The organism is Acidobacteriota bacterium, assembly GCA_016713675.1.
GTDB lineage: Bacteria > Acidobacteriota > Blastocatellia > Pyrinomonadales > Pyrinomonadaceae > OLB17.
The window spans coordinates 2,727,843-2,785,513 of the sequence record JADJOS010000001.1 but is presented as its reverse complement, the minus strand read 5'-3'; the positions used below and the strand labels follow the sequence as shown (position 1 = coordinate 2,785,513).

The following is a 57,671-nucleotide window of genomic DNA, read 5'->3' as shown; positions in this document are numbered from 1 at the left end:
TCTGGGACAAGGCAATAAATCCAGTGATCAACGCCGCCGGCGAAAGTAGGACCCCAATGTAGCAGCACCAACCGATCGTAATGCTGCCGATCCCAAGACACAGTGAAACGATCGCGAGCGTCTGGTTCGGCGACATCGACATCGGATATTGTCCCATCATCTGCTGCCCCTGATAAACGGCGGGCGGCGGTGCGGACGGCTGCTGCCAACTGACGGGATTTGTGACCCGAGCCTCATTCATTATCACGGTCGGGGGCGGATCGTCTCGATAGGCACCGGGCTGAGGAGCCATCTGCAGCAATAACTCGCCGTCCTCGAGACAAAAGTTAAGGTTCTCGTCAGTGTAGGTTTTGCTACATCTTGGGCATTGCTTCATAAGTTATCCTGCCGCTAACCGCTATTTTCTGATCTCGAGGTTCTTGAATCCGACCTTTACCTTGTCGCCCGAATAAAGCCCAACAACACCGCCGGCATACCCGTAAACGTTCTTGATCGAGGTCACGAGTGTCCCATTGATATAAAGGTCGATCTTGTCTTTTGAAATGTCGCGAACCTCCAGTACATTCTCCTGGCTGCCTTCCTTGATAGCGTCAGACTTTGTCCAGCTAACAACATTTTTCTCATCGCCGGGGACGTGATTTACGACGTGGTATTTCTTTGTTTTCGTGTTTATCAGAAAAGCGTACCCCTGCTGCAGAGGTGTCGGGTTGCTGTGGAATACGAGTCCATAACCGAGACTCGAGTCTGCCGCATCGACGTTTCGCACTGTTACTGAGATATCCGCATTTTCGCTCTTAAAATCACTGTCATCCGGAGCAGCGAGAACGTAATAGAATTTCTTCTGCTTAGATGTGAGCATCAATTCTCCGTTGGTGTATTCCGAGTCGGCATAAAGCGAATTGGGGTTCAGCCATTTTTCAATGTCAACCTTTTTCACATTTGTACGGGTCGATGTCGACGTGGAATTAGTTGGCGGATTCTTGTCGCCAAATGTTGGTGATGGCGATGTCTTTGCGTTGTTCGTGTTCGTCGTAGAGTTCGAAGTCTTGTCAGCTTGAGAGCCAATGTAGATAAGAGCCCCGAGCCCGCCGCCGCCGCAGACCAAAACCAATACACCAAGAATCAACAACACCCATATCCAGGTCTTCGACGACTTTGCCGGCGGCTGCATCGAATATGGCTGAGGGGCAGTGTTCCAGCCCGGCTGTTGAGGTTGCTGGGCTTGCTGGCCCGGAAAGGAACCTGGGGCCGATTGACTCGGCGAGGTTACTCTGGGCTGATTTAACAGCACCGTTTCAGGCATCGCGTCGCCGCCAGCCTGTGTCAAAACAGTGCCGTCATCGAGACAAAAGTTCAGATTCTGGTCGGTATATGTCTTTTGACATTTGGGGCAAATTTTCATCTTCGTTGTCCTCAGTTAAATTTCGAAACGCAATTCAGATTGCCGATATTATACGCATTTATCGACGCGAACGCGACTTTTTCGGGCACAAATTATTTCCAAGTCGAAATTTCGCAGATCAGAGCGAAATTCCGCACTTTCCGCAGAATTTTATGTGTGCGGGATAATCACTGCCGCAGCGCCGGCAAAGGCGTTCGGCCTGCGTGGGGCTTGACGGCTGAAACTGTGAGGTAAAGCCCACCGCAGGCCGCGAGGCAGGTATCATTGCAGGTGTAATATTGAGGCCGCAGCGTCCGCAGAATCGCGAAAATTCAGGCAAACGGGCTGAACATCGCGGACACGGAAAGCTCGACTGTGTATCGCCCGGGCTAACGATAATGAACGATCCGCCGCCGCATCTTCCGCAAAATTTGACACCGTCGGCGAATCGGGAATTACAGTTCGAGCACGCAACAATTGCGGGCATCAGACTCGATGCCGGCGATCCGCTACTGCTCCCCTGGGATGAGGACGGCTGACTCGACGAACCATGAAGCGTCCTCAATTGAGCTTGTATGACCTGTTCGTTGCCGCCCGCCTGAATCTCGATCAACCGTTCGTCATCACGCTCACCGGCCTTTGACACCCTCAGAATATGCTGTCCGACGGGTATGTCGGACAATACCACGCGGCCCGAGCTTCCAACGCTCGCCTTTCGCTCGTCGTTGACATAGACCTCCGAGCCATTAGGAGCCATCACAACCAGACGCGAACCTCCGGATCGCTTGTTTTCGCTTATGTCATCGGCAGCTTCTTCTAGTTCGGCGATCCATTCTGCCACCGTATCGGGGCGATCTTTCGGGTCGATCTCAAGCGAACGCATTACAATTCGATCGACATCGGCCGGCACATCGGATCGGAGTGACGAAAGCGGTGCCGGCTTATGCATGATCTTCTGCATAACAAGCTGCATAAGATCGCCTGTGAACGGCGTTTTGCCGCCGAGCATAAGGTAAGCGATAGTACCGAGAGCGTAAAGATCCGCACGCTTATCTACTCCGACCTCGGGCTGCATTTGTTCGGGTGACATGAATTCGGGCGTGCCAATGATACCGCGTGACGATGGCGTCGCGTTTGACGTAGCGTCAGTAACGGTTTGATTCACGATCTTTGCGAGGCCAAAGTCCCCGACCTTTACAAAACCGTCGCCACCCTTACCCTTTTGCATGATGAAAATATTGGCGGGCTTGAGATCGCGGTGGAGGATATTGAGGTCGTGTGCAGCATCAACGCCGTCAGCGATCTGCCGAAGCAACCTGACTGCTCGCTTTACCGGCAAAGTTCCCTCGCGGCGGAGTAGCTTGTGCAGCGTCTCGCCCTCGACGTATTCCATCACAAGGTAGAAAATGCCCTCCGGGGTTTCCCCAAAGTCACTGACGCTCACTGTATTCGGATGCTGGATCGACGCGGCGGCCTGAGCCTCGCGTTCGAACCGTGCGATCGCTTCGCCTTCCTGCAGGTCCTCGCTGCTCAACAGATCCTGACGAACGGTCTTGACGGCAAGCTTTTTTGTTGCGAACTTTGTGTCCTTTGCGAGATAGACCTGTCCCATCGCACCGCGGCCGAGCCGGCTCTCGAGCAGGTAACGCCCGGCCAGGACCTGGCTTCCGGGCAAAGAGTGCTTTGTCGCCGTTTGATCGCCTGGACAGGCCAGTATCTCGTCAGGGTAACAAAGCTCACATTTCGGACATTCTCTCATCTCGATAATTATACTGAATGCTGACGCATAATTAACCAAATGAGAACGCGTGATTCTAATAAAAGTTGCGAATTTTGGACTTTGAAATAGTTTTTGCTATACTTTCGTTTGCTCTGGGTCGTTAGCTCAGTTGGTAGAGCAACGGACTCTTAATCCGTGGGTCGCAGGTTCAATCCCTGCACGGCCTACCAGTTCAAATAGAAATGAGGTTGCCACTTTGGTAACCTCATTTTTATTATGTGAATTCGACCGATCAAGTTAGCTCAAACCTGATCACGCCATTTTAGAACTTCTTCCCGCAGTATCGGGTTTTGCTGGAAGCTGCCGGTCTGTCCGTGAGCGGCCGTCGCCCGCTGAATATGCCAATAGCTCAGGCCAAGTTTTCCGACGGCGCGCAGGTAACGGCTTCGGGCCTTGTATTTGCCCGAAAACAGTCCGCTTATCAGCCAACCCGAACTCTTGAACGCCGAAGTTGCCGTAGTCGCGAGTTCTTGCGAAATGAGCCCGCGGGCTATATCGATCGCTAGCATTTCGGTCAGGATCTTATTCTGCCGCCGCATAATATTGATCGAAAATCCAACAAAGAAACAAAACAGCGGTATCTGTAATACGGCGTAACAAATAAGGAATGAGCAAAGTCCGACAATGCCGGGCTGGCCAAGCTGTGAGCAGACGCCTATGCCGAATTTGTCGAATAGATCCGCACTGTAACCGGCAAGGCCGTTCCACGTCGCATGCAGTCCAACTGCGACGCAATATCCTAAGAACGGAGCCACGACCTTGACCCAAGTTTTATGCGATTCGCGGGCTATGCCGCAGCCTATGCCGGTCATCGCGGTAAACGTCACATGCGCAAATGGCGAGAGTATCCCGCGAAGCAAAAATGTAATAACAAGTGCGACCGGGCCGCCCTGGCCGAGTGCCCGGCCGTAATAGAGAACATTCTCGACCGTGGCAAAACCCAAGGCGATCACTCCCGCGAAAACGATCCCATCGAGAATATCGTCGAAATACTTGCGGAAAAAGATCAGCAGGATCAACACACCGAGGCCCTTTGAACCTTCTTCAAAAATGGGTGCCGACATTACACTTCCAACCGCTTCACCTGCTTCGGGCGAATATATGATACTGGCCGCGGTGCCGAGCACAGTGTTAATGACGAACGACACCACTACGGCAACGAGAGCTCCCCAAGCAAATGCAAGAGCGAGCAGCCAAAGAGGTTCAGGATCGTAGCGGTCGAGCCAGATCAGTGGGATCACATAAATGGCTGCCGGTATGAACGCAATGAAAGTAGCAATTACAGCCGGCACAACGCCGACCGTAACAAACATCAGCAATGCGACGATCGCCATCAGGAACGTGATCACAACAAGTGTGATACCGATGCCAATATATTTTCCCGTTTTGTCAGGTTCGGGTTTGACCGCGGTGGCACCGAGTCCAAAATTGGCAAGCGAAGATTGAATACTTACAGGTTCGCTGCGGGCGAGCTGATTGAATTGTTCGATCTGGGCCTGACGGAACTCTTCTTTCGGCATGGCAACCTGCGTCAAGACCTCGCCGTCAATTGCGACATTTGCCGTCACGCCGTTCTTACCAAACTGGATCAGATCGCCATTGGTTAGCTTAGCTGTTGTTACGGAATTGCCGTTCAAAAATGTACCATTGGTACTCTGGTTGTCAGTGACGTAAAAACCGTCGGCTTTTGTTTCTATGAACGCGTGCTGCTTTGAGGCGATCCTCTCCGAAAGAGGATCAAATCGAATGCTGCAGGTTTCTGCTCGTCCGACCGAAAGAAAACCGCTTTCGAGCTCGAATCTTTGCCCGGAGAGAGATCCGCCGTTTATCGTCAGATGCAATTTCATACTGCAATAATAGAAACAAAAAGCCCAAAGTCAAGCTGTTTGCTCAACTTCGGGCATTAAGGTCAATTTCAGTTGATATTACGGTTGGATCGATGCGGGTATCGGAGCGTCGCCGCCCGAGCCAAAAACACGAACGCTAAAGCTTCCGTTGGTGCTGTTCAACCGATACCAGGCATTTGAGCTTGGCCTGAATACAGCAATGTCTGCCTTTCCGTCTCCATCATAATCAGCCGGGACAGGGATATCTTCGGCAATTCCGAACCGAACGACCGCAAACGAATTGCTCGAACCGGATTTAAGATAATACCAGTTCCCTTCACTTGGACGGTACACCGCTATGTCCGATCTGCCGTCGCCGTCGAAATCGGTCGATACAGGGCGATCGGTAGGCAAACCGAACGGCGTGATCAGTGCCGAGCCGTTCGAGCTTTGTTTAATGTACCAAACACCCGTCGATGGCCTATAGATCGCAAGATCTGCTTTACCGTCGCCGTCATAGTCGCCGGTGAATGCCTTGTCGGTGCTTAAGCCCCAGCCCTCAATGCGAATGCCTGCGGTGCTTTGCTGAATGTACCAAACGCCGGTTGACGGCCTGAATACAGCCACGTCCGTCTTGCCATCACCATCGTAATCTCCGGGAACGGGAATATCAGTACTAATGCCAAAATTTACCGCAAGGAAGTTTCCGGGATTGCTGCTTCGGCGGATCCACCACGTTCCTGTCGACGGACGGAAGATAGCCATATCAGCTCGTCCGTCACCATCATAATCGCCCGGAGTGAGTTTGTCCGTAGCAAAACCAAAATTGGTCTGCGACGCCGACGAATTTGAACTATTCTCGATGTTCCACATTCCGGTTGCCGGCGTGAATGCAGAAAAATCGGTCTTCTTATCGCCGTCAAAATCGGCAATATTGTTTTTCGACGTTATATCGATGACATAGAGCCCGGTTGAAAGGTCGCCAAGAAGCACTTTGTTTTCGCCGAGAAACGGAAACACAGCCCAGTTACCGTTGTACCCGGCGATCTGCTGGCCGTTACGCAAATTTGTGCCGCACATCATGTCGGCCCGATCAATATTCGAATTCGCTTGTTGGACCTCACGGAGATCTTCCTCAGTAAACTGAGCAGGCCACGTATCATAACGCCCCGCTAATACCGGATCGGATGGATCGGTTATGTCAAAGACCAACGTGCCTGCCTGATACCATGCAACATACAGCTTGTTTCCCATCACGACTGGATTATGAGGCGTCACCGCAACGATGCCGAGGTCGTTCATTGAAACCCGTTTCACCAAAAATGCGGATCCCGGATTCGTAACGTCAAATACGCGAATATCGCCGGGATTTGCCGAAGCACTATCACCGATCTCCCGTGCACTATAGAGGTAGTTCCCGTCTTCGCTTGTCCACGCACTGTGATTTGAATTGAATCCGACTGCGACTGAACCAAGAAGTACAGGTGCTTGCGAAGCCAATGTCGACATATCGTAAATATCAACTCGCGTGCTGCTTACGAATCCGGACAAAAACAAACGATTGCCACGGATGTGCATCGCGTGAACCCAACCGCCGTCGCTGGATTGAAAACTCCATTTCAAGACGGCAGCCGCAGGGTTGGTAACATTGATGATCCTCAAGTCGCGGGCTGTTCCGGTGCCGGTCGAATTTGAATTCTCCAGCAGATAACGCTGTCCGCCCTGGTCGAACACCATCATTTCATGGATGGTGTTATGCCCGCCGCCGTTGGTCGAATTTACGATCCCGAGCAGCTGTGGGCTCGCGGGATTGGTCAGATCGACGATATGAACGCCGCCCGTGTTACCTGTTCCGAAATAACCGCGGTTTCCAATCACGATCGCCTCAAGAAACTGTAAGTTAGCTCCCGGATTGTACCAAGACGCTAGCACAGGGGCGTCAGGATTTGAAATGTTAAAAATAAACACTCCGCGGCAATTATAGCTTCCCATTACGGCTATATTTCCGTCCGCGTAAATATCAGCGAATTTCAAAGCTGATGTGGTCGCACAAGCCGGCTGGATCTGGGCCCGCAGCCGCATCGGCAATTGGGCATCGGCCTGAGCAGCAAACGCGGACAAGGCAATAATGCCGGCGGCGAGCGCAAAAGGTATGCGGCACGCTCGTAGAAATGTTTGAATCATTAGTGTCTCCGGAAACAGATTTAATCGCGAGAAAATCAATCTATATAGATAGACCTTTTTGATCTGAATTGCAAGTGAAAGGCCCGATATTCGAAAAACAAATATCGGGCTAAGTGTCCATTTTCAAAAACCTTTTAGGCAATATACCGACTTTGACCGACATCCCGCATATCCAGGTCAAAAGTACCGGGATCGACCTTTCGAAAGCGCTTATTTCGACTAAGTGAAACAGCCACTGAGATCGTAGGATTATTACCCTTGAATTTCATCCCGCCGGAAATCAGCAGATTATACAATTCATTGACGTGGAGCGGTCGGCCGGCTTCGCGAAGAAGCAACGTGCAAGCCTGCGTAATGGTGCGGTCGCTGAATCGCGAGCTGAGCGGCTCCATGTTGGTCGAACGCGAAGGAACGCTGCGGTGTTGGCTGAGATAGGCGACAGTTCCGTGGCTGCGGGCACTTTCGCGGTTGATCGGCGAAGGCCGTTCGAAAGACGGCTGCGGCCTGTCGGTCGATTGGCTGATCTCGTACTCGTCGTCGATCCGCATAGTACTTGGTGACGACCGGCGGCTTCCCGAACGCATCGTTACCAACAGGCTGTCGATCGCCTGTTCCGTCTGCGATGCACTTTTTTCGAGGGCATCGATCTCTTCACGAAGCAATTCGACCTCGTTCTCAGCTTCGCGCAGACGGCCCATCAGGCGGTTTTGAGCGTTGCGTGTTTGTCGAAGGCTCTGTTCGAGCGTTCCTATAAGATTTTCGTCTAACATATTGAAAACAGACGCTTTATGTGTTTGGTATTACGGCTGGATTTGCCTTTTGAACCATCGGTCGGAAACTACGCTTTTCGCTGGATGACGAACTCGGGTATCTCCTCTAAAGCAGAACGATACTCTGTTTCCGGCAAAACATCAAGACTTTTTCTTGCGAGGCGGGCAAAATTGTTTGCCTCCTCCGTGATCGAGTCAATGATACCGTCGTTTCGAAGGCGATCCATAATTGTTTCACGCGGAAAACTCGTGTAATCGCCGTCGAACATGATCTTTTCGAAAACCGCCTTCAACGATTTGTCGGATTGGACTAGCTTTATCAATGGAAGCGTTAATTTGCCTTCTAAAAGGTCAACGCCGGCGGCCTTGCCGAGGCTTTCGCCGTCGGACGTGAGATCGAGAATATCATCGGCAAGTTGGAACGCGATGCCGAGATTCAGCCCGTAATCGCGCATAGCATTTTGCACCTCAAGAGTCGCTCCGCCCAAGATCGCACCGATCTCGCAGCACGCCGAGAACAGGAACGCCGTCTTTCGCCGCAAAATGTCAAAATAATCGTCAACCGTAATATCAAGCCGAGCGATCATCGTCATCTGGATGAGCTCGCCCTCGGTCATCTTTCGCGTTAGACGCGTCAAGATATCCAATATCTCAAGGGAACGCTCTCTGAGGGCCGTCTCAAACGCCGACATGTACAGCCAATCGCCCATAAGAACGGCGGTTTGATTGCCAAATCTCGCGTTTATCGAAGCCCGATTTCGCCGCACGTCGGCGTTGTCAATAATGTCGTCATGCACCAGCGTCGCCGTATGCAGCATCTCCATCACGGTCGCCAGCCGAATAACATTGTCCGCCGAGCCTTCGCCGCCGACGCCATAATTCGTCAAAACCAACAACGCCGGCCGCACACGCTTCCCGCCCGAAGCCCGCAGATAATCGCCCAGGTAATTGATTACCTGAATATTAGACCGAGCCTGCCGCTCAAACTCCGCCTCAACAAGCGCTAGTTCTTCGCCCACCAGACCGAATATCTTGCGCGCAGTGGCATTTGGGAGCAATTCTTTTTTTGATGTGGCGAATGTTTGCACAGGTGCTAATTTAACGGCGAAGTAAGCGATCGATCTACAGATCAGATTCAATGTCGCTCCAGGTCAGCTCACAATCTTTCAATATCTTATAAAACAGACCTTTGCCAATCGATTCGTTTGAGTGAATTGGAATCACTGTTGACCGCCCATCGGCATGTCTCACGAAGTGATGGCTGCCTTCGATTCTAATTACCTCGAAACCTCGCTTCCGAAGAATTTTTAGGAGTCGTTTCCCATCGATTGTCGGAACGTTTGTCATACTTCAACCGACATTCGTTGAAATCCGACAAATCTCGGCGTAGGAGTCTGAAGTTTTTCAACCTCCAGACAAAGTTCGATCGCTTCTTTAATACGAACCATTAACTCGTCAAGCGAGCGAGCCTGCGTGTGGCAGCCATGAAGTTCGGGAACAGATGCGACCAACATGCCGTCCTCATCTTCCTCAATGAGAATATTAAAATCTCTAGTCATAGCTAGTTACTCCTAAAATTATCAAACGTCATATCGATGCCAAAATCGTGGGCCTTTAGCTTTGCGATGACATCCTGGAGCGTATCGCGGTCTTTGCCTGAGACTCGGACGGTTTCGCCCTGGATCGAGGGTTGGACCTTGAATTTGTTGTCTTTGATGTAGCGAACGACCTCTTTGGCCTTTTCGATCGGGATTCCCTGCTGAACCTTGACGAGCTGTCGAACGGTGCCGCCGGCGGCGGCCTCAATGGTCTGATAATCGAGAGCCTTGAGCGAGATGCCTCGTTTGAGAAGTTTGCTTTGGAGGATGTCGTTCATGTTGCGAAGACGCGTTTCGTCCTCGGCAGTCATGATGAGATCCTTGTCCTTTAGTTCGACCGCCGCCTTGCTGCCCTTAAAATCGAACCGCTGCGAGATCTCTTTCGAGGTCTGATTCAAAGCGTTATTCAGCTCCGCGTAGTCTGTTTTCGAGACGATATCAAATGTATTTTCTTTTGCCATGATCTTATGTTCTTTGGTTTCCAAGGTGTCCCATTTTTCGACACTCAGCGCGCGCAATGGAAAAACCGATGTATTTTATATGCCCTACTCTTTAATTCTAACCGATTTTGGTTCGATCGCACCCATTTTCTAAGCGGTTATTCCGTCAAGTCGGAAGATATTCATGAAATTCGAAGTGGTTGCCTCCGCGAGTTCGTTGACATCGATCGAGTAAAATCCCGCAAGAAAATTGGCAGTGTGAACCACATAGCTCGGCTCGTTGCGCTTGCCGCGAAATGGAACCGGCGTGAGGAACGGACAATCGGTCTCGATCAGCAAACGGTCGAGCGGCACAACTCTGGCGGCGTCACGAAGATTTTCGGCCTTTTTGAACGTGACGTTTCCGGCAAACGATATCAGAAACCCGATCTTCATCAGCGCCTCGGCCATCGACGCGGTGCCGCCAAAGCAATGCATGATCCCGCGAAACCCATTATACGAGCATTCTTGGGTCAGGATCTCAACGGTCTCGTCGTCCGCATCGCGGCTGTGAATGATAATCGGCAGATCAAGTTCCCTCGCCGTCCGGATCTGGCGTCGAAAGACATCACGCTGCACATCGCGAGGGCTATGGTCATAGTAATAATCAAGTCCGATCTCGCCCCACGCGATCACTTTTTTACTGGATCTTACGAGTTCAACGAGGTGGTTTTCAGCTTTGTCGTCATACAGCTTCGCATCATGCGGATGAACGCCGACCGACGCGTAGACATCATCATATTTCTCTGCAACCGCCACCGCCCGCCGAAAATCGTCCGAGTGAGGATCGCCAGTCCCGATGTTCAGCATCGCGGCCACGCCATGAGCACGAGCACGCTCAACAACTTCGTCGCGATCCGCATCAAACTGCTCGCCGTCTATGTGACAGTGGGAATCTATTAGGTTCATTTATTGTTAACTGACTATGGACTCGGGAGAGCATCAAAATTAATTTTCTCCAGCGCATCGATGGCTTTTTTTCGATCTCGCTCGTCGAAATAGGTCAGTGTAATGGACAGAATATGATTATTTCTTGGAAAGATAAAAATCGCTTGATACTGATATAGTTCGCCCAGCTTTATCTTTGTTTCAAGAGTGTAAACAGAAACTGCTCCAAGTTTCGCCAAGGCCGGTTTCTTAGTCACTTCGTAGATTGTTATTTTGGAAACTATGGTTTCGACTGTTTCGGCAAGCTTGCGGGCCTCTTCAATTGAATTGCCCTTTACTCCCAGATTGAGAGCGATCATCGCGTTACCATCACTACCAAGCGGCTTTGAAACAAATGATGCCAAATTCTGTCTGGATTTCGGAAGGGCTAGGCCTCGGTCTGAGTTAGCTGAAACAATGTCCATGCCTACCTTTCTAACGCCATCCATGTCCTCATCACTGACCTTGAGCCATTTTTCCGGCAGTAAAATAGAAAATCCAAAATATTTGCTCTTGAAAATGCCGTTGACGAATGTGCTCTCAAAAAGTGGGGATGACGACGGAGTTTGAATAGCAACTGGCTTTCTCTTGAGAAGGACCGAAGAAAAAAATCGCTTCTCATCAGCTTGCCCGTTCGCGAATGAAGGTTTTGAGGGCGGGCTGTCTTTTCCGACCTCGTTCAGTGGCATCGATACCAAAATATATATAGCTCGATCGAAAACAAAACACCTCAGTCGCGTTGGCAGATATGCGGCATCCTTCGGAACAGTTGCCATTTCTACACCAAGTTTTCCTTCAAAACGAAAGTCGGCAACAACCTCAAATTTTTCTGACGAATCCTCCGCAAATCCGCTTGCAGCCTCTGTGTATATTTCCCGAAGCAGCGTTTCGTCCTCGACAGAATATGGAAGTCCCAATCGACCCACGACATAGGACGCTTCGTCGCCAACGCTTATGTACATCTCAAGACGAGAATTTCCAACACCTTCATCATAAAAGGTCTCAGCTTGCCTGACAGGTTCTCGTGGGAGTTCTACGTCAATATCAAAATTAGAAAGGACGTGCGGCCTCCACTTTACTGGTTTCTCGAGGCTACGAGCTATGTCTGATTGGATCTCCGCCTCGGTTCGCTCGGTCTTATCGGCAGGCGTTGGCTTGGGCGAAGGCGTGCTCTTTGGTGCCGCGACGAGCGGCGGCGGCCCTTGCGAAAACGCGGTCATCGAAAATAGCAACACACCGATCGCAGCAAAATGCACGAAACGCATACTATTTTAACCTCGCTCCAATATCCACATTCTCGATAAACGCCGCAAGAGCCGGCTTTTCGCCAGTTCCGTCTTCGAGGCTGGCGGCGCAGATCATGCCTTGGGATTCCAGGCCTCGCATTTTGCGAGGTTTTAGGTTGGCGACGACGACGACTTTGCGGCCGATGAGGGTCTCGGGCTCGTAGTATTCCGCGAGGCCGGCGAGTATCTGGCGGTATTCGGGTTCGCCGAGATCGATCTCGAAACGGAGGAGTTTGTCGGCGTTCGGGATGCGTTCGGCGACCTTGATCTCGCCGACCTTCAATTCGACCTTGAGAAAATCATCAATGGTGATGAAGTTATCGACTTCGGCTTCTACTTGTTCGACCGCGACGGGCGACCCAGTCGCTACCGCTTCCGGTTCTGACTCCTGACTTCTGGCTTCCGACTTCTCTGCAATTTCATTCATAACTTTGTTCTTATCAATTCTTGGGAAAACACCGATCGTTTCGCCGATCTTTGTTCCGGTGGCGAGTTCGCCCCATTTTAGGTTTGCAGGATCGAGCGTGGCGATGTCTTCGCTGAGGCCGATCTGGCTGTAGATATTTTTTGCCGACTCGGGCATAACCGGATAGAGCAGAACGCACAGCCATCGCAGCGTTTCGCTCGCTCGATAGAGCACGGCGTTTAGCGTCTCGGCTTGTTTTTCGTCTTTGATCAGCTCCCACGGTTTTGAGTCGGAAATCAGCTTGTCAACGCGTGCGATGACCGTCCAGATAGTTTCCAGACCTTGGCTGAATTCGAAATTGTCGAACCGCCGCAAAAATTCGTCGCGGGCGTGCTCGATCACCGAAACGAGGTCCTGGCCGTCCGGGTCGATACCCGCACGGCGTGCCTGTAGATAATTTTCCTCAGCGATCTTGCCGTTTGGGACGAGGCCTTCGCGGTATTTGGTTATCATCGAGAATGTACGGCTGGCGAGATTGCCGAGGCCGCTGGCGAGATCGGCATTTGCACGCTCGATCAGATTTTCGTAGCCGAATTTTCCGTCCTGCCCAAAAACCATCTCGCGCAGCACAAAGTAACGCAGTGCATCGACCTGAAAATGCTCGTGCAGCACATCGACCTCGATCACGTTGCCGATCGTCTTTCCCATCTTTCGGCCATCGGCGTCGAGCCACATTCCGTGAGCGTAAACTGTCTTAGGCAGAGGCAATCCGGCCGCGGCCAGGAACGAGAACCAATAGACCGTGTGAAATCGCAGGATGTCCTTGCCTACGAGATGCGTCACATTTTGCCAGTATTTCTCAAACCCGACCGAGGCCTTTGCAGAATTGCCGTAACCGATCGCCGTTATGTAATTTGAAAGCGCGTCGAGCCAGACGTACATCACGTGTTCATCGTCATCCGGCACCGGAACGCCCCACGAAACGGAATCCTTCATACGGCTGATCGATAGATCCTGCAGGCCGCTTCTAACGAACGAAATGACCTCGTTCTTTCTTCCCTCTGGTCGTAAGAGTCCAGGCGAATTCTCAATTACCTCGATCAGAAAGTCGTCATAGTCAGAGAGACGAAAATAATAGCTGTCCTCGAGGACAAGGTCAGAGGAGTCGAATGAATCAGACACCGTGGAGTATCATGGTCGATCACACGCTGGCGCCTGCGCGTCCTCGACCGGATCAATCTTCACTGACGGAACTCTCAAGCCAGTCGGCGAAAAGACTGGCTTCAGCCGGTTTCACCAATCCTCGCTCTACAGCCAGGTTCAACTCGGAAATAATTCTCCCTCTGGTTTCAAAGTGTTGGACTTTCCAACGTTCGGTCAGCTTCCCCTTTGAACTCTGCACATGGTCCGCAAAACCAGCCTTCGTAAAAGCCTTTGTAGATCGTGTCGTTCCCTTTCGGCGTCTTGTTTTTGGCGATCTCACGCCACAGATGTTGGACGCCTTCGTAATGAAACGGCTCGGTCGTCCGCATGAAGATGTCGTATCCGCCATTTTCCCCGTCAAGCCGAAAATCGTGGAACATCCGTTTCAATTCGCCCGCGATCAGATCGACCTGCTCTTTAGGTGTTCGCCCATTCTTTTCCGCCGCTCGCTGGATGTTTATTCCATGCTCGTCCGTTCCGGTCAAAAAATAGGTATCGAACCCACGCTGCCGCTTATGCCGACGGATAGCGTCCGCGACGATCGTCGTGTACAAATGCCCCAAATGCGGCAAACTGTTCGCGTAATAGATCGGCGTAGTGATGTAGAAAGTATTGTTCATTTATTCCTACGCTTATTTCCCAAACCGCTTCTTATCTGCCGATGAGAACTCGTCCGTGTCCTTGTAACGCGGCACAGTCGGCGAATTTGCGATCTTGAGGGCGATCGCGAGGCCGAGTTCGGCGTTTTGGACCATCGACGCGGCGTCCCACCAATCGTAATACTGGTCAGATGGCTGATGATAATATTTGGCTGTGTAATTGCTGAAGAAATTCAGTGCTTCGCCCGTCAGAGGCGTGACGAAATCGTCACCATGCCGCAGCGAGATCGCGGGAACGCCGACCTTGGCAAACGGAAAGTGATCTGAACGGAAAAAGAAGCCTTGCTCAGGCCGCATGTCGCCCTCGACCGTCATTTTTCGTTCAGCCGCGACCTCATCGACAAATATGCCGAGCGACGACCGTTCGGCTCCGAGAGCCGAGAAATCCTTAGTCTTTCCAAAGAAATTAACACCGTCAATGTTGACGTTTCCCGCGATCTTATTCAGCGAGAACAGCGGGTTTGCGGCAAAATACTCAGCGCCTAAGAGGCCTTGTTCTTCGGCTGTCGGGAAAAAGAAGACGGTCGAGCGTTTTGGCCGCTGCTTTTTCGGCATTTTCGCGATCACATCTCCAATGCCGAGGATCGCCGCGATCCCCGAAGCGTTATCGTAAGCGCCGTTATAGATCTTGTCGCCGGTCGCATCAGCCTCGCCGATGCCGAGGTGGTCCCAATGGCCCGAGAACACAACATACTCCTTCTTAAGCTTCGGATCGCTGCCTTCGATCAATCCGGCGACATTTGGCGAATCGAATGTCTTGAATTCACTCTTCAGGTTAAGTTTGACGTTGAGCCCCGTCTTTACGGGCTTGAACCCTCGTTTCACCGCGCTGCCGCGAAGCTGCTCGATGTTGAGCCCGGCGAGTTTCAGCATTCGGGATGCAGCCTCATTGGTCATCCACGATTTCACCTTGAGAAACGGCGTTTTGTCGCCAGCTGTGCGGGCTATCTCATATCGCCAATTACCGTTCGAAGTCCGAACAACATTCCATCCGTAACCGGCGGATTCGTTCGTGTGGATGAGTATCACTCCGGCTGCACCGCGGCGGGCGGCCTCTTCGTATTTGTAGGTCCAGCGGCCGTAATATGTTAGTGCTTTTCCGCCAAAAAGGTTCGGCTCATCGGCCGTTGCGGGCGGATCGTTGACCATGATCATCAGGATCTTACCCTTGTAATCGTCAGGCGAACCGCTGTAATCGTTCCAGTTATACTGCGGTGCATCAACGCCATAGCCGACAAAGACCACTTCGCTGTCGACCGAGACATCCGCCATTTGGGCACTTGTCGTCGCGACAAATTCATCGCCGAATTTGTACGAAGCGGTTGCCGGGCCCTTTGAAACCTCAAGTTTCGTATTCGGGTCCGCCTTAACACCGACAAGCTTTACGTTTTGAAAATAGCTTTTGCCGTTCGCGGGTTTGATGCCGCCCGCTTTCATCTCGTCGGCGATGTACTGTGCCGCACGTTTGCCGCCGTCGGTACCGGGCCCGCGGCCTTCGAAATCGTCGGCCGAGAGACGTTTGACGCGTGAGCGCATCTTGTTCGCATCAAAACTCGCGGTGCGGTCCTGAGCGAACGCCAAAGATGAAATAAACGTAAGTGTTAGAAATACGGCAGTTATTCTTTTCATTGATCCTCTATCCCTTGATTAGTGACATTGCTTCAGCTCGTGTTCGCGAGTCTGTTCTAAATCCGCCGAGAACCGCCGACGTTATAGTCACTGCTCCCGGTTTTTTCACACCGCGGAGCGTCATGCACGTATGTTCGGCCTCGATCACGACCATTACGCCGATCGGATCGAGGTTGTCGTAGAGCGTTTGCGCGATCTGCTGCGTCAGGCGTTCCTGGACTTGGAGGCGACGAGCGAATACCTCCGCGATGCGGGCGAGTTTTGACAAACCCGACGATGCGGCCGCCCTTTGGAATATAGGCGATATGGCACTTTCCGGTGAACGGAGCGAGGTGGTGTTCGCAGACCGACGCGATCGAAATATCCTTGACGATCACCATCTCGTCGTGCGAATCGCCCGGCAGCGGAACGATATGTTCGCTCGCGTCGGTCCACATTCCCTCGGTCAGTTCGGCATAAAAATCCGCAACGCGATCTGGCGTTTTCTGCAGCCCTTCGCGATCCGGATCTTCGCCCATGCCCTCGAGCATCAGCCGGACGCCGTCAGCGATCTTTTGGAGATCGACCTTTCTTTTTGTCTTATTCGCCATAATATCCTACGCATTTGCCGCGTTCGCCATTTCATTTTCTGTGAGTTTTGCCAAAGCAGCTTCGCGAACCATCTTGAACGGCACACTGTTCTTAATGGCCGAAAGTCTGACGTGTTCGTATTCCGGCATTGAATTGACGATCTTACCGTCCAACTTCGCGATCTTTACATCAATCTCGCCGAATTCGGTCGAAACCGTTACTATTTCGCGGTCGAGACATTCTCTCTCAACGATTTTGAAACGTACACCGATCGTAGTTGTCTCGGTGTAGAGCAATTGTGTTAGAACGTCCTTTTTATCTGCCTGACAGAGCATCGAGATCATCGTCGCGGGGCGATTTTTCTTCATTTGGATCGGCGTGAACCAGCAATCAAGAGCACCGAGTTCGAAAGATCGCTCCATCACAAAACCAAGTATCTGCGGCGAAACATCATCGATATTCGTCTCAATCAGCGTCAATTGTTCGAGGTTCGTTAAGGGCTTTTCGCTCCCCTCACTTCGACCGAGGATCAACCGCAGAACATTTGGGAATTTCTCGTACTGTCGGGTTCCCGCTCCGTACGCAGACTGCTCAACCATCATCTCAGGAATTGTACCGTAACTATCACACAGGGTTGATATTATCGCCGCACCTGTTGGTGTTATCAGTTCCCCTTCGATCTCAGTCGAATATATTGGAATGCCGGTCAAAAGCTCTGCCACTGCCGGCGGCGGAACCGGGAATTTGCCGTGTGCCATCTCGGCAAATCCGCTGCCGACGTGTATTTTCGAACATACAAACCGTTCGATGCCCAGCATATCGAATGCGATGCAAGCCCCGACAACGTCGACGATGGCGTCCATCGCTCCGACCTCGTGAAAATGGACCTTATTCAAGTCGATGCCGTGGATCTTTGCCTCAGCCTCCGCCAGCCTTGTGAATATAGCGATCGCACGCGATCTGACCGATTCTGCTAGCGTCGAATTGCCGATAATCGCTTCGATATGATGCAAATGCCTGTGAACGTGCTCATGCGGGACTTTTACGTCCAGATGCGTCGCCAATATGCCTGATCGGTCAACATCCGTAAAAACCAGCTCAAATTCGACGATATCAAGTTTCTTCAAATCCGAAACGAGCCTGTCGCGGTCAATACCAAGTGCCGCCAAAGCTCCGAGGATCATGTTCCCGCTCGCACCTGCAAAACAATCAAAATACAATGTTCGCATAAAGATATGATTCTAGCGGTTTTGGTGTAAAAAGGGAAAAATCGCCGGTCTGTACGAGCTCCCTGACTTCTTTTGTCTTACTTCGCGGCCTCTCGTCTTTCGTGGATATTCCTTAACCGCTGCAATCAGATCTCACTTAAAGACGCCAAGAACGCAAAGTTTGGAAAGGAAGGAGCGATCGGGAAAATATGAGATTTTGGCAAAATTAACACACAACGTCTATACTTACTCTTTTATTTGCTACTGCGTTATATAGCCATTATGACCTTGATCGAGATACAAGAGACCCTTCGCGAGGCCGTTCGCGTGACTGCTCTGCAGCAATTCAATATCGAATTAGCCTCTGTTACGGCCGAAACGCCGCCAAAGACCGAGCTTGGCGACATCGCATTCCCTGTTGCATTCGAACTTGCAAAACAGATCAAACAAGCGACCGGCGAAAAGAAAAATCCGCGTGAAATAGCCGAGACATTGAGATCCGCACTCGAAAAAGTCGATTTCGTTGGCCATGTCGAGGTGGCGGGAGCAGGGTACCTAAACGTCTTTTTTGATCGTTCGCGATTTTTGGCGGCAAACGCCTTGGCCGAACCTTTGCCGAATGCCGGTGCATCGCATCTGCCCGATGCCCTGAAGGTCTGCGTCGAGCACACATCGGTCAACCCGAACAAGTCCGCACACATCGGCCACGTTCGCAATTCGGTGCTTGGCGATACGTTTCAACGGATCCTGAAAGCGACCGGAAAACGCGTCGAGGTCCAAAATTACATCGACAATACCGGAGTTCAAGTAGCAGATGTGGTTGTCGGATTCATCTATCTGGAAAATAGGGACTTACCGGCTATCAAGTCGCTCGATTCCGAACTCAGGGCCGCGGGAAAGACGTTCGATTATTATTGCTGGGACCTTTACACAAAGGTGGGTGTTGAATATCAAACTAACGAAGCACTCAAAGAAAAACGTGCCGAGGTTTTGCATCTGATCGAGGAAGGCGGAAACGATACTGCAGAGCTTGCGGATTTTGTCGCGACCCGCAATGTTGAGTGCATTCTCGACACGATGGAACGCCTCTCGATCCGATACGATCTGCTGCCGCGTGAATCTGAGATCCTGCATCTGCACTTTTGGGATCGTGCGTTCGAGCAAATGAAACAGCTAGGCGTTATCCGTTACGAGAACGAAGGCAAACAGGCCGGATGTTGGGTAATGCCATTCGAAGAGCACACCGGAACCGAAGAACACGAAAACGACAAGATCCTCGTAAGGTCAAACGGCACAGTCACTTATACAGGCAAGGACATCGCCTATCAGATGTGGAAACTCGGGATCCTCGGCCTTGATTTTAATTACAAATACTTCCACAAATACGCGAACGGCCACGATGTTTGGATCACGACCGCCGACGCTGGAACGCAGGCTGCCAGCCTGCCGGTATTCGGCCACGGCGAGACGATCTACAACGTGATCGATTCGCGGCAGTCATACCCGCAGGACATTGTCCGAAAAGGCGTCGCGGCGATCTCGCCGGAACGAGGCGAAAAGGCGAGTATTCATCTCTCGTACGAAATGGTCGCTCTCTCGCCGGCGGCCGCCGAGGAGCTTGGATTCAAGCTTTCGGACGACGACCGCAAAAAACCCTTCATCGAGATGAGCGGCCGTAAGGGCCTCGGCGTAAAGGCCGACGACCTGATCGACCGGCTCGAAACGAACGCTCTCGCCGAGGTCGAATCGCGGCACGCGGAATCGTCAGACGAATTAAAGCGCAAGATCGCGCATCAACTGGCTGTCGGAGCCTTGCGTTACTTTCTGCTGAAATTCACGCGAAATACGGTGATCGTGTTCGATTTCAAAGAAGCGTTGTCATTTGAGGGCGAGACGGGTTGCTTTTGCCAATACTCGGCAGTTCGTGCAAATTCGATCTTCCGAAAACTCGAAGAAAAAGGCGAAACGCTCGAAGATTGCCGCGATCGCCTCAGCGAAACCGGAGCAACGCTCGAATTGCTTGCATCAGAGACCGGTACCGACATCTGGTCTATGGTCGTCCTCGCGGCCCGTCTCGAAGAAACGGTCGAACAGGCTGCGAAGCAGACCGAGCCGGCAATACTCGCAAAATACACATTCCAACTCGCCAAAGCGTTCAATCTTTTCTACCACAACCACAAGATCTTGATCGAACCGGACGACGTTAAGCGAGCGGTTTTGATCGTTACGGCAGACATTGCGCGTCGTTCCCTTACCTCGGCTCTGGATACGTTGGGAATCGAAGTCCCTGAGAAGATGTAAGGAAGGGGGAACGACCTGATTTGCAAATGGCGGCCGCGAAAACTAGAGTTTAAGTTTTGTATTTGTAGTGGAATAATCAATCTATGCTGATCGTTATGAAACCCGGGGCTACGGCGTCGGAAATAGAAATGGTACTTAACGCGATAGAGGCTCTCGGCTATCGAGGCTATCCTTTGCCCGGCGAAACGCGTACCGCGATCGGCATTACCGGCAATAAGGGTTCGGTCGATCCGGCACATTTCGAAAATTTGCCCGGAGTCTCGCAGGCGATCCGCGTCACACAGCCTTACAAACTGATCTCAAAAGATCTGCGGCCCGAGCGATCTGTCATCAAGGTCGGAACCGGAACGATCGGCGGGAGCGAACTTGCATTGATCGCCGGCCCGTGTGCGATCGAAAGCCGCGAACAGCTCTTTGCCGCGGCCGAAACGGTCGCCAAGAGCGGAGCGAAGTTCTTTCGGGGCGGAGCGTATAAGCCGCGCACTTCGCCATACGCTTTTCAGGGAATGGGCGAAGATGGTCTGAAGATGCTCGCTGAGGTTAGAGAGCAATTTGGCCTAAATATTGTTACCGAGGCGATGGATGAGGCGGGCGTCGATGCTGTCGTAAAATACGGCGACTGCATCCAGATCGGCGCACGTAATATGCAGAATTTCTCACTGCTTAAATATGTCGGCAAGACCCAAACCCCCGTGCTGCTGAAACGCGGCCTGTCGGCAACACTCGGCGAGTTTTTGCTCGCCGCAGAATATATCATGGCCGAGGGAAATCGTGACGTCATACTGTGCGAACGCGGTATTCGCACGTTCGCCGATCATGCCCGAAACACGATGGACCTTTCGATAGTGCCGGCAGTGCATCGCATTACGCACTTGCCGATCATTGTCGATCCTTCGCACGGCACCGGCCGCAATTATATGGTCACACCGCTAGCTCGTGCAGCCGTCGCAGTCGGCGCGGACGGACTGATAATCGAGGTCCATCCAAAGCCGGAAGAAGCCTTGTGCGATGGTGCCCAGGCGTTGACGCTGGATCAGTATGTTGAGCTTGTGCGGCAGGTTCAAATTATCAGCGGCGCGATCAACGTCAATGAAGAAGTTGTCGCCGCCGTATAAGTTCGTTACTCGACGACAATTGCATAGATCGTTTTCCGATACCAGTCGGCGAGATTTTCTTCTGAGAGTGTTCCTTGAGCGAGATCGTAGAACTGCCGGTACGTTTCTGCCGGCTCTACATCGAAATCAAAACCGTTGAGATTTAGAAACGCGACGGAAACGACCAAAGCCGTTCTCTTATTGCCGTCGAGAAACGGGTGGTTTTTTGCAATACCATACGCATAGCTTGCCGCTAACGCAGCAATATCTACGTTTTCGCCATACGCGTTGAGGTTCTGTGGACGTGCCAATGCCGAGAGCAAGAGCCCTTCGTCGCGCAACCCTTCGGTTCCTCCATGTTCGGCGATCTGCCGATTATGGTAGGCAAAGACTACATCGATCTCTATCCATTCTACTTCCTGTATCATTCAGCCAATTTCTTGAGAACGTCTTTGTGCTTCTTCATTACTCGTTCGCCGGCCTCCATTTGCCGCGCGAAACGTTCGTCATAGGCGCTGATCTCGATACCTCTTGGAGTCTCAGTTACATAAACCGAATCACCTTTGGTGACTCGTAAACGCGAGAGGATTTCCTTTGGCAGGATCACACCTACCGAATTACCGACAGTAGTTATTTTTAAGGTTGCAGTCATAATGTATTTCCTCACAAACCAATATTCGTATAACATATGTTATATAGAACAGTCAAAAAAAATCCGCGTATGTTCCCGAAACATACGCGGATCTTTGTTTTCTCGCGGCTGGCGCCTTTTGCCTATTTTGCCAGACGGAGTTTGAAAAGCGAATAAAACTGAACGTAACAGCTGATCATAGCCGCGATGATCAAAAAGGTCATCGGCATAAAGCCCAACGACAACGGAAGCATCACGCCCAACCCCACACCAACTGCTGCGATCAGCCCACGAAACGCGAGCCAAGGAGCAAATGCCGGCGGTTCAGCACCTGACGGCAAGAAATAAGGCAGGACCAGCATCATCATCGTCGTGATCGACAGCAAAAGCGTGTCAAACCCGAAGACGCTCGCGCTGCGTCCTAATTCCAGTGTCAGAAAAAACAACACAAAAGTCGTGTCGATCGCAAAACTACCGCCAAAATTGATCTTGTTGTCTCGTGTCATGTCGCTTCTCATTTTATATGGTGTATGTAATATGTGTAATTAGCCGACGGTTCTTACTTCTTCTTGCTGAACTGCTGATATGCCACGCGAAACAGCTCGGACAAGGCTTCGGCTGTCTCCGGGGTTAGTTTACGGTCTGCACGCAGGTGAGCCTTGATGATCTCAGGCGTAGCTTCGTGCGGGTAATAGACCACTGGCTCGACGGTTTCGCCCGACTGTGCGAACATCATTCGATCGACAGGCATATCCAGCCATTTCGAAAGCCGAGCGATGTTGTCCGCATCGGGACGACCCGTTCCATTCTCAATACGCGAGAGCGTCGAAGCCGAGACATTTGTCACGTCAGCAACGTCACGCAAACTCATGTCGAGCTCTTCGCGGCGTCGCTTGATCGCCTTTCCCAACTCGACCGTACTCAATAAACTTTCATTCTTATATGAACCCATATTATTCTCCTTTTGCCTCCATGAATTGTTAGTGCCATAAAGCACTTTCCATTGCACAGATAAAACATAACATACGAAAATATTAAATGCAACACCAAATTTCACACTTGCAACAAATAATTTTATTTGCTAATCTGTATCACAGATGCAACGTATGGGATGCATCTATTGATAACTAACTGAGTCGCATGGTCTGACACGCGGCGAACAGGCGTCAGCAAATCCAAGTATTTACGGGCACCTCAGACACGCCCGACACGAACTACACGGACGAATTGATGCAGATACACAAGTAGGAGAAATGAAAATGAAACGCAACACAGTAAACGAAACGAACGGAACCGAAACGGAAACTATTTTTGATGAAATAGAAACTTTGAGTAATGTCCTTGATTTTTCATCGACCTTGCGTGAACTTCGCAAGACCGTTGACCCGCATTTGATCCGGCAGCGAGCCGGACGCCGCGACCGCAACGGCCAGATGCACATGGTCGAATATGTCGAATGGCATACGGTAGCCGACATACTCGATGAACACGCTCCGAATTGGGGCCATACGGTGAAGGACATCCGGCCGATCGGCGACATTATTACTGTAACGGTAGCGATAACCATCGATGGAATTACCCGCGAAGGTGTCGGGACCGGCAAGACGGCCAGTGAGACCGGGATCAAGAAAGCCGAACACGACGCCCTGAAACGTGCGGCCGTAAAATTCGGCATCGCCCGTGAGCTTTATAAAAAGGAATTCGATCTGGTCGAGCAGGACGATGTCGTTCAGATCAGCGAAACGCGTCAATTCAGCGATCCCGTCGCGAAGAGCCTTGGCGACATGGTGACGGCAAAACAGCTCGGCATGATACGTGCGATCGCCCGCGAAGCGGATCTTGATGCCGAACAGGAATGTTCACAGCTGCTCAAATGCCGGGTTGATGAGCTTTCAAAACGGGCTGCGTCGGATCTGATCGATCATTTACAGACATTGAATCGGAACGCAGGTACCGCCGTGCCGATGCGTCGAGCAGGATAAGTGCCCTATCCGGGCACACACGAAGTTTTGAGCTGCGGATCGCCCCGTCCGCCTTACTCCATGAGGCAGAGAATGCTCCCGCCCGCAGCTCAAAGCGTTTTCTTAACTCCCATTGAACTAATATCTTTTCCCTTGCGTAAAAATGCGCATTGGGACAATATACTCGAACATTTCGTAAAACCAATAATAGGAGAAAAACTATGGCACAAGAAGCAAGTGGATTTGCCGGACCCGCGACGGGTAGTTTTTGCTGGACCGAGATCGCCAGTTCTGACGCGGCAAAGTGTAAGGAATTTTACACGAACGTATTCGGATGGAAATTTAAGGACAGCAACGCGACCGACGGGATATTCGCCTATCACGAGTACTCAACCGGTGGTGATTATCCGGCCGGAGGACTCTATGAGATCACACCTGAGATGTGCGTCGAGGGACAACCCCTGCCGCCGCCGCATTTTATGACATATGTTGCAGTCGACGACGTCGACGAAAATGCGAAATTAGCGGTGGAACTCGGCGGAAAGGTCGTTCACGGGCCAATGGATATACCAAATACCGGCAGAATGGCGATCATTCAAGATCCGACCGGAGCGATGATATCGACATTTAAGATGGCAGAAGGAGGGCACAATGGCTGATTTTGAAATTCCTAAACATGGTGATATCTGTTGGCGAGAACTCCGAACGAAAGATCTCGGAGCGGCCCTCGATTTTTATACAAAGCTCTTTGATTGGACGCTTGAACAATCGAAGGTAGCGGCCGGAATGGACTATAAAGAGATCATAGTAGACGGTACTGCAACCGGCGGCATGATGAGCATGGAAGGCGACGATTGGGGCGGTCTGCCATCGCATTGGGCAACGTACGTTGCCGTCGACAATGCGGACGATACTGTCGCAAAGATCACGGCAAATGGCGGCAGCGTCCAAGTTCCGCCGTTTGACGCACCGGGGGTCGGCCGAATGTCGATGGTTGCCGATCCGTCAGGGGCAAACTTCGCGATCATCCAATTCACCGAGCAGATGCAGGATATTGGCCAGCGAAACAAACGAAAGGCACGAAATAGGATCTCTTATTTCGTGCCTTTCGTGTATTTTGTGGCAAATCCTATCGCGTTCCCGTGAACGGCAGCGGGTCGGGGACGATCGGTGCCGATAGCGTACCGCTCATTGCGTTGCCGTCGACCTTCCCGGAGATCGCAAATTCGATCGGCTGCCCCTGCATTTCAGCATTGGCTGTCGCGGCGAGTTTGCTGCCCGTCACCATACCGCCTGTAATATCGCCATTGCCGAGCATTGTTTCCAGGACACCAGTAACACTTTCGCCGTTCTGCTCGAGAGTTAGAGAAACCGGCAATTGCTGACCTTGAAAATCGACCATCAGCGACCATTTTCCGGCAACATTTGCTGTCCCTTGATCATTATTGTTCATTTTGTACTTTTCGACATCCTGAGGATGTCCATCGGTGTCGAATATTTCGACACTCGCCGCATAGCTTTCGACCTGCGGCAAAACTTCCTCGGCATCACCGACTATCACGATCGCCATTTCATCCGGCCGAACACACTTTTGAGCAACTGCCAGAACTTGTTCGGGCGTTACTGCATCCACGTGATCGCGATATGTTTGGAGATAGTCATCAGGCAAGCCGTAGAGGTGCTGATTGACGATCAGCGTGGTCATGCCGCTTTGGGTCTCGGCACGCAGCGGAAAAACGCCGGTCAGGAAATTCTTAGCGTCGGCAAGCTCTTCGTCGCCGACCGGTTCAGTTCGGATCCGCTCCAATTCGTAGAAAAACTCTTTCAGCGAATCACCGGTAACGGCCGTTCGAACTTCAGCGGTCGCCTCAATTTCGCCTGCGAGTTTCTTTGTTTCGAGCCGGGTGTATGCTCCGTATGTATATCCCTTTTCCTCACGAAGATTCATAAATATTCGTGAAGAAGCTCCGGCACCGAGCACTTGGTTCATCACGATCAGCGGGAAATAATCAGGGTCGTCGCGTTTGACGCCGAGGTTCGTGAGTACGATATTCGACTGGGCCGAGCCCGGCCTGTCAACGATCGTGATGCTGCGTGCATTTCGCTCGGGCGGTTCCGGAAAATCGTGCGACACGCCGCTTCCCTGCTCCCAATCACCAAAAAGTTCATTCAGGTCCGCGAGAAATTCGTCTTTGTTGACATCACCGACCACGATGAACATCGCGTTATTCGGAACAAATCGAGCGGTGTGAAATTTCACGACCTGCTCTCGGGTCAGCTTTTCGATGTCTTCGGCACTAGGTGATACTTTCGAATACGGATGTTTGCCGTAAACAAGCCTCGCTGCCTGTTCGCCGGCGAGAAAACCGGGCTGGGATCGCTGAAATTTGAGATTCTCGACCGTATTTCTGCGATAAAGATCCAGTTCCTCCTCCGGAAATGTCGGCCGCAGTACGACCTCTGCCATTAGGTGGAGCACCTCGGTCGCATAGAGAGATAAACTCGACGCCGCAACGATCGTAAAATCGTCCGACGAACTCGAAGAAATGCTCGCCCCTAACCGTTCGATCTTTTCGGCGAGTTGGAGACTAGTATATTCGCTCGTGCCTTCCGTCAACATCGAGGTCATCGCCGATGTCAGGCCCGTCATATCCCTTGGATCGTGGATGTCGCCCGAATGGAACGCAAGCCGATAACTGACCAACGGGAGCCGCTCGTCCTGAAAGATAACCACGCGCACTCCATTCTTGAGGGTCGTTTGGATCGGTTTTGGTATTTCGAACGCAACCGGAGCCAAAGGCGCCGGAGCAATTTTTCGTAATTCTGGGGTCATAAAATTTGGATTCTCATCCTTTTCCCGCCGGGACTACATCAAGAAGAGCTCGGTTCTCGGTGTTCAAAAACTTTCCGACCGCATTTCTTATTTGATCGGCAGTGACGGAAAGCAGTGATTCGAGTTCGGTATTGACGATCGTCGGATCGCCGTCATAAAGTGCAAATTCAGCGATCTGTTGGGCTCGCGACATCGATGACTGTCGTATACGGACGGAATCGTTGATGAGCTGATTCTCGATCTTTTCCATCTCCTCGGTCGTTGGACCGTGGGTTGCGAGATCGTGGATCTCATTCATTATCGTCTCGCGGATCTTGCTTAGATCCTTTTCAGGTTTTGGGATCGCTCCGATAAAAATACTCGAAGGGCCGCGGCGTTCGTCAGTAAAGCCAAACAATTGGATGACCGACTCTTCGCCCTTTACCAATTTCTGATAGAGCCGCGAACTGTCGCCGTCATAGAGCACCTTTCCGGCTAGATACAACGCATAGAATTCGGCCGAACGCCTTGGCGGTATCTTCCAGCCGATCAGAAACGCCGGGAACGGTGCTAGTTTGTCTTCCCACTCTTTGTACGTCGAAGCGACTTCGACCGGTTCGGTCACATCGAGTTCGGGCGGCAATGTCTGTGAAGGAATGTCGCCAAAATACGTCTCGATCAGCTCTTTTGCCGTCGCTGCCTCAAATGCGCCGGACAAGACAATCACCGCATTATTCGGAGCGTAGTAGATGCGGAAAAATTCCTGAACGTCCTCGACCGTCGCAGCGTCGAGATGGTCCATCGAACCGATCGTCGAGTGCGAATTGGCAAAGTTCTTGTAGATCATCTCATTGATCAGATCAAAAATTTGGCCGTACGGCTGATTGTCGTAACGCAGACGCTTTTCTTCCTTGACAGCTTCGCGTTGGTTGTCGAGATTTTCCTGCGTGACGGCCAGAGATCGCATGCGGTCGGATTCGAGCCAGAGTGCCAGCGGCAGCTGGTTCGCCGGGAGCGTTTCGTAATAATTCGTACGCTCGCTCGACGTGGTGCCGTTCATTGTGCCGCCGGCTTTCATAATATGTTGGAAATGCCCAGCCTTAGGCACATTTTCCGAGCCCTGGAACATCATGTGTTCGAACAAATGCGCAAAGCCGGTGCGGTCAGGGCGTTCGTTCCGCGAACCGACGTTGTAGTAGACAGCAACCGACACGACCGGAGCCGAATTATCAAAATTAAGCACAACCCGAAGCCCGTTAGCCAGGCGGTATTCCTCGATCTCAAGCGGCGGTAATTTGAATGTTTCTGACATAAATTCTTTTCAATTTGACCAACAAAAGTTGGAATTTATCGCTACTTCAATGAGAACACTTTGCCCGACAAAAATCAAAATCAGCGAGCCGCGGACCCGCTTTCAATTGTTTCCAAACTTATCCGCAGCTTTATGAATCCAATCACATGCTGCGAGCGAAATGCTCACTTGAATCACAGTGTTAGTTTATTAGTAATTTCGCCTTAGTTTTCTTTATAACCAGAACTATGATCTTGGAATCGACTCAAAACTCACAAACCAATGTTTTTCTAGGACTTATTCCGTCGGTTGTCAAAGCCGCCGACGCAAGACTGCCGACCAAATACGGCGATTTTCGCATCGCAGGATATAGATCGCTAACCAGCGACGAGGAATTTGTCGTTGTTTACAAGGGCAGACTCAGGACGGCCGATGCGGTTCCCGTTCGAATCCACTCGCAATGTATGACGGGTGATGTGTTTCATTCGGCTAAATGCGATTGCGGTGAGCAGCTGCAGTTTGCGATGGAAACGATCGCGAGAGAAGGCCGCGGCGTTGTCGTCTATCAGCAGCAGGAAGGCCGCGGGATCGGCATTATCAATAAGATCCGGGCATACGCACTGCAGGACGAAGGTGCTGACACGATCGAAGCAAACGTAAAACTCGGCCTCGATGTCGACGCCCGCCGATACGAACAATGCGTCGAGATCCTCCGCGACCTCGGCCTAACCCGCGTTAAAGCTCTGACCAACAATCCGGACAAGATCCAGGCGATCCGCAACGGCGGCATCGAGGTCGTTGAACGCGTCGCGATCGAATTCGAGCCGTCAAAGGATACCCAGAAATATCTCAGTGTCAAAAAGTTTCAAATGGGACACCTCCTCAGCCTGGTCACATCCTAATTTCCCCCAATATACCTTAAAGAACCTCATCAACAGCACGAACAGGCTAACGGCTTGTTCGTGTTCTTCTTTGTCAGCAAGAATAAATGACGAAGTACTGTGACCCAACACACATTTCCCGGTCGAAAACGGGCGTACATTTAACGTAGAGGGAGAAAGCGAGGTAAAAACAATGAAAGGATTCAAATCATCGATTGAAAAAGAAACGATCGCAAACAGCGATTTTCGCAGGGTTTTGTACACGTCAAAATATAGCCAGCTTGTTTTGATGAGCTTGCTGCCGAATGAAGAGATAGGGCTCGAGACCCATACTTCCAATGATCAATTCTTCCGCGTCGAAAAGGGCACCGGTAAGTGCATCATCGACGGCAACGAATACGATCTGACTGACGGCGATGCGATCGTCGTTCCATCGGGCTCGCGACACAACGTGATTAACACGTCGGCGACGGAGCCGTTGAAGCTGTATACGATCTACTCGCCGCCGCATCATCGCGACGGTATAGTTCGTCCAACCAAGCGTGACGCCGAGACCGATAAAGAGGAATTTGATGGCAAGACGACCGAATAGTCCAATAAAAATATCGCGGCTGATATGATGTTGAAGACGTCCGGGCTTTCGCTAGGCACCTAAAATGGGTACCGGAGGACGAAATATGGAACAAGAGGAATTTGCGGCTGACGACGGGATCATCGATGTCGAGACCCGAGCCGAATTTGACACAGCTGCCGACGTCGGCGAAGAAGAAACTCAAAGTATGATCTCGAAATTGATCGAGAACACGGATTCTTCGCCGATCTTGTCCGGCGGTGATGTGGACGCAGCATGGGAAGATTCAGCGGTAGGCGAAGAATCTGTCGGCGGCGAAAATCCCACGCCGGACCAGAGCGTCGTCGAAGACCTTGGCGTAGCGATGGGATTAACGTACGAGGATAACGAACCGCTAGGGGGCGAACAAAAGCTCGAAAAACGTGACCGAGACCGTTGGGAACTCGACCCCGCTTCCTCGGAAGATCGTGAAAGGTGAACACCTTAGAATTAGGAAACTTACTGACGATTTACCCGAAAAGCACAAATGTAGATTTTTATCGGGTCTGAATTTGAGGTCTGCCTGTAATTCGTGGCAAACCTCTTACGATTTTTCCTGATTCTCTCTCGCGATCGCGTAAAGGGCGGATTTGACCTGAAATGGCGTGAGATTAGGATATCCCTCAACAAAGCGTGCGACGATGCCGACGATGTGAGGGCAGGCAAAGCTGTTGCCCGTAAGGTTACGGTGCCCGCCGCCGGGCCATGCTGTGCGGACGTTGACGCCGGGAGCTGTCAATTCGATCACGTCGCCGTATTTGAACCCGAATTTCAGCGGATCGGTCTCGTCGCTTTTTATCACCGAGACCAGCGAAGACGAAAATACTGACGGAAAGCTCGGCTGCGGCAGATTGTTTGCGGCCGCTACGACAATGCAGCCCGCCTGATACGCACGGTCGAGCATGTCATGGAGCGGAGAAAAGAACTGAGGCTTTGTCGTGCCGAGGCTGAGGTTGATGACCTTATATTTCTTTTTGATCGCGTATTCGAGTCCCGCCAGAAAGACCTGGCCATCACCAAGTCCGCCCGCCCCAAGTACTTTGATACTCGCAAATTTCGCGTCCGGTGCGATCGACGCGATGATTCCCGCACACGCGGTCCCGTGACCCGCCGAATCGCCCGCGGTCGAAGCATCAAAAACCACCCGATTACCTTCTACACGGGCCTCGACCGATTCGATCACCTTACCCGTTAGATCAGGATGCTCGGTCTCGATGCCGCTGTCGACGATCGCGACCGTTACGCCGCGTCCGGTCGCCTCGCGCCAATTATGTCTCGGCGCAAAGTAAGCCGACATCGTCCCGAGAAATTGTGACTCATCAATCATAAGAGTTGGCCCACGAAAAACACAAAAGGCACGAAATATTGGAATTCAGATGGTTGCCGCATACTGACAATTAAATGTTTCCTAAACACTTTCTTTGTTTCGTGATTTTCGTGCATTTCGTGGGCTGATCTTTTCCTAATACTGCAAATAGCTCGTCTCACCCTTTTCGTCCGAGAACCGTACGATCGATTCCAGCAGTTCGCGGCATAATTTGCGCTCGGCGTCGCCTCGGCCGGCGACCTCGCGAAGCAGGACGGCGAGGTCCATCCGTTCGCGGTGCTCGGCGGAATTACGTGTTCCTGCGAGCCAGTCCCGCATGGCCGATAGATCCGATTCCCGTGATTCTGCCAGAACCTTTGTGCTCAGATCGCGAAGCAATTTCGCAGATTCATGTGCACTTACCAGCGACGCGATCGAATCGGCATAGATGGCAGCCGTATCAAGTTCGTCAGACGTAAACGGCGCGAACGGCTGGGAGCCGCTGCGATTGATGAATTCGAGCACGCCTATGATCTCGTCTTTGAACCGCAGCGGCGTCGCCAGGATCGTCTGCGTCGAATAGCCGGTCGCACGATCGACCTCTGCGTAAAACGTGCTGTCCTCGCCCACGTCCGAAACGGCCATCGGCTGTCCTGACATCAAGACAAATCCCGCTATTCCCTTCCCGGCCGGCACATGCATTCCGATAAGCTGATCGGCGACCTTACCGGTTGCCGCGAGGAAACGCAGATCGCCTAATTCGCCTTCGCGAACAAGGACCGAAGCGTCTTCCGAATTCATTTTCGCGGCAGAAACGGCAAGGAGTTCGTTGATCGATGTCGTGATCGGCTCCGTAAGCACGTTAGCGATATCGATGGTCTCGATCAGGCGTCTGAGCCGAACGGTCAGATCATTTGGGCTTTCTTCCGGCATACGGTGATTTTGAATCAAAAATCCGCTTTTATCAAACAGTCTAAAATTCGTTGCGATTTGGCTGGAATCTGTCGGCGATTAGACGTATTATCGCAGCATACAAACCTTGAACCGGCGGATGCTGGGTGCCGCTCGCACCGCCGGATTTTTAATTTTCGAGAGCATCTGAAATGCATTCGCAATATGCCTCGAAGAGTGGTGTGTTGCGTTTTTGCGGGCCGAAATTATGGCGAATATTCGTTCGATCGTTTGTGTTCTTGTGCTCTGCTCTTTTGCCTCGTCGGTCGGAGCACAGGCTCGTTTGCCGTTCGATAAGCCGGCTGAGCCATTTATTCTCAAAAATGGCAGTTCATTCTCGGCATCCGGCGGAAACGGCGGTTTCGACGTTTCCGGCAGTTCAAAGCCCACTCGGATCGCCGCCGAGATCCTCGAAGCGCAGGATATTATTCGCCGCAATCACATCTCGGGCCGAAAGATCACACTGAACGATCTAACTAAGTCCACGATGGAAGGCGCACTGTCGACACTCGATCCGCATTCCACCTATTTCGATCCCGCAGAATGGAAAGAAATGCTCGATGAGGAACAGAGCAGCTACAGCGGGATCGGTGCGTCGATCGCAAATTATGAGATCTCCGGAGACGCGAACACCTATATCGTCGCGGCATTTCCCGGCTCGGCCGCCGCTAAAGCTGAACTCCGATATGGCGATAGGATCGTAGCGGTGAACGGTGAACGTGTCGTGGGCAGTGAGTCCGCCGTCGTTCGCGACAAACTTCGCGGGCCGGACGGCACGATGGTCAAAGTAACTCTCTTGCGTGCCGCAACGAACCGAGAGGAAACAGTATCACTTCGCCGCGGCCCCGTGCCGCAGCCGTCGATACCGGACGCATACATTATCCGTCCCGGCATCGGCTATATCGCTCTCACCGACGGATTTAATTACACAACCAATGACGAATTCAACTCAGCAATGCTTAGGCTGAAGCGTCAGGGAATGCGTTCGCTGGTGCTCGATCTCCGCGGAAATCCCGGCGGAATAGTCGATCAGGCGGTAAAGGTCGTCGAGAAATTTCTGCCGGTTCGATCCGTGATCGTTACACAGAAAGGTCGTTCCCGGCTCGACAACCGCGTTTGGCGTTCGACAAATCCAACTCCCGAAACGATGCCGCTCGTCGTCCTGGTTGACGAAAACTCCGCATCTGCATCAGAGATCGTAGCCGGTGCGATGCAGGATCAAGATCGGGCACTGATCGTTGGTGAGCGGACATTCGGAAAGGGCCTCGTGCAAAGTGTTCTTGACCTCCCGGCTGGCTCCGGTCTGACACTTACAACGGCGAGATATCTGACGCCGGCCGGCCGTTCCATACAGCGTGATTATACACAGACAGGGCTTTACGAATATTTCAACCACGTGCCGACATCTGCTGCGATAGATAAACCTTATTTTGAGGCCCGAACGGTTACCGACCGAAAAGTATTCGGAGGCGACGGAATTTTGCCGGACGAGGTAGTCAAGCTGCCGTCGATGTCGGAACGCCAGATCTCGCTTTTGGATCCGATGTTCTTTTTTGTTCGCGACGCAGCGAACGGCCGCGTCGCGGGGTATGTACCTAGTGGCCGGACCATCAATGTCAGTTATGGAACGCGGATCGAATCCTCGGATCTCCCGGGAAATGCCGCGTTGGTCTCAGCGTTTGAGAGCTATCTGATGTCTCACCCCGAATTCAATATCGCCGGCGGTATCACCCGTACCGAGGCGGCATTTATCGGACTCAGGCTTCGCTATGAGGTCGCAATTGCAAACTTCGGCAGTGTCTCGGCTCAACAGGTCCTCATCGAGGATGACGCACAGGCCGCTAAGGCTATCGAAGCACTTCCCAGGGCTGCTCAACTAGCTCAAAATGCCGCTCGCGTGAAATCTAAACCCGGAAAATAATGCGGTGTGCTCGGCCTGAAACAGAACATGCTTCATAGATCCGGCCGTCCGGATCCTTGATTTACTATGGGTTGCGGACCTTTTACCGGTCCGCCGGGCGATCATATTGACAATTGGTGTGCTAATATTCTCAAACATCATTCAGATGTTCAGAACTCCGAGAAAATGCACTTAATTGCGGACGTTCATCTTTGAAATTCGACCGTCGCACCTTCCGCACCGACGGCCCAGCCGTATTTTTTTGCCATAAAGAGGCCGTAGAGATCTGCCTTGACATTGCCTTCTTGGCGAACCCAGGTTCTTCCCTTGTCTTGCGTACGGAGTATTATCCCGCGGTGGCCGACGATCCAGCCGTTCTTGTCATCCGCAAAATTTACACGTTTGAATGTATCTGTGAATGAGGTATTTATCTTTTCCCACGTCCTGCCGCCATCTTCTGTTCGTATGATCGTTCCGCCGCCGCCGACCGCAAACCCGTTCTCATCATCACGAAAATCCACACTGAAAAGGGCACGCGAAATGCCGGACCGCTGAGTACGCCACGTTGCACCGCCGTCTTCGGTCGCGAGGATCAAGCCCTTGTCACCGACGATCCAACCATGCGAACTGCCGTTAAAATCGAGGTGAAACAGTTCGGCCTTTGTTGGAATAATGATGCGGGTCCATGTGTCGCCACCGTCGTCGGTCTTCATCACCAGTGAATCTATGATCTCGTCGTCCTTGTTGACGATCGAACCGATAGCGAGGCCGCGTTTCTTATCGGAAAATCGAATGCTGATAAGCTCAGGCGAACCATTCTTAAAATCTGTTGACTTGTAGATGCGAGTTTCCTGCCAAGTCCGGCCTCCGTCCTGCGTTATAAAAAGCAACCGGCCGGCAACAAGATAGCCGTTATCTTCGTTTCGAAAATAGATCTCATTAATATTCTGATTGGTGTTGAGAAAATACTTTGTCCAGGTCTTACCGCCGTCACTCGTCGATGACAAAAAGCCCTCGTCGCCCGCCACGAATCCACGCGACGCAGATGTGAAATAGACCGCAACGAGATCGGCTTTGCCGGTCGGCGTATGAGCGATCCAGCCCTGTGCAAGCACACTTTGCCCGCCAAACGCTATGAACAAGACGACCAATACTATATTTCTCAATCTGTTTCTCCTCACGCTATATCGACAAAAAAGGTGATCTTTGACCATTAGGATAATCATTCCACAGTCAAAAATCACCTTATCGGATGAAATTATCGGCTTTTAAGTTGACCTATATATTTACTTGGTGATCTTGTAGACCTTTCCTTTCCAGACAAAGGTAACTTGTTCACCGAGTGCCAAGTACGGTACAACATCACGGTCCGAAGTGATCAACGCAAAGTACTCGTCGCTCGCAAAACTGATCGAAACCGTCGTCAGTTTGAGCTCGGCCGTCCAATCGGCATCGACCCAAACACCGCTGATATTCGTAAAGTTCTTATTAGCAACAAACTGGTTATTCACGGTGTTTCGGAGCACGATCTGCTCCCTTTCATCCTTGTCATCGGCAGCCACGACCTGGGTATTCATCTGCATCGAGTTTTGCTGAGTACTCAGCCTGACAGCACCGGCACCGCTCTTTTCCGCTGCCCGGCTTTGTCCGTCAATAATAAAAGCACCGGCAGTCGGGGCATCCCGCCGAATATTCGTCATCGAACCGTCAGTCGCGAGGTACGACGTATAAGGAGTAACGAGGCCGTATCGTGTGCCGAGGTCGACGACCTCGTCGCGGGTCTCTTTCGTCTCGCCATTATTGCGGATCTGCTCAAGCAGCCAGCCAACGCGGCGGCTCGCCCACAGACGCGGCAAAAAGTTGTTGTCTTCCGCTCGAATCGGAAAATCGAGATTCGAATAGTTGAACGAACGCGTTTCCTTTCCGGCCTTTCCGGTCAATTTGAGCGTGATGTTCTTTAGATCATTGGTGTTCTTGTATCGCCCGATCACCGTCATCTGCATTCCGCGGAAAAGATCGGTGAGCTTTCGCGGGTAGGTTGACTCGGTCAAGACCGGCCCAAAATCGAGTTCGAGGTCTGCCAACACCGGCGACGACACCCGCGAAAAGAAGTTTGACACCTTTATCTCGAGATCTTCCTTGGGCTGAACGTAGTCTGACATTCCCGAGTTCTCGGCTCCGATCCTATCGAGCAGCGTCGTATTCACGTCGTAACCGAAACCGAATGGAAATATCCGCACGTCCAGGTTTTTGGCGTTTTTGAGATTCGAGACTATCCGCTCAACGTTCGTCTCACCAACGGTTGGCAAACCGTCGGTCATAAAAACGAGCATTTTCGGACGGTCGCCTTTTTCAAACTGTTTGAGCGACGCGATCAACGAGTCGTTGATATTCGTGCCGCCGGTCGGCTGCAAACGGCTGACGAATTCCTCACCGCGTTTCTTGCCTTCAGCGTTCGCCGCGATCAGTCCGCGTTCCATCAAATGCTCTTCGCCCGAGAAATTGATTATGTTGAACCGGTCGCCGTCACGCAGCGTCCTGACGCCAAAAAGCAGGGCTTTTCGGGCCTTGTCCATTTTGCCTTCGTCCGCCATCGAGCCCGAAGTGTCGAGTACAAAAACGATGTCTTTGTTGACGAGTTCCTTTTCCGAGATATTGTCCTTTGGCGACAGCATCAGCAGAAAATAACCGTCCTTGCCCGGCTCTCGATATGTCACAAGCGACATCCCAAAATCGCCCGAGGAGATGCCGTAAAATAGCTGAAAATCGGTATCATTGCTCTTCGTCTCGAACGAAACGCTGGCTGCGGTCTCACCTTTTCGTTTTGTATCGATCTGATGGGTCGGCGAATAGATGTTTCGCAGAGCCTCTCGTCCGACGATCTCGATCGTGCCCGAAACTGTGCCGAACTGCTGCTGGGTACGGACACTCCTGTCAACGTTCTGCCGCCAGACATTTCGTCCTGTGCCGAGAGGATAACGATATGCAACAGTTCCTGATTCGGCCTTCAGGATCTCGGTATAGGTCAGCTCAAGTTTCTTGTCAGAATTTGGTGGAATTGGAAATATCGATGCCTGAAACAGGTCTTTGCCGGCGTATTCGAGCAAGCCGGGATCACGCTGCCGCCGGACGATCTCGTCATAGATCCGTCTTGCTTCTTCCTTAGAACGAACCTCGCCAACCAATTTTTTGCCGTTTTCCCAGATCGAAAATTCGACTATCGATGCTGTCTCAGGAATTGGGAAAAAATATGTTCCCTCGAGTGTATACTGCGTATCGTTGCGGAATACCTGTTCGACGTGTGTCGTCGCCACCTGGCCGTTGATCTTCGTATCAAGCTGAATCGACTTGACCGGCAGTGCATTCGGCAGTGGAACCGGCCGCGGCATCGGCCGGCAAGGCCTTCGATCACAGACTATCGGCACGATCACACCCTGAGCCGAAACTCCCAACGCCGAAAAAAGCCCTGCAAAAGCAACGCAAAAAACAGCTGCAAACGATCTGAACTTCATATTTTATCTCCAAGATCTAAGATAAAGCGCTTCACAATACGCTTGTTTGACACTTAAAGGAACGTACGGCGTTGTACGTTCTTGCAATTTTTTGGCGAATTAGTTTGCGAACGGCCGTACCACGCGTGATCAAAAAAACAATTGCGTCAAAAATCGACTTCGTAATAAGATGTTGACAGTCAAAAGATCATTTCCAGGCATTTCTTTCGGGTTATTTTGGAGGAGCGAATGTTACCATTCCGGTTTTCGCGAAAATTTCGTTTTTCGATCGTTGCCGTATTTACCGCCGTATTGACCGTCAGCATGATCGTCTTCGATTCCTCGGGCTCGCGGTTTGAGGCGAGTCTGACCTCGAGGGCCGCTTCGTTCGACGTTGGCCACGCTCGCCGGTCACCGAATTACGACATCCGCGAAGACAACTCCGCCGCCGCTCAAGCCCATCGAGCGTCAGCAAGGTCTGCCGTCGGCAAAACGCCCGCTGAATTGGCCGAGATCGGAAACTCGATCGATCGCGGTGCCGCTAGTCTAACCGCGAAAGCTCCTTACGCAAAGATCGAATTTAACAGCCTTTACCATTCGCCCGCAGTGATCGGGACGGATACCTGGGCCGCATCAGCCGAGTTTCTCTCGGGCCCTTCCGGCGGTTTGCGAGCCGAAACGCTTCGCCGGTTTGTCAGCCAAAATAGCGAGCTATTCGGCATCGATCACCGCCAAACCGAAACACTTGTAAGCTCTCACGAATATTCAAATCCCGACGGTGTTCTCTCATTTGCCGGCCTCGAGCAACGAGTTAACGGCATTCCCGTCTTTCAGGGCGAGATAAAGGCCGGCTTTACAAATGACGGCAGATTGATCCGCGTGATCAACGGCATCGTTCCGGGGGTTGAGAGCGGCTCGATGTCTGCTGATTTTGGCGAACCGATCAATGCTGTGAGATCCGCTGCCGGACACATTGGACATTCGCTAAGGCCCAGTGACGCAGAACTTGATAAGGAGCGTTCGAGCATCAGCAAAATCGTTTTCGGCCGGGACGATTGGGCGACGACGGCTGAAAAATTCTATTTTCCGACCGAGGCGGGCGTTGCCGTTCCGGCTTGGCGGGTATTGTTTTGGCTTCCTCACACCGCATATTATGTGATCGTCGATGCTGCGAACGGCTCGATGCTCTGGCGAAAAGACCTTGCTGAGGACCAGTCATTAACGGCAACGTTCAATGTCTACGGCAATGCGACGAGTCCGCTGAAAACGGCCGACAGCCCGACGCCGTTCTCGCCCGGCTGCACGGATCCAAATCTATGTCCGTCTCCGCCTGTTGTACAGCGGTCAAATTTCACTCTCGTCGGCAACGAAGCACCGGAGCAGTTCAACGATATCGGTTGGATCCCCGACGCGGGACTTCCGGTCCGAATGCCGCCGAATCCAAATATCACCGACGGCAACAACGTCGAGGCAGGCCTTGACCGCGACGGCACACAGGGCGTCGATCCGACCGGCCACGCTGTCGGCGATCCGTTCCGCGTTTTCAGTTACGTCTATATTCCGGCTCCGGGCGATCCGCCCCCGGGCGAACCGCCGTCTGGAGCTGCCTATCGAAATGGCGTGATAACGCATGGCTTTTACGCTGTAAATCGCTGGCACGACGAACTGTATAAACTCGGCTTTACCGAACAAGCCGGCAATTTTCAGCATTTCAATTTCGGCCGCGGCGGCAGCGAAGGCGACCGCGTTTCGCTCGAGATCCAGGATTCGTCGGGCTCGAACAGCGCCAATCATGCTGTTCCCGCAGATGGCGGCCGCAGCCGACTGCAAAGTTTCCTATGGACCTTGTCGACGCCTAACCGCGACGGCACGCTTGACAGCACCGTCCTGCTGCACGAAATGACCCACGGCCTGTCAAACAGGCTGCACGGAAATACATCAGGGCTCAGCTCGAATATGGCCCGCGGTATGGGCGAAGGCTGGTCCGATTTTTATCCTCTTGCATTGCTCTCGCTGCCGACCGACGCACCGTGCGGGACCTATGCTATCGGCAGTTACATCACGTTTGGCATCGTTCCCGGAACGGCTAATTACTATTACGGCCTTAGGCGTTATCCCGTGGCAAAGATCAGCTGCCTCGGCCCCGGAGCTTTGCCGCACAACCCGCTCACGTTTCGTAATCTGAACGTAAATAGCTGCACCAACCTTCCCGGTTCGTTTCCGCCGGGGCCGTTGGGCTCTGGTACATGTGATCAGGTCCATAATGCAGGTGAGATATGGGCAGTGACGTTGTGGGAAGCTCGTGGTGTTTTGATCGAGATTCACGGAGCCGTAGAAGGCAACCGCCGAATGCTGCAATACACGACCGACGGAATGAAGCTCTCGCCTCTAAACCCGACATTCCTGCAGGCCCGCGATGCAATCATCGCAGCCGCTCAGGCGAGCGGCGGCACTGTGGATGCGAACGCGGTTCGCGAAGGTTTCAGGCGGCGCGGCCTCGGATTTAGTGCATCGATCCAGGCGATCACTCCGGCGGCAGTGACCGAGGCGTTCGACCTTGCCCCGTCGCAGATCCGTTCGCCGTTCGATTTTGACGGCGACGGCAGCACTGACATCTCGGTTTACAGGCCGTCCGAAGGCAATTGGTATCTTCAGCGAAGCACACAAGGATTTGCGGCCGTTAACTGGGGCATCGCAACGGACAAGGTCGTACCGGCCGATTATGACGGCGATTTCAAAACGGACATCGCCGTTTTCCGCAAAGGCGAGAACAGCACTTGGTACATCCTCAATAGCGGCACAAATACGGTGCGAATTCTTCAGTGGGGAGCAAACAACCTGGAACAGGCGATCTTGTTCGATACGGTCACGCCGGCAGATTATGACGGCGACGGCAAGGCAGACCCAGCAGTCTGGCGTTTGACCGACGATCTTGGCGAACCTGCACGATTTCTGATCCTGCAAAGCTCGAACGGGCAGGCCCGTGTCCGTCAGTGGGGACTCTTATCAGACGTTCCCGTTCCGGCCGATTACGACGGCGATCAAAAAGCAGACCTGGCAATATTCCGGGCGGCTTCGGGTCAATGGTGGATAGAAAAGAGCACAAATTCGTCGTTGAGTGTTTTGCAGTTCGGTACGTCGGGCGATAAGGCGGTTCCGGGCGATTACACCGGCGACGTGAAGGCAGATATAGCCGTCTGGCGGCCGACAAGCGGCGAATGGTTCGTGCTCCGGAGCGAGAACAACAGCTACTTCGCGTTCCCGTTCGGCATTTCGAGCGACCTTCCGGTTCCCGGAGATTATGATGGAGACGGAAAATATGATGCCGCCGTATTCAGGCTGTCAAATTCGGTGTGGTATGCGAACCGTTCAACTGCCGGCATCCGTATTCAGCAATTCGGTCTCAACGGTGATATGCCGCTGCCGAATGCCTATATTAGATAGAACTTCCTAATTCTGCGGGTCGTCCGCTGACAGTGCTCCGTCGATGTCTTTCTCGAGCTTGAGGCGGAGTTTGTCGACCAGCATGTCCGACTTGGTCAGCGTCAGGGCAATATTCGCCCGCGTCGCCTGGATCTCAGCCAGCAGCGATTCCAGATTGCGGCGTTCCGAATCGAGTGATTTCTGCCGTAATTCTCGGATCTCTTCGGGTTTCATCGAGCCTGAGAAGATCGACGAACGCGAGATCGCCTCGGGCCGAAGGTCGCTCGCGATCTGATCCAGCCGTGTCTTGACCGAGTTTTCCTTTTCGATCATTTCAAATAACTGTTTTCTAAGCGATTCGCTTCGCTGCTCGGCACGCGTCAGGATGTCGAGGTTGAGCAGCAAACGTTTCTGCTGTTCATCGTACTCGTTTGTCCGGGCGGCCTCTAGTTTTTTGATACGGGCGTTCAGATCTTTGATCTTCTGCACATTCGGATCAGCGGGCGTATCATCCTTTTTGTCCTGCTGAATGACCGTTCCGGGCTCAAGCAAAACACGGTCGTCGGCACGGCTGATTATCTCAGCATCGCCGATCGGAGGCGTCGGTGTCGCGACCGGAACCGCCTTTTTCCCCGTCTTTTTAGGACGTGTCTGTGCCTCAGAAAACGAAGAAAATGCTGCCGTCACTAAAAGCACAGCTGCGAATACCTTAAGAACACTTGAAACTTTCATATCTTCTTCACTTTCTGTGTACGCTGTTTATCGGGGATAAAATCGCCGCGAACTATCTCGACCGCATTCTTCGCCAAGCCGACGAACGGTATCGCGTCAATGCCCGAATTGACGAGTCCATTTACCACGCCTTTGTTGCGGATGTCGCTGCCGACCAGTACCGCCGCAACGACCGTCCCGCCGAACGGCACCATCTTCGCGACGCGTTTTGCCACTTGCCAACCGCCGGCATGCACCAGCTTGCGTTTTATCGAATGCTTTTTTTCAGCCATCGTGTCCACAGTTTAACCTTGCAATAATCCGATGACAAAAGCATACTTTTGTTTGCACGAAAAACAAGCCGGAAAGTTGCGCATAATACCCAAATAATGGCACTCAAGATCGAGAAACTCTCAAAACGGTACGACAATAGATGGGCTCTTCGCGATGTCGAATTGGATGTTGCCGAAGGCGAGATCTTCGGCATTTTCGGCGGTACTGCGTCCGGCAAGACCGCTTTATTACGCGTCATCGCGGGAATTGAAAAGCCGAACGGCGGAAGCGTCAATTTTGACGGCAACGGCATTTCGTTTGCCGAGATCGAACAACCGTCGGGCGTCACTTCGTTATTTCGCCGCAAGAAAAGCGATTCTTCGTCCGGCGAAGAACGCATCGCCGCATTTCGCAATTCGATCGCAGAGCACTCGGGCCTGATCCTTCTCGATGAGCCGTTTTGCGGCATCGACGCTGTCGAACGCGATCGTTTGATCAACGAGCTCCAAACAGCAAAGCAGAACGGTTCGACCGTGATATTTGCCTCAAACGACTTCGAACAGATCGCCGCAGTCTGCGATCGCGTGGCCGTTTTGGTCAAAGGCGAGGTCGCCCAGATCGGTTTTCCGCAGGAAGTGTATGAGAATCCGGCAAGTTCCGCCGTCGCCGCCATCGTCGGCCGAAATAACCTTTTCACAGCCCGTCGCCTGACCTCGACAAATGCCGATCTGCCCGAATTCCAAACCATCGAAGGCAGCCATCGAATCGTCGCCCAACCGACCGAAAAGGCCGCATTAGGTGCCATAAATCAAAACGTGACCCTAGCCATTCGCCCCGAACAGGTCTCGATCTCATTCGAAGCCTCATTTCCCGAGGACAATATCCTAAAAGCCGTCGTCACCGCGATCCGATTCCTTGGCCCGACGACAATCATCGAACTCGACGCCAACGGACTCCGCCTCGAATCCCGCGTCTTCCGCATCGTCGGCCTCACCGTCGGCGAACAATGCATGATCGCCATGCCCCCGCATCGGATCCAGGTGCTGAAAAACTGATCTCGTCGAATCGAGAGTCGACGACCAACCCTTAACACTTAAAGGCCATCTTTCGAAATATTCAGACTGCCATGGCAGCCAAAGCCGCGTTGTGCTTTGAGAAAATTCTCTATAACGAATACGGACGTTATTGCGGCGGTTGGGCTCGATGGGTGCGAAGCCGGTCGCCGTTGGGATGTTGGGGATCGCTCTTTTTAATGGGAATGTTGGAAAGCGGTGGGATTTTTCTCTTATCTGGACAGCAACGACATCAACGGCGGCCGGCGACAGTTTTCGAGACGCGATTTTTGTATTGTCGCAAGGCCGCTTTTTATTGTCGCTGACCCCGTTTTTTACTGTCGCAAGCCCCCTTAAACATTGTCGCTAGCCCCCTTAAAAACTGTGGCAGAACGCACTTTTACTGCATTTTCATCAATTTTGTTGATGAAATTGTGGTACGTACCACAATTTGAACTTGTGGTGAACATTACACGTTTGGTTTCCCCCCAAAAACGTGTTTCATCGATCAAGACCGTCTACTGCAAATTAAGATCGAGGATAATATTCACCCGCCGGTTCTTTGCCTTGATCGCGGCGGTCGTTCCCTGAGCGACGGGCAGAGTGCCTCCGTAGCCCTTGGCGGTCATACGGTTCTCGGCGACGCCGAGCGATGCGAATTTATCAAATATACGGCGGGCCCGAGTATCGGTCAGTGTCTGAAGCGTCTCGGTCGGGCCGGTGTTATCAGTATGCGATTCGATGCCGATAACGTAGTCGGGGTTATTCAGCAAAAGCTCGGCGAGGGCCGTCAGCTTGCCGTCCGACTGCATAGCGAAGGTGCCCGTTCGAGTTCCCTGCCACAGGGTCTCGGGCAAGACCAGCACGATCGACCTATCTACCCGCGAAACGACGCCGTAACGTTTTAACGCGTTCATCAGATCGGCTTCGGCAGCCTTTATTTTCGCGGCTTTTGCCTCTTTGTCGCGATTCTCCTGAATCTGTTGCTTTTCGTTCTCAGCAGCCTGAAGTCGGGCCTTTGCGGTCTCGGCCTCGACCTTAATGCGGCCGAGTTCTTCGCGAAGCCTGCCGTTTTCATCCCTGAGGTCGCGGAGCTGATTCGAATAGTTCATCGCGTCACGTTCGGCCAGTTCCCGGCCGCGTGTTTCACGAGCGAGTTCGGCCTTTAGATCGTCGATTCGGTTTTGAGCATCGGTAAAACGGGCCTCACTCTGCCGTGCCTCGGCGTCAGCACGTGTCTTTTCGTTGCGCTTTTCACGGGCTTCTTTTCGTACCGCTGCAGTGTTCTCCGCTTTAACGGCCGCACTTATCGATTGACGAGCGGTGATATCTACCGACTCTTCCTGACGGCCGGCTTTCCAGGCATTTTCAGCGTTCTCAAGCAGCGTTTCCGCCTCGGTCAGCTCGGTGGTCGCATCGCGTTCGGCTCCGGCGAAACGGGCGAGAGCAACGGCTTGTTTCGCCTGCAGAATGGTCGAGGGTGTCCGTGAATAGTCTAATTCTGCGATCTCCGGAGTTCGCGAATCGCGAAAGAAATCGCTCGAATTGCCAAAATACTGCACAGCCGATGTGGTTGCCACTGCCTTGCCGCTGAGTGTATACGGATTGAGATTCTCGAGCATTATCGTCTGGCTCGGCCTACGAACAAGGAAATGCGGTTCGGCGGTGATGATCAGAGCAAATGTTTGCAGCGGCGTAGTGACGCTGATCTTCGAATCGAATTCGAAGAATCCGCGGCGCTTGATCTCGCCCATATTATCGACCTGCCCGTCCGGCGATATGGCCCATAACACGTACGTCGCATAGCCGGCTCCGAGTTCGAACGGCCGCGGCATTTTTGAGACCGATACCTCGACCTCAGTACCGTTTCGGCTCGTCCGCTTGATCCTGGCTTCGCCTTTCATTCGCGGAAACCGCGTTGTGCCCCGAAACTGCAGCATCACGGGCTCATCGAGCGGATATGTGACCGCCGTCGTCCGTCTGGCGACATCGACCTGACCGATCGCCGCTGACGACATACCGATCGCAAGCAGCAACGACACGAACAGTATTCGAGCGATAGATCTCTTCATAATTATCTCCGTTAAGCGCAACTCAGTAAAAAAGATGCCATAATTTATCGAAGAGTTGCAAACGAACCGATTTTGGACAGACACCACCCAACTGAAGTATATTCAACTCTTTACGCGAAACGATGAGCGATCTCAGACGGCTTTTAAATTACGTACGGCCTTACTGGCTGATGTTTACGTTTGCGCTTATCGCAATGTTCTTCGTCGCGGTTTTTGAGACGGCGACGGGTGCTTTACTCGTCCCAATATTCAATCAATTTCTGCCTAGTCCGACAAAATCAAAGACTATTTTCGACCTTTCCGGGATCGTGCCGCTTAACGATTGGTTCCGTGCCTGGCTTATCATATGCGGAATGCTGCTCAGTTTTTCCGTCTTGAAAGGCATTGCGGGTTACTTCTCGACCTATCTGATGGCTCAGATCGGACAGATGGCGATCCTCAGGCTCCGGCAGGAGCTGTATGATCACATACTTTGCCAATCCGCATCCTTCTTTGAAAAGCACCGAACCAACTTCCTCGTTTCCCGACTGGTCGTCAGTTGTGCGGCAATAGAATTCGCCGTCTCAGGAAATCTCCGAGATGTACTGCGCGAGTCATTCATGCTGGTTTTCTTTTTCGGCGCCGCATTCTACTTCAATTGGCGCCTGACGCTCGGTGCGATGGTCATGGCTCCGATCGTCGCATTAATGACGGCCGATATTAGCCGCAGACTGCGGAAACAGGCCGTTATCAACGTAGAAGGGAACAAATCGCTTTCAGATACTGCCCAGGAAGCGATCTCAAACCACGCGATCGTCACCGCGTATTCCGCTGAGGAACGCGAAAGATCCCGCTTTCATAAGGTCGCGATGGTTATCGCAAATGCAAATCGCCGTTCAGGCCGAATTGCTTCGATCGCTCCTTACATGATCGAGATGGTCGGCGTTATAGCCGTGGTGGTGTTCTTGTATTTCGGCTTGCGGGAAATAAACGAATCTCGTATGGATGCCGCTCAGTTCTTTACGTTCGTTTTCTTTCTCCTTCGGAGTTATGAGCCGATGCGAAAGATCTCGCGTCAGCACAATGAGATAACGAAAGCGTTTGCGGCTGCTCGGGATGTCTGGAGCATTCTGGATGAAATTGATGTCCTGCCTCAAAAGAAGGACTCTGTTGCGTTGTCGGCTTTGAGCGACCGGATCTCGATAAAAAATGTGTCGTTTCATTACCGCAACGGCCGGAAGAAGATACTCCAGGATATCGACTTAGACGTCGAACGAGGTTCGATGGTAGCCCTTGTTGGCGAGAGCGGCGGCGGCAAGTCGAGCCTGATAAAGCTGGTCCAACGGCTCTATGATCCCACCGAAGGATCGATCGAATGGGACGGAATCGACTTGAGGGATGCGTCTCTCCTCAGCCTCAAGAAACAGATCGCGTTGGTCACGCAGGAAACGGTTCTTTTCAACGACACGATTGCCTATAACATCTCGTACGGCGATCCGGACGCCTCGCAGGAAGATATTAGACAGGCCGCCAAGATAGCGTTCGCAGACGAATTTATCGAGCAATTGCCCGATCAGTATGAAACGATCGTCGGCGAACGCGGTACAATGCTCTCCGGTGGCCAGCGCCAGCGTATTGCGATCGCACGCGCAGTATTGTTGAACGCTCCTGTACTGATCCTGGATGAGGCGACCTCTGCTCTCGACACCGAAAGCGAATCAATGGTTCAGAAAGCACTCACGAATCTGACCCAAAATAAGACTTCCATCGTGATCGCTCACCGCCTTTCGACGGTCAGGCAGGCGGATAAGATAGTGGTGATGGAAAAAGGGCGGATCGTTGAAACGGGTACGCATGAAGAACTGCTTGCCCGCCGCGGCTCGTATAAAAGACTATATAAAATGCAGTTTGCCGATGGTGATCTGCACCGGACAGACGCCTGAAAGCGCCGACGGATCGACGCATACGATGAACACTAGGAAACTTAGAAAACGGGCGAAAGAAGCTTTGTTCGCCGTCGAGCAGAAGTTGGATCGTGCCCGCTCGTCCGGACGGAACGGCCATTTTTCTAATTTTGGCGAACAAGAGATAATCACAAAATACATTGATCTGCTTAAGATCGCAGAACATGACCGAACGATAGTTGATATCGGAGCCGGCGACGGTATCAGGAAATCTAATTCGTATAACCTCGTATTAAATGGCTGGAAGGTTCTCGGTATCGAATATGACAGCCGAAACGCGGCAAAACTAGCGAGAGCATACAGATTCTTCCCTGATGCATTCGCATGTCGGTTCAAAGTGAGTTCATCGAACATCAACGATCTTCTGCGTTCATATTCGATCGAGAAAGAACTTGGAATCTTGAGCCTTGATATTGACGGCTGTGATTATTGGGTTTTGGATTCGATATTATCTGAGTTTCGTCCGCGTTTGATCGTATCGGAATATAATGAAAAGATACCGCCGCCTGTCAGGTTTGTGGTCAATAACGTGCCGGATTTTACGCTGCGGCACCATTTTTTCGGATACAGATTGTCAAAGTTGAAAGATCTCCTTTCGAAATACGACTATGTTTTGCTCGAGATCGAGTACAACAACGTATTTTTGGCTCCGACCGAGATCGCCCGAGAATTGAGCATCGACATCGAACATGCTTATCAAGCGGGCTACGTCGAGCGTCCGGACCGCCGGGGAAAATTCAAGGCAAATGACAATATGGAGCTGCTTCATAGTTTGAGTCCGAGTGAAAGCCTGGAATTTCTCGCCGATTTTTACTCTCAGTATATGGGTCAATTTCAGATCGATTTGGATGATCGAGAGACTGAAAAAAAGGAATTATGAGATCAATGACAGGATTTGGCCGGGCGACGGTCACGGGGAAGAATCTTTCGATAGCGGTCGAGCTCAAGACGGTGAATAACCGTTTTCTCGACGTAAACCTGCGTTTGGGCAGCGAAGTGCAACAGCTTGAATCGACGATCAAACGCCTCATCGGCAACCGTTTGTCGCGCGGCCGCGTCGATGTGAATCTGAACTACGACCGTACGGAGGAAGTCGCGTTCGAGCTAAACCGGCCTGTTATTACGGGCTTTCTCGCGGCGATGAAGCAGATGAAGGACGAATTCTCGCTCACCGGCGAGCCTGACATGAACGTCATAGCCAAACTGCCGAACGTTTTCAGCACCAAGAAGGAGGACCCAACTGAAGAGTTCCTCGCCGGCATCGAAACGGCCTTCACGCTCGCTCTCGATGATCTCGAAAAGATGCGTGACAAAGAAGGCGAAATGCTCGAAACTGTCCTCGAAGGCAATCTCGCGGCGATCGAACAATACCTCGAACCGATCAAGTCCGAGGCCGCGAACATAGCTGACGAACATCGAATCCGCCTAAACAAACGCATCACCGACATGCTCGCCAAAAGCGAATCGCAGATCGAGGTCGACCAGACACGCCTCGCCCAAGAGGTCGCGTACCTTGCTGACCGAGCCGATATCTCAGAGGAGATCGATCGTCTGACAACGCACATTGAGCATTTCCGAACCATAATCAAGGAAACCCGCGACGTCGGCAAACGCCTCGATTTCTTAACGCAAGAGTTAAACCGCGAAGCAAACACGATCACTTCAAAAACAAACAACATGATCGTCAAAGAAAACGCCCTCGCCATAAAGAGCGAGATTGAAAAGATCCGCGAGCAAGTGCAAAATGTTGAATAGTTAGTCGCGGAAGTCCAGGAGGCCTAGGAAGTCGCACACTTTCTTACCGCCCTTCCCAGACTTCCCGGACTTTCGAGACATCCCAGACTTTCCTATGACCGGACGATTAATTATTATCAGTTCACCATCAGGCGGCGGCAAGGGATCGCTTATTAAGGAAGTGCGCTCGATGCTGCCGGACTTGGGTTATTCTGTTTCGCACACGACGCGGCCGCAGCGGTTTGGCGAAGAGGACGGGCGCGAATATTTTTTTACGACAAAGCAGGATTTCGAAAGACGAATTGCTGGCGGCGATTTTCTCGAATACGCCAATGTCCACGGCAATCTATACGGCACATCGCTTCGTGAGAGCCAAAAGGTCTTTAACACCGGACGAGATCTGATCGTCGAGGTCGATGTTCAAGGAGCTATCCAGATCTCAGAGAAACTGCCCGAGAGTATCACGATATTTATCCTGCCGCCGTCGTTCGAGGTTCTAAAGGCCAGACTCACGGCTCGCGGCACCGAGGGCGAGGGCGAACTTCGGACTCGACTCAGGAACGCGTTCAACGAAGTCCTCGAATACGAAAAGTTCAAATACGTGATCGTAAACCAGGATCTTGGCACCGCCGCACGTCAGATCGCTTCGATCATAAACGCCGAGCGCCAGCGTCTCGATAGACAGTCCGACGCTATTCGTGATATCCTTGATAGTTTCGATACGTCGAAAGCTGAATTTCAGGGAGAATAGTTTATATGGCCGAAGAAATTGAAAACATCGAGGGCGAAGAAGCAGAAGAAATTATCGATCCGCCCGCGATCGATTCGAAATACCGCATGATCATCCTTGCCGCTCAACGCAGCAAACAGCTCCAACGCGGAGCCATCTCCCGCGTCGACCTCGACATGCGCAAAACCAAACCAACACGCATCGCGATGAAGGAATTCCAGGAAAAAAAGGTAAACTTCGAAATCCTCGAAAACTAATTGAGTTGTCAAATATCTAGTTGTTAAGCCGCCGCGATTGGCGGCTTTTTATTGAGCATTTTAGTTCTTGGATTCCAACCTTCCACAGTAGATTGAATAATTACTCAGACTGTAAGTTGACTGATAGCTCAGAACGATTCGATTTGAGCCATTTTCGAATTCCATTTGTTTTGGATAGCGGTGGGACAAATCAACTTCATTCCAGCCATTCTCCGCTGCCAACTGTTTTTCAACAATCCGCCTAGCTACTTCGAAAGACAGGTCCGATCGGTACTGGTATGATAACGATACTTTCTGATCATCAATTCCGCCTTTCGAAAGAAAGATAAACTCATCCGGCAAGCGCACAGCCAGACAAACTTTATTCAGTTCGGTTAATTCCGCCGAGTTGCTGATCGCTTCGTCTGTAGCACGGGTTTGGTTCTCACGATATTTCAACTCCAAATCTCGAGGCAAGCAACCCGAATCGAGAAGTGCCGAAATAATCAGAACTACAAAAATTGCGGGGAGCGACCTTCGCATAAAATACTACATTCCCTTGTAATTTGGCCCGCCGCCGCCTTCGGGTGTGACCCAATTGATTATCTGATAAGGATCAGCAATATCGCAGGTCTTGCAGTGTACGCAATTTGAGAAATTGACCTTGAGCTCGCGGCGTCCGCTCTCAGCATTTTCTTCCATTTCATAGACCGCAGCCGGACAAAAACGCTGGCATGGATTACCGTATTCCTCCGTACAGCGGGTCGCACATATCTCGGTATCGAGGACATGCAGATGCGACGGCTGGTCTTCATTATGAGCGACGGCACCGTAAAAAACGTCGGTAACCTTATCAAACGTCAGTTCTTTATCGAACGGTACATTCGAATAGCGGGCCTGCTTCAGATGATCGGACGGCCCAAGCCCGGACTTTCCGTCACTTCGCTTCTGCATTCTCTCGTGGCCGGCGACGTGATGCTCCTTAGGCATAAAGCCCCATGCTAAGCCGTTCGTCAGGAACTGTAGTCCGGTGTTAAAAAGTGCCGACCAGCGGCCTTTTTGGAACGCACCATGAAAATTGCGGACCGGCTGCAGCTCGTCGTATATCCAGCTTAGGTTTACCTTCTCTTCGAAATGCTTGAGCGTTTTCGAAGTAAAATCCTTATGCTCAAATGCTCCAATTATCGTCTCGGCGGCGAGCATTCCCGATTTCATCGCGGTGTGAATGCCCTTGATGCGCTGCCCGTTTAGGAATGAACCTGAATCGCCGACGATCAGCACGCCGTCGGCGTACAGTTTAGGCATTGTGAAATAGCCGCCGGCATTGATCGTCTTCGCTCCATATTTGATCATCTTGCCGCCCACGAGTACCTCGGCGACCTTTGGGTGCGTCTTAAACTTCTGAAACTCGGCATGCGGATCGATCATTGGATCCTCATAATCAAGCCCGGTCACATATCCAATGCTGACGACATTGTCCTTCATTCCATAGATCCAACCGCCGCCGTAAGTCCTTGTGTCAGAGGGAAATCCAAGTGTATGAACGACCTTGCCCTCCGGAAACTTTCCCGTTGGCAGTTCCCAAAGCTCCTTGATACCGAGCGAAAACACCTGCGATTCCTTTCCATGATCGAGGCCAAGACGAGCAGTTATTTGTTTGGCCAAGGATCCGCGCGAACCTTCCCCGAGAACTGTCACTTTCGCGATGAGGTCGACTCCCGCCTCGAAATTCGGTTTCTGTTTGCCGTCTTTGTCGATACCCTTGTAGCCGGTACGGACACCGATCACGGCATCGTTCTCGTCGTACAAGATCTCGGCTGCCGGAAATTCGGGGAATATGTTGATGCCGGCCTCCTCGCATTTTTCACCGAGCCATTCGCAGACTTTGCTGAGGCTCACGATATACTTGCCTTTGTTCTTGAGCGGCGGCGGAACGAGCGGTGCATTGATCCCCTTCTTTTCAGTCAGATACCAAAACGCATCTTCCGTTACGACCGAATCGACGGGACAGCCTTGATCAAGGAAATCAGGCATCAATTCGCGTATCGCCTTAGGGTCCATCACGGCACCCGACAAAATATGGGCACCCACAAATGAGCCTTTTTCGACGATCGCGATCTCAAGTTCCCCGACCTTATTACCAAATTTGAGGCCTTTGTCGATCATTTCGTCGTGCACCGCTATCTCTTTCTTTAGGTGTAATGCCGCCGCCAGATTTGCCGGCCCGGCACCGACAAAAACCACATCCATCTCGATCTGTTCGCGTTCGATCATAATTTATTCGTTTATGCCACTAAGTAGATCCACGCCTCTTTCCCCGACGCGAGCATCACCTCCGCTCGGCGGTATTCGGCCGGTTCATACTCGTCAACCTGTAAAAGTTCGTCGTATGTAACTTCAAACACCGTTCCCTCGACGATATCGGCCGGATCGCTTGTTTCGACAAGGGTCTGTTGCCGCTTGTCCCCGCCGCCCGACAGAAAACCGGGGTCCGTTATCTCGATCTCACTACGCCTAAAGCCATTCAATATATCCGGATTTCCAACCAGCCGCCGGCCGAACAACTCGTTCTGCTCACGGCTCTCACGCAGTGTTCCGTACGAAAATAAATACTCCGCCATCTCAATAATGAATGACCATTCAGTTCGCTCAAAAGTATATCAAATCAAAGGCAGAAACACGACAAAGGCCAACCTCGATTCGAGCCAGAAGCTGATAGCTAGCCACTGACAGCTGGAATTCTACCGCAATGCTAACGTACTATCGACTTATGAAGCTCGCATTGGCCGTTATACTCTCGACCGCAGCACTTATTTCATCGTGCACACGGCCAAACACCGTAAACTCAAGGCTCAACGACGAGATGCCTTCGAAAATCCTTTGGGCCTGGGAACGCCCGGAAGATCTGCGTTTTCTCGATCCGAAAGACTACGGCGTCGCTTTTCTTGCACAGACCATTTTCCTCGATAACTCCGGCGTCACCCCAAAGCCGCGCCGCCAGCCGCTCGAAATTTCGCCCGGAACATACATGATCGCCGTCACGCGGATCGAGACAAACAAGGACGGCGCAAAACGCCCGTCGTTCGCCGACGAGATGAGAACCAAGGTCGTGTCGCTGATCAAGAACACGCTGGAACTGCCCGATGTCAAAGCGATCCAGATCGATTTCGACGCCGTCGTTTCCGAACGTGATTTCTACCGCTCGATGATGAAGGATCTCAGAAAAGAAACGCCTGAAGTCGTCAGTCTTACGATGACCTCGCTCGCCTCTTGGTGTACCGGCGACGCATGGTTCAACGACTTCCCCGTTGACGAGGCCGTCCCGATGGCTTTCCAAATGGGAGCCGACTCCGACAAGATCAAAAACTACCTCCGCAACGGCAACGACTGGAACGAACCACTCTGCCGCGGCAGCTACGGCATTTCGATCGACGATCCGCTAAGAGTCGAATTAAAACCGGATCGTCGCATCTATTATTTCAGCAATAACGTATGGAAAAGCTCGGATCTGATCCGCATTCAATGATTACGCCTGTGTCATAGAATGTCACACTTTGTCACAGCAATATTGCGGCAAACTATTGATAACACTCGTTTTATCACATTTTGTGCGTGCGGCAGGTGTCCCACTTGTCCCATTCCTGTCCCACCCAGTGCTAGGACAGACTAATTGTTGTATCTACGCGAGTTACAGGTATACTTTTGCCTTGTCCCGCAACTTGTAAAAAAATAAACTGTAAGCCTATTTTCAGGCCGAGAAAGAGAGATATAATCGTTCAAATTGTCAAATAACCACAATTACCAGGGTACCACATATTGCACGCATTGTGCAGTATTTTATACATGCAACATACCAAGAACCGACTCTCAATATCCTACTAAGCACGAGATGGAATCGGAATCCCGACAAATCGGGACGTTAGCAGGCGGCCAGTGCAGCTGACGATTGGAATCGCTCAGTTCATACCTGAAAACGAGCAATATATTCGGCTAGCTCAGTCTGGAGGTCTTTACTGCGGTTGTAACCACGTTCGGATATCAATTCAAGCAATTCGCGGGCTCGTTCAATGTCGTTCAAATCCGCAACTTCGAGTAATTGGTGTATTTCAAGCACGTCCTGCAGACAAATTTTCCAATCAGCCGATAGAACTTTCATTGCAAGGAGAGATGCGGTAGAAGCAAGTTTTACGAGGATGGTAGGAAATGGTTCGAGTTCGGTTGCATCTGCTATCACTTCACGTTCGATGCCGGAAGTAGCGAACAAAAGATCGACAAAAACTTCAACTTCGCCTCCGGTCGTCAACCGAACCGTCATCAGAGAACCGTCGTCCTCTTTTTCAAGAAAATACGCGATAAGGAATCCTGCATTCTTGAACGAATTGACGACAAGTTCAGCAGCGGAGCTACTTTAAACAGAAATAGCGAAGTCAATATCTTTGGTGAATCTCTCTAACGTACGGAGTGAAACGGCAATGCCGCCCACCATTGCAAACTCAACTTGGAGTCCGCGCAGATGCTCGACAACCGACTTTGCGTATTCTGCGAGATGATCGTTCAATGTAGCTAACTGAACCGTTTTGGGTCGCCAACGCGCCCGACACCGTCACCGAACTCGGCTCCGGGTCGAATACGATACCACTTGCTTAACTCTTCGTTGATCTGTTGAGGAGTAAGATCTGGATGCTTTTGACGCAATTTATGGAGAAAGGCCCTCTCACCAAGACGCCTTAGTTCCATTAGAAGTTGAAATCGAGCAACGCCGTCCTTCACACCTCAATTTTACCACATTTATTCTGTCGATTATTCTATTTCGAAAACGGAGTATGCTTAACCCCACTCGGCTAAGCTGCTAAACTACTACCGAATTATGAAGCAGGGTGAACTAAACAAGCTAATTGACCAAATAGCGAAACCCATGGCGAAATCGCGCGGATGGAAGTTCAGTCGCGGTTTCATCTTTCGAAAGACCGAGAGCCTATTTTTTTGTCTGACTATCATCGGTCACGCAAAATCCCAAAGCGTCCGCCACACGTGTTATTACAAATGGCTTGCTTTCGATGATTTGTTCTGGAAGATTGTGGGGTTACCAGAAAATGCCTTGCAACCATTGAGTTTCAGAGCAGCAGGGGCATGGACTGCCCCTATGACCAATTTCAAATCTGGACACAAGGTTTTGGAGGAGCTAACGAACGACCAAATATCGGCTCACCTCTCAGATATTTTTAATGGGTTCGAGCGTTCGGTCGATAAGATGACTCGTCAAATAACAACGCTCACTGAAAATCTCGATTTCCTAAAAAAAATCCAGAGACATCATCTCGAACAGTATCCCGGATCATTGCAAACTATTCATGTGCAGGAAATGCTTACCGCGATTCTAAAGGGCGATCGTCAAACCGCAATAACTATTGCGGAAGAACGGATAGCGAAAGGCGACTTAGGCGGCTTTATGTGGTCCGGGGGCAATTTCTTCACAGGTGCCAAGCAATGGGTCCTTGAGAACTAGTCATCAAATTGTTTCTTCAAACTCTCGGTATACGGTGCTCTTGCGACGCCTTTTTCGGTGATTATGGCGGTTACGAGATCGTTTGGGGTTACGTCGAAGGCGTAGTTGGTGATGCCGACGCCTTCGGGGGCTAGTTGGTGGCCTTTGACGTGGGTTACTTCGACGCGGTCGCGTTCTTCGATCGGGATCTGGTCGCCCGTGGGGCAATTGAGATCGACGGTCGAGAGCGGGGCGGCGACGTAGAACGGGATGCCGTGGCGTTTGGCGAGGACGGCGACCATGTAGGTGCCGATCTTGTTGGCAACATCCCCGTTCGCGGCGATTCGGTCCGAGCCGACGACGACGGCGTGGATGCTGCCTTTTTTCATGATGTGGCCGCTCATGTTGTCGGTGATGAGCGTGACGGGAATGTCGTCTTCCATCAGTTCCCAGGCGGTGAGACGTGCGCCTTGCAGATATGGGCGCGTTTCGTCGGCGATGACCGAGATATTTTTGCCTTGATCGACGGCTCCGCGAATAACGCCGAGAGCGGTTCCCCAGACGCCGCCGGTCGCGAGTGCTCCGGCGTTGCAGTGGGTCAGGACAGTGTCGTTATCGCCGAGCAGTTCACCGCCGAATTGAGCGATGAGACGTTGGGATTCGATGTCTTCTTCGTGGATCGCTTTTGAGTCGTCGATAAGGATCTGCTTGATCTCGCTGACGTTTTTGCCGTCGGCTTTCGCCTTCTGAAACGTGCGGTTCATCCGGTCGATCGCCCAGAAAAGGTTGACGGCCGTCGGGCGGGTTTTAGCGAGAACGTCGCTGATAAATTCGAGTTCGTCCTCGAGATCGGCGACCGTCGTGCCGACAAAATTCTTCGCCCCCAAAGCGATGCCATACGCCGCCGAAACGCCGATCGCCGGTGCTCCGCGTACGACCATGTCTTTGATACCGGCGGCGACCTCGTCATACGTCTTGAGCGTCAGCCAAACTGTCTCCGTCGGCAGCAAACGCTGATCGAGCATGAGGACGCCTTCGTCGGACCATTTTACGGGGATGATGTTGTATTTCATTATAATTTTACGATTCCGCGAAATTTCAGATTATACCGAAGTCAGTCGGTAATGTGAATTTTGGATATCTTCTCTCTGCGTTCTTTGCGGTCTCTGCGTGGATAAATAACGCAGAGACCGGAGAGAACACAGAGTTAGGAAAAGAACTTTTTGAGTAAAAATGTCGTTTTCCTTTCCATGAAACTCGAAAACATCCTCGACGATCTCCATGTTGCTCTCACCCGACGGTGGTGGACGCAGATCTTTACGGCGTTTACACGGGTGCTCCTCGCGGTGGCGTTCATTCCGCCGAGCTATAAAAAGATCGTGCATGAGCCGTTCACTTCGTTGCCGGATTCGAATCCTGTCGGCCATTATTTCAACGCCTTGCTGGCGACCGGTTTTTATTACGAATTCCTCGGCTGGGGACAGATGATCGCGGCGATCTTGCTGCTGATCCCGCGAACCTCGCATCTAGGTGCATTGCTATTTCTTCCGATCATTGCAAATATCGCGGTGCTGACGACGTCGGTCGGGTTTGTGGGAACTTGGATACTTACGATCTTTATGACGCTCGCTGCGACGTGGCTCGTCGCATGGGAATACGACCGCCTAAAACCGATCATCTTTTCGACTCGCGAAGACAAACCGCGAAAATTCCGTTTGCAGTTCGCGACAATTCCGGCCTTTTTCGCGGTCGGAGGCTCGGCTGCCGGTGTGTTGTTTTGGCTTATCAGGCTTGGTAATTTTCCGAATTATCTGACGATCGGGCTTGCTCTGACCGCGATCGGATTTGTATTCGGTATTGTCGTAGCGATGCATTACCGGTTTATGCCCGTGGGGCACTTAAAATGAGTTACAATTCTGGGTATGCGTTAGTTTTGAGTTTTGAAGGTTTATCTTTGCTCCTTTGCCTTACTTCATCCATCGCCTTTGAACATTTTTATAGTCGTAACGATGACCTTTCGATCCGCTACATTCTGTGGAAACATAGTTTGTATCCATACCGCAACGAGTTTATCGGAGGCGTTATTGCCGACCGCCACTTTCAGAATCAACTGGTCGGCAAAACCAAGGCTGAAATCCTTCAGATCTTTCCAAATGCTCACGACCGGGGGCCCCCTTTCCCGGGCCTTGAAAGGTTCAGGTCGCCCTAGTAATTATTTGATACTCGGCCTCGCATCGTCTATATTCGTTGAATACATTCGGAAATTTTCAACGCATTTATGACGGAGGCTTCGACCGATATCGCTACACAACAGGCAGTCAGCCGACAGACGGAAACGACTTTTCGCAGAGATTTTGAACTAGGCCGTGAGCTCCCAAAGCAGCTAAAACCGCTCGATGGTATAGCGGCCAACTTTTACTGGTCGTGGCAGCCGGAAGGAACCGCACTTTTTCGCGACCTCGATCCAACATTGTGGGACGTATGTGAACAGAATCCGCGGCTTTTTCTCAAAAAGGTGAGCGGTTTACGGTTATATCAGCGGGCGGCTGACACGCCGTATGTTGAACGAATTGAAGGATTCAACGCTAAATTCCAACACTACCTGGCCTCGTCATCACGCCGCACGAACAGCGAACAACGAACGACCAATATCGCTTATTTCTGCGCCGAATACGGCGTTCACAATTCCCTGCCTAATTATTCCGGCGGCCTTGGAATACTGGCCGGTGATCATCTCAAATCGGCAAGCGATATGGATCTGCCGTTGACGGCGATCGGCTTGCTTTATCGTTTTGGTTATTTTCGACAGGACATCCGGCACGACGGATGGCAAGAAGAATCGTACAACGACATTTTCGAAGGCGAATTGGCGGTAAC

The 57,671-nt window shown here is 51.8% G+C and carries 56 protein-coding genes, 1 tRNA gene and 1 pseudogene (2 of these 58 cut by a window edge); 22 read left to right on the top strand and 36 right to left on the bottom strand.

Annotated elements, in window-relative coordinates:
- The 3 genes from IPK01_12815 to IPK01_12805 form a co-directional block, all read right to left on the bottom strand.
- Positions 1–376: the 5' portion of a DUF4190 domain-containing protein gene (locus tag IPK01_12815; protein MBK7934341.1), read on the bottom strand. The gene continues 143 nt to the left of window position 1, outside the view; 376 of the gene's 519 nt are visible here — the first part of the coding sequence; its start codon is at positions 374–376; its stop codon lies beyond the left edge, outside the window.
- Positions 377–397: 21 nt separating this feature from the next.
- Complete coding sequence (locus IPK01_12810) at positions 398–1,402, bottom strand: hypothetical protein (protein MBK7934340.1); 1,005 nt, start codon at positions 1,400–1,402, stop codon at positions 398–400.
- A gap of 118 nt (positions 1,403–1,520) precedes the next feature.
- Positions 1,521–3,140: a protein kinase gene (locus IPK01_12805; GenBank protein ID MBK7934339.1), complete on the bottom strand. Its 1,620-nt coding sequence runs from the start codon at positions 3,138–3,140 to the stop codon at positions 1,521–1,523.
- A gap of 115 nt (positions 3,141–3,255) precedes the next feature.
- On the opposite strand from IPK01_12805, the gene IPK01_12800 reads away from it, so the two are divergent.
- Positions 3,256–3,331: transfer RNA gene (locus tag IPK01_12800), tRNA-Lys, on the top strand.
- Positions 3,332–3,403: 72 nt separating this feature from the next.
- On the opposite strand, the gene IPK01_12795 is transcribed toward IPK01_12800, so the two are convergent.
- The 9 genes from IPK01_12795 to IPK01_12755 all read right to left on the bottom strand — a co-directional run bounded on the left by IPK01_12795 (position 3,404) and on the right by IPK01_12755 (position 11,862).
- Entirely contained in the window at positions 3,404–5,008 is a 1,605-nt protein-coding gene (locus IPK01_12795) for a PrsW family intramembrane metalloprotease (GenBank protein MBK7934338.1), read from the bottom strand.
- Positions 5,009–5,086: 78 nt separating this feature from the next.
- On the bottom strand, positions 5,087–7,171 hold the full coding sequence (locus tag IPK01_12790) for a VCBS repeat-containing protein (GenBank protein MBK7934337.1): 2,085 nt from the start codon (positions 7,169–7,171) through the stop codon (positions 5,087–5,089).
- A gap of 134 nt (positions 7,172–7,305) precedes the next feature.
- A complete protein-coding gene (locus IPK01_12785) occupies positions 7,306–7,941 on the bottom strand; it encodes a hypothetical protein (protein MBK7934336.1) in 636 nt (211 codons plus the stop codon).
- Between the two features lie 68 nt (positions 7,942–8,009).
- Positions 8,010–9,029 carry a polyprenyl synthetase family protein gene (locus IPK01_12780; GenBank protein MBK7934335.1) on the bottom strand — a complete coding sequence of 340 codons (1,020 nt, stop codon included), beginning with the start codon at positions 9,027–9,029 and terminating at the stop codon, positions 8,010–8,012.
- A gap of 34 nt (positions 9,030–9,063) precedes the next feature.
- Positions 9,064–9,288 (bottom strand): type II toxin-antitoxin system HicA family toxin, encoded by a 225-nt coding sequence (locus tag IPK01_12775; protein MBK7934334.1) that lies wholly within the window; start codon positions 9,286–9,288, stop codon positions 9,064–9,066.
- A complete protein-coding gene (locus IPK01_12770; protein ID MBK7934333.1) occupies positions 9,285–9,500 on the bottom strand; it encodes a type II toxin-antitoxin system HicB family antitoxin in 216 nt (71 codons plus the stop codon). The genes IPK01_12775 and IPK01_12770 overlap by 4 nt, the downstream gene beginning before the upstream one ends.
- Positions 9,501–9,502: 2 nt before the next feature.
- Complete coding sequence (locus IPK01_12765; protein ID MBK7934332.1) at positions 9,503–10,000, bottom strand: YajQ family cyclic di-GMP-binding protein; 498 nt, start codon at positions 9,998–10,000, stop codon at positions 9,503–9,505.
- 129 nt (positions 10,001–10,129) lie between these two features.
- Positions 10,130–10,927, bottom strand: a complete 798-nt coding sequence (locus tag IPK01_12760; GenBank protein ID MBK7934331.1) for a TatD family hydrolase — start codon at positions 10,925–10,927, stop codon at positions 10,130–10,132.
- A 14-nt stretch (positions 10,928–10,941) separates the two neighbouring features.
- The gene (locus IPK01_12755) at positions 10,942–11,862 is read right to left on the bottom strand and encodes a hypothetical protein (GenBank protein ID MBK7934330.1); all 921 of its coding nucleotides are present in this window, start codon (positions 11,860–11,862) and stop codon (positions 10,942–10,944) included.
- 184 nt (positions 11,863–12,046) lie between these two features.
- On the opposite strand from IPK01_12755, the gene IPK01_12750 reads away from it, so the two are divergent.
- Positions 12,047–12,220, top strand: a complete 174-nt coding sequence (locus IPK01_12750; GenBank protein MBK7934329.1) for a hypothetical protein — start codon at positions 12,047–12,049, stop codon at positions 12,218–12,220.
- On the opposite strand, the gene metG is transcribed toward IPK01_12750, so the two are convergent.
- The 5 genes and pseudogenes from metG to larC all read right to left on the bottom strand — a co-directional run bounded on the left by metG (position 12,212) and on the right by larC (position 17,927).
- Positions 12,212–13,819, bottom strand: coding sequence for a methionine--tRNA ligase subunit beta (gene metG, locus IPK01_12745; GenBank protein ID MBK7934328.1), 1,608 nt, complete (start codon positions 13,817–13,819; stop codon positions 12,212–12,214). The two genes, IPK01_12750 and metG, sit on opposite strands and share 9 nt — an antisense overlap.
- 167 nt (positions 13,820–13,986) lie before the next feature.
- On the bottom strand, positions 13,987–14,460 hold the full coding sequence (locus IPK01_12740; GenBank protein ID MBK7934327.1) for a class I tRNA ligase family protein: 474 nt from the start codon (positions 14,458–14,460) through the stop codon (positions 13,987–13,989).
- Between the two features lie 12 nt (positions 14,461–14,472).
- Positions 14,473–16,128, bottom strand: a complete 1,656-nt coding sequence (locus IPK01_12735; GenBank protein ID MBK7934326.1) for a M28 family peptidase — start codon at positions 16,126–16,128, stop codon at positions 14,473–14,475.
- Between the two features lie 7 nt (positions 16,129–16,135).
- A pseudogene (gene folE / locus IPK01_12730) lies at positions 16,136–16,718 on the bottom strand (GTP cyclohydrolase I FolE).
- A 6-nt stretch (positions 16,719–16,724) separates the two neighbouring features.
- The gene (gene larC, locus IPK01_12725) at positions 16,725–17,927 is read right to left on the bottom strand and encodes a nickel pincer cofactor biosynthesis protein LarC (protein MBK7934325.1); all 1,203 of its coding nucleotides are present in this window, start codon (positions 17,925–17,927) and stop codon (positions 16,725–16,727) included.
- 261 nt (positions 17,928–18,188) lie between these two features.
- On the opposite strand from larC, the gene argS reads away from it, so the two are divergent.
- Together argS and aroF are read left to right on the top strand one after the other, a co-directional pair.
- A complete protein-coding gene (gene argS, locus IPK01_12720; protein ID MBK7934324.1) occupies positions 18,189–20,207 on the top strand; it encodes an arginine--tRNA ligase in 2,019 nt (672 codons plus the stop codon).
- Positions 20,208–20,290: 83 nt separating this feature from the next.
- Entirely contained in the window at positions 20,291–21,322 is a 1,032-nt protein-coding gene (aroF, locus tag IPK01_12715) for a 3-deoxy-7-phosphoheptulonate synthase (GenBank protein MBK7934323.1), read from the top strand.
- Positions 21,323–21,327: 5 nt separating this feature from the next.
- Here aroF and IPK01_12710 read toward each other — a convergent pair whose 3' ends face one another.
- From IPK01_12710 to IPK01_12695, 4 genes are all read right to left on the bottom strand, one after another.
- A complete protein-coding gene (locus IPK01_12710) occupies positions 21,328–21,729 on the bottom strand; it encodes a type II toxin-antitoxin system death-on-curing family toxin (GenBank protein MBK7934322.1) in 402 nt (133 codons plus the stop codon).
- Positions 21,726–21,953: an AbrB/MazE/SpoVT family DNA-binding domain-containing protein gene (locus tag IPK01_12705; GenBank protein MBK7934321.1), complete on the bottom strand. Its 228-nt coding sequence runs from the start codon at positions 21,951–21,953 to the stop codon at positions 21,726–21,728. The genes IPK01_12710 and IPK01_12705 overlap by 4 nt, the downstream gene beginning before the upstream one ends.
- Before the next feature lie 122 nt (positions 21,954–22,075).
- The gene (locus IPK01_12700; GenBank protein MBK7934320.1) at positions 22,076–22,450 is read right to left on the bottom strand and encodes a hypothetical protein; all 375 of its coding nucleotides are present in this window, start codon (positions 22,448–22,450) and stop codon (positions 22,076–22,078) included.
- Positions 22,451–22,491: 41 nt separating this feature from the next.
- Positions 22,492–22,884 carry a helix-turn-helix transcriptional regulator gene (locus tag IPK01_12695; GenBank protein ID MBK7934319.1) on the bottom strand — a complete coding sequence of 131 codons (393 nt, stop codon included), beginning with the start codon at positions 22,882–22,884 and terminating at the stop codon, positions 22,492–22,494.
- A 307-nt stretch (positions 22,885–23,191) separates the two neighbouring features.
- Between IPK01_12695 and IPK01_12690 the strand changes: the two genes are divergently transcribed.
- The 3 genes from IPK01_12690 to IPK01_12680 all read left to right on the top strand — a co-directional run bounded on the left by IPK01_12690 (position 23,192) and on the right by IPK01_12680 (position 25,039).
- Entirely contained in the window at positions 23,192–23,914 is a 723-nt protein-coding gene (locus IPK01_12690; protein ID MBK7934318.1) for a hypothetical protein, read from the top strand.
- 200 nt (positions 23,915–24,114) lie between these two features.
- On the top strand, positions 24,115–24,552 hold the full coding sequence (locus IPK01_12685) for a VOC family protein (protein ID MBK7934317.1): 438 nt from the start codon (positions 24,115–24,117) through the stop codon (positions 24,550–24,552).
- Complete coding sequence (locus IPK01_12680; GenBank protein ID MBK7934316.1) at positions 24,545–25,039, top strand: VOC family protein; 495 nt, start codon at positions 24,545–24,547, stop codon at positions 25,037–25,039. Before IPK01_12685 ends, IPK01_12680 begins: the two co-directional genes overlap by 8 nt.
- Here the strand turns inward: IPK01_12680 and IPK01_12675 are convergent.
- Positions 25,023–26,726 carry an insulinase family protein gene (locus tag IPK01_12675; GenBank protein MBK7934315.1) on the bottom strand — a complete coding sequence of 568 codons (1,704 nt, stop codon included), beginning with the start codon at positions 26,724–26,726 and terminating at the stop codon, positions 25,023–25,025. The two genes, IPK01_12680 and IPK01_12675, sit on opposite strands and share 17 nt — an antisense overlap.
- A gap of 13 nt (positions 26,727–26,739) precedes the next feature.
- Positions 26,740–28,017 (bottom strand): insulinase family protein, encoded by a 1,278-nt coding sequence (locus tag IPK01_12670; protein ID MBK7934314.1) that lies wholly within the window; start codon positions 28,015–28,017, stop codon positions 26,740–26,742.
- A 227-nt stretch (positions 28,018–28,244) separates the two neighbouring features.
- Here IPK01_12670 and ribA point away from each other — a divergent pair, with 227 nt between their 5' ends.
- The 3 genes from ribA to IPK01_12655 all read left to right on the top strand — a co-directional run bounded on the left by ribA (position 28,245) and on the right by IPK01_12655 (position 29,926).
- Entirely contained in the window at positions 28,245–28,898 is a 654-nt protein-coding gene (ribA, locus tag IPK01_12665; protein ID MBK7934313.1) for a GTP cyclohydrolase II, read from the top strand.
- A 172-nt stretch (positions 28,899–29,070) separates the two neighbouring features.
- A complete protein-coding gene (locus tag IPK01_12660; protein MBK7934312.1) occupies positions 29,071–29,469 on the top strand; it encodes a cupin domain-containing protein in 399 nt (132 codons plus the stop codon).
- Between the two features lie 85 nt (positions 29,470–29,554).
- Positions 29,555–29,926 carry a hypothetical protein gene (locus IPK01_12655; GenBank protein MBK7934311.1) on the top strand — a complete coding sequence of 124 codons (372 nt, stop codon included), beginning with the start codon at positions 29,555–29,557 and terminating at the stop codon, positions 29,924–29,926.
- 105 nt (positions 29,927–30,031) lie between these two features.
- Here the strand turns inward: IPK01_12655 and IPK01_12650 are convergent, their stop codons facing one another.
- Both IPK01_12650 and IPK01_12645 read right to left on the bottom strand, forming a co-directional pair.
- Positions 30,032–30,814, bottom strand: coding sequence for a S8 family serine peptidase (locus IPK01_12650; protein ID MBK7934310.1), 783 nt, complete (start codon positions 30,812–30,814; stop codon positions 30,032–30,034).
- 135 nt (positions 30,815–30,949) lie between these two features.
- Entirely contained in the window at positions 30,950–31,726 is a 777-nt protein-coding gene (locus IPK01_12645) for a GAF domain-containing protein (GenBank protein MBK7934309.1), read from the bottom strand.
- A 226-nt stretch (positions 31,727–31,952) separates the two neighbouring features.
- Here IPK01_12645 and IPK01_12640 point away from each other — a divergent pair, with 226 nt between their 5' ends.
- Positions 31,953–33,665, top strand: a complete 1,713-nt coding sequence (locus IPK01_12640; protein MBK7934308.1) for a S41 family peptidase — start codon at positions 31,953–31,955, stop codon at positions 33,663–33,665.
- A 185-nt stretch (positions 33,666–33,850) separates the two neighbouring features.
- Here IPK01_12640 and IPK01_12635 read toward each other — a convergent pair whose 3' ends face one another.
- The gene (locus IPK01_12635; GenBank protein MBK7934307.1) at positions 33,851–34,810 is read right to left on the bottom strand and encodes a hypothetical protein; all 960 of its coding nucleotides are present in this window, start codon (positions 34,808–34,810) and stop codon (positions 33,851–33,853) included.
- A 120-nt stretch (positions 34,811–34,930) separates the two neighbouring features.
- A complete protein-coding gene (locus IPK01_12630; GenBank protein MBK7934306.1) occupies positions 34,931–37,156 on the bottom strand; it encodes a VWA domain-containing protein in 2,226 nt (741 codons plus the stop codon).
- Positions 37,157–37,384: 228 nt separating this feature from the next.
- On the opposite strand from IPK01_12630, the gene IPK01_12625 reads away from it, so the two are divergent.
- Positions 37,385–40,579 carry a M36 family metallopeptidase gene (locus IPK01_12625; protein ID MBK7934305.1) on the top strand — a complete coding sequence of 1,065 codons (3,195 nt, stop codon included), beginning with the start codon at positions 37,385–37,387 and terminating at the stop codon, positions 40,577–40,579.
- Positions 40,580–40,585: 6 nt separating this feature from the next.
- Here the strand turns inward: IPK01_12625 and IPK01_12620 are convergent, their stop codons facing one another.
- Complete coding sequence (locus IPK01_12620) at positions 40,586–41,290, bottom strand: hypothetical protein (GenBank protein ID MBK7934304.1); 705 nt, start codon at positions 41,288–41,290, stop codon at positions 40,586–40,588.
- On the bottom strand, positions 41,287–41,562 hold the full coding sequence (locus IPK01_12615; protein MBK7934303.1) for a hypothetical protein: 276 nt from the start codon (positions 41,560–41,562) through the stop codon (positions 41,287–41,289). The genes IPK01_12620 and IPK01_12615 overlap by 4 nt, the downstream gene beginning before the upstream one ends.
- Positions 41,563–41,658: 96 nt before the next feature.
- On the opposite strand from IPK01_12615, the gene IPK01_12610 reads away from it, so the two are divergent.
- On the top strand, positions 41,659–42,597 hold the full coding sequence (locus tag IPK01_12610; protein ID MBK7934302.1) for an ABC transporter ATP-binding protein: 939 nt from the start codon (positions 41,659–41,661) through the stop codon (positions 42,595–42,597).
- 515 nt (positions 42,598–43,112) lie between these two features.
- Here IPK01_12610 and IPK01_12605 read toward each other — a convergent pair.
- Positions 43,113–44,666 (bottom strand): OmpA family protein, encoded by a 1,554-nt coding sequence (locus IPK01_12605; GenBank protein ID MBK7934301.1) that lies wholly within the window; start codon positions 44,664–44,666, stop codon positions 43,113–43,115.
- Positions 44,667–44,788: 122 nt separating this feature from the next.
- On the opposite strand from IPK01_12605, the gene IPK01_12600 reads away from it, so the two are divergent.
- The 5 genes from IPK01_12600 to rpoZ all read left to right on the top strand — a co-directional run bounded on the left by IPK01_12600 (position 44,789) and on the right by rpoZ (position 49,330).
- Positions 44,789–46,588, top strand: a complete 1,800-nt coding sequence (locus tag IPK01_12600) for an ATP-binding cassette domain-containing protein (protein MBK7934300.1) — start codon at positions 44,789–44,791, stop codon at positions 46,586–46,588.
- 25 nt (positions 46,589–46,613) lie between these two features.
- Positions 46,614–47,489 carry a hypothetical protein gene (locus tag IPK01_12595; protein MBK7934299.1) on the top strand — a complete coding sequence of 292 codons (876 nt, stop codon included), beginning with the start codon at positions 46,614–46,616 and terminating at the stop codon, positions 47,487–47,489.
- Complete coding sequence (locus IPK01_12590; protein MBK7934298.1) at positions 47,486–48,364, top strand: YicC family protein; 879 nt, start codon at positions 47,486–47,488, stop codon at positions 48,362–48,364. The genes IPK01_12595 and IPK01_12590 overlap by 4 nt, the downstream gene beginning before the upstream one ends.
- Positions 48,365–48,458: 94 nt before the next feature.
- Positions 48,459–49,094, top strand: a complete 636-nt coding sequence (gene gmk / locus IPK01_12585) for a guanylate kinase (protein ID MBK7934297.1) — start codon at positions 48,459–48,461, stop codon at positions 49,092–49,094.
- A 5-nt stretch (positions 49,095–49,099) separates the two neighbouring features.
- Positions 49,100–49,330: a DNA-directed RNA polymerase subunit omega gene (gene rpoZ, locus IPK01_12580; protein MBK7934296.1), complete on the top strand. Its 231-nt coding sequence runs from the start codon at positions 49,100–49,102 to the stop codon at positions 49,328–49,330.
- Between the two features lie 60 nt (positions 49,331–49,390).
- Here rpoZ and IPK01_12575 read toward each other — a convergent pair whose 3' ends face one another.
- The 3 genes from IPK01_12575 to IPK01_12565 form a co-directional block, all read right to left on the bottom strand.
- Positions 49,391–49,768, bottom strand: coding sequence for a hypothetical protein (locus IPK01_12575; protein MBK7934295.1), 378 nt, complete (start codon positions 49,766–49,768; stop codon positions 49,391–49,393).
- Between the two features lie 90 nt (positions 49,769–49,858).
- Positions 49,859–51,583 carry an electron transfer flavoprotein-ubiquinone oxidoreductase gene (locus IPK01_12570; protein ID MBK7934294.1) on the bottom strand — a complete coding sequence of 575 codons (1,725 nt, stop codon included), beginning with the start codon at positions 51,581–51,583 and terminating at the stop codon, positions 49,859–49,861.
- A gap of 11 nt (positions 51,584–51,594) precedes the next feature.
- The gene (locus IPK01_12565) at positions 51,595–51,930 is read right to left on the bottom strand and encodes a gamma-glutamylcyclotransferase (protein ID MBK7934293.1); all 336 of its coding nucleotides are present in this window, start codon (positions 51,928–51,930) and stop codon (positions 51,595–51,597) included.
- Between the two features lie 149 nt (positions 51,931–52,079).
- On the opposite strand from IPK01_12565, the gene IPK01_12560 reads away from it, so the two are divergent.
- A complete protein-coding gene (locus tag IPK01_12560; protein MBK7934292.1) occupies positions 52,080–52,835 on the top strand; it encodes a hypothetical protein in 756 nt (251 codons plus the stop codon).
- 435 nt (positions 52,836–53,270) lie between these two features.
- On the opposite strand, the gene IPK01_12555 is transcribed toward IPK01_12560, so the two are convergent.
- Entirely contained in the window at positions 53,271–53,624 is a 354-nt protein-coding gene (locus IPK01_12555; protein MBK7934291.1) for a hypothetical protein, read from the bottom strand.
- A 552-nt stretch (positions 53,625–54,176) separates the two neighbouring features.
- Between IPK01_12555 and IPK01_12550 the strand changes: the two genes are divergently transcribed.
- A complete protein-coding gene (locus tag IPK01_12550) occupies positions 54,177–54,815 on the top strand; it encodes a hypothetical protein (protein ID MBK7934290.1) in 639 nt (212 codons plus the stop codon).
- Here the strand turns inward: IPK01_12550 and mtnA are convergent.
- Positions 54,812–55,867: an S-methyl-5-thioribose-1-phosphate isomerase gene (gene mtnA, locus IPK01_12545; protein ID MBK7934289.1), complete on the bottom strand. Its 1,056-nt coding sequence runs from the start codon at positions 55,865–55,867 to the stop codon at positions 54,812–54,814. The genes IPK01_12550 and mtnA overlap by 4 nt on opposite strands.
- Before the next feature lie 150 nt (positions 55,868–56,017).
- Here mtnA and IPK01_12540 point away from each other — a divergent pair, with 150 nt between their 5' ends.
- The gene (locus IPK01_12540; GenBank protein ID MBK7934288.1) at positions 56,018–56,701 is read left to right on the top strand and encodes a DoxX family protein; all 684 of its coding nucleotides are present in this window, start codon (positions 56,018–56,020) and stop codon (positions 56,699–56,701) included.
- Between the two features lie 65 nt (positions 56,702–56,766).
- On the opposite strand, the gene IPK01_12535 is transcribed toward IPK01_12540, so the two are convergent.
- A complete protein-coding gene (locus IPK01_12535) occupies positions 56,767–56,955 on the bottom strand; it encodes a hypothetical protein (protein MBK7934287.1) in 189 nt (62 codons plus the stop codon).
- 117 nt (positions 56,956–57,072) lie between these two features.
- Between IPK01_12535 and glgP the strand changes: the two genes are divergently transcribed.
- Positions 57,073–57,671, top strand: the 5' portion of a protein-coding gene (gene glgP, locus IPK01_12530; GenBank protein MBK7934286.1) for an alpha-glucan family phosphorylase. The gene runs 1,018 nt beyond the window's last position; 599 of the gene's 1,617 nt are visible here — the first part of the coding sequence; the start codon lies at positions 57,073–57,075; the stop codon falls past the right edge of the window.

Coding starts and splice junctions, on each gene's coding strand:
- IPK01_12740 (MBK7934327.1), bottom strand. CDS start 14,460: ATGAACAATACTTTCTACATCACTACGCCGATCTATTACGCGAACAGT.
- IPK01_12685 (MBK7934317.1), top strand. CDS start 24,115: ATGGCACAAGAAGCAAGTGGATTTGCCGGACCCGCGACGGGTAGTTTT.
- IPK01_12620 (MBK7934304.1), bottom strand. CDS start 41,290: ATGAAAGTTTCAAGTGTTCTTAAGGTATTCGCAGCTGTGCTTTTAGTG.
- IPK01_12810 (MBK7934340.1), bottom strand. CDS start 1,402: ATGAAAATTTGCCCCAAATGTCAAAAGACATATACCGACCAGAATCTG.
- IPK01_12645 (MBK7934309.1), bottom strand. CDS start 31,726: ATGCCGGAAGAAAGCCCAAATGATCTGACCGTTCGGCTCAGACGCCTG.
- rpoZ (MBK7934296.1), top strand. CDS start 49,100: ATGGCCGAAGAAATTGAAAACATCGAGGGCGAAGAAGCAGAAGAAATT.
- IPK01_12660 (MBK7934312.1), top strand. CDS start 29,071: ATGAAAGGATTCAAATCATCGATTGAAAAAGAAACGATCGCAAACAGC.
- IPK01_12795 (MBK7934338.1), bottom strand. CDS start 5,008: ATGAAATTGCATCTGACGATAAACGGCGGATCTCTCTCCGGGCAAAGA.
- IPK01_12605 (MBK7934301.1), bottom strand. CDS start 44,666: ATGAAGAGATCTATCGCTCGAATACTGTTCGTGTCGTTGCTGCTTGCG.
- IPK01_12595 (MBK7934299.1), top strand. CDS start 46,614: ATGAACACTAGGAAACTTAGAAAACGGGCGAAAGAAGCTTTGTTCGCC.
- IPK01_12765 (MBK7934332.1), bottom strand. CDS start 10,000: ATGGCAAAAGAAAATACATTTGATATCGTCTCGAAAACAGACTACGCG.
- IPK01_12670 (MBK7934314.1), bottom strand. CDS start 28,017: ATGTCAGAAACATTCAAATTACCGCCGCTTGAGATCGAGGAATACCGC.
- IPK01_12675 (MBK7934315.1), bottom strand. CDS start 26,726: ATGACCCCAGAATTACGAAAAATTGCTCCGGCGCCTTTGGCTCCGGTT.
- IPK01_12700 (MBK7934320.1), bottom strand. CDS start 22,450: ATGAGAAGCGACATGACACGAGACAACAAGATCAATTTTGGCGGTAGT.
- mtnA (MBK7934289.1), bottom strand. CDS start 55,867: ATGAAATACAACATCATCCCCGTAAAATGGTCCGACGAAGGCGTCCTC.
- IPK01_12705 (MBK7934321.1), bottom strand. CDS start 21,953: ATGACTGCAACCTTAAAAATAACTACTGTCGGTAATTCGGTAGGTGTG.
- gmk (MBK7934297.1), top strand. CDS start 48,459: ATGACCGGACGATTAATTATTATCAGTTCACCATCAGGCGGCGGCAAG.
- IPK01_12760 (MBK7934331.1), bottom strand. CDS start 10,927: ATGAACCTAATAGATTCCCACTGTCACATAGACGGCGAGCAGTTTGAT.
- ribA (MBK7934313.1), top strand. CDS start 28,245: ATGATCTTGGAATCGACTCAAAACTCACAAACCAATGTTTTTCTAGGA.
- IPK01_12565 (MBK7934293.1), bottom strand. CDS start 51,930: ATGGCGGAGTATTTATTTTCGTACGGAACACTGCGTGAGAGCCGTGAG.
- IPK01_12555 (MBK7934291.1), bottom strand. CDS start 53,624: ATGACGGTTCGGTTGACGACCGGAGGCGAAGTTGAAGTTTTTGTCGAT.
- IPK01_12750 (MBK7934329.1), top strand. CDS start 12,047: ATGTCTGATTGGATCTCCGCCTCGGTTCGCTCGGTCTTATCGGCAGGC.
- argS (MBK7934324.1), top strand. CDS start 18,189: ATGACCTTGATCGAGATACAAGAGACCCTTCGCGAGGCCGTTCGCGTG.
- IPK01_12600 (MBK7934300.1), top strand. CDS start 44,789: ATGAGCGATCTCAGACGGCTTTTAAATTACGTACGGCCTTACTGGCTG.
- IPK01_12775 (MBK7934334.1), bottom strand. CDS start 9,288: ATGACAAACGTTCCGACAATCGATGGGAAACGACTCCTAAAAATTCTT.
- IPK01_12590 (MBK7934298.1), top strand. CDS start 47,486: ATGAGATCAATGACAGGATTTGGCCGGGCGACGGTCACGGGGAAGAAT.
- IPK01_12650 (MBK7934310.1), bottom strand. CDS start 30,814: ATGATTGATGAGTCACAATTTCTCGGGACGATGTCGGCTTACTTTGCG.
- IPK01_12640 (MBK7934308.1), top strand. CDS start 31,953: ATGGCGAATATTCGTTCGATCGTTTGTGTTCTTGTGCTCTGCTCTTTT.
- IPK01_12790 (MBK7934337.1), bottom strand. CDS start 7,171: ATGATTCAAACATTTCTACGAGCGTGCCGCATACCTTTTGCGCTCGCC.
- IPK01_12630 (MBK7934306.1), bottom strand. CDS start 37,156: ATGAAGTTCAGATCGTTTGCAGCTGTTTTTTGCGTTGCTTTTGCAGGG.
- IPK01_12550 (MBK7934290.1), top strand. CDS start 54,177: ATGAAGCAGGGTGAACTAAACAAGCTAATTGACCAAATAGCGAAACCC.
- IPK01_12770 (MBK7934333.1), bottom strand. CDS start 9,500: ATGACTAGAGATTTTAATATTCTCATTGAGGAAGATGAGGACGGCATG.
- IPK01_12615 (MBK7934303.1), bottom strand. CDS start 41,562: ATGGCTGAAAAAAAGCATTCGATAAAACGCAAGCTGGTGCATGCCGGC.
- IPK01_12625 (MBK7934305.1), top strand. CDS start 37,385: ATGTTACCATTCCGGTTTTCGCGAAAATTTCGTTTTTCGATCGTTGCC.
- IPK01_12710 (MBK7934322.1), bottom strand. CDS start 21,729: ATGATACAGGAAGTAGAATGGATAGAGATCGATGTAGTCTTTGCCTAC.
- IPK01_12735 (MBK7934326.1), bottom strand. CDS start 16,128: ATGAAAAGAATAACTGCCGTATTTCTAACACTTACGTTTATTTCATCT.
- IPK01_12610 (MBK7934302.1), top strand. CDS start 41,659: ATGGCACTCAAGATCGAGAAACTCTCAAAACGGTACGACAATAGATGG.
- IPK01_12560 (MBK7934292.1), top strand. CDS start 52,080: ATGAAGCTCGCATTGGCCGTTATACTCTCGACCGCAGCACTTATTTCA.
- IPK01_12570 (MBK7934294.1), bottom strand. CDS start 51,583: ATGATCGAACGCGAACAGATCGAGATGGATGTGGTTTTTGTCGGTGCC.
- IPK01_12680 (MBK7934316.1), top strand. CDS start 24,545: ATGGCTGATTTTGAAATTCCTAAACATGGTGATATCTGTTGGCGAGAA.
- aroF (MBK7934323.1), top strand. CDS start 20,291: ATGCTGATCGTTATGAAACCCGGGGCTACGGCGTCGGAAATAGAAATG.
- IPK01_12690 (MBK7934318.1), top strand. CDS start 23,192: ATGAAACGCAACACAGTAAACGAAACGAACGGAACCGAAACGGAAACT.
- IPK01_12655 (MBK7934311.1), top strand. CDS start 29,555: ATGGAACAAGAGGAATTTGCGGCTGACGACGGGATCATCGATGTCGAG.
- IPK01_12805 (MBK7934339.1), bottom strand. CDS start 3,140: ATGAGAGAATGTCCGAAATGTGAGCTTTGTTACCCTGACGAGATACTG.
- larC (MBK7934325.1), bottom strand. CDS start 17,927: ATGCGAACATTGTATTTTGATTGTTTTGCAGGTGCGAGCGGGAACATG.
- IPK01_12695 (MBK7934319.1), bottom strand. CDS start 22,884: ATGGGTTCATATAAGAATGAAAGTTTATTGAGTACGGTCGAGTTGGGA.
- IPK01_12785 (MBK7934336.1), bottom strand. CDS start 7,941: ATGTTAGACGAAAATCTTATAGGAACGCTCGAACAGAGCCTTCGACAA.